This is a genomic window from Wenxinia marina DSM 24838, assembly GCF_000379485.1.
GTDB classification, from domain to species: domain Bacteria; phylum Pseudomonadota; class Alphaproteobacteria; order Rhodobacterales; family Rhodobacteraceae; genus Wenxinia; species Wenxinia marina.
The window spans coordinates 1-55974 of the sequence record NZ_KB902280.1 but is presented as its reverse complement, the minus strand read 5'-3'; the positions used below and the strand labels follow the sequence as shown (position 1 = coordinate 55974).

Genomic DNA, 55974 nt, shown 5'->3' with positions numbered 1-55974 from the left:
TCCGCGGACACGAAATGAGGGAGGGGTCGGCCGATGGCGAAACTGGGCGAGTTCTATCAGAGGGACCGGAGCCTGCATCCGCCGGCCCTGACGCCGGTCTACAAGACGTCGGTCGCCCGATCGCCCCGGTTCTCGCTGATCTCGCTGGAGAATTCGGCGTCCGAGACCACCGGACCGACCTTCGGGCAGGGCGACATCGCGCCCGGCGACAACGACCTTCTGACCAACTACGCGGCCGACGGCGAGACGGCAATCGGCGAGCGCATCCTGCTGCACGGCCGGGTGCTGGACGAGAACCGGCGCCCGGTGCCGAACACGCTGGTGGAGATCTGGCAGGCGAACGCCGGCGGCCGCTACCGGCACGTGAAGGACACCTACTTCGCCGCGCTCGACCCCAATTTCGGCGGCTGCGGCCGGACGCTGACGGACGAGAACGGCTATTACTGCTTCCGCAGCATCAAGCCCGGCGCCTATCCCTTCCGGAACTACGTCAATTCGTGGCGGCCGGCGCACATCCACATGTCGGTCTTCGGCTCGGGCTTCGTGCAGCGGCTGATCACCCAGCTCTACTTCGAGGGCGACCCGCTGATCCCGCACTGCCCGATCATCGCCACGCTCCCCGACAAGTCGGCGGTGGAGCAGCTGACCGCCGCGCTGGACCTCAACGCGACGATCCCGCTGGACACCATCGCGTGGAAGTTCGACGTGGTGCTGCGGGGGCGGCGCTCGACCATGTTCGAGAACCGGATGGAGGGCAACTGATGTCGCAGAAGCTGGACTACCTGCGCGAGACGGCCTCGCAGACCGCCGGACCGTACGTCCATATCGGACTCGCGCCGCTGGCGACGGGGATCGAGATCTTCGACCACGACCTGGGGCTGGACATCGCCGGGCCGAACGCAAAGGGCGAGCGCATCCGCGTCGAGGGGCGGATCATCGACGGCATGGACACGCCGCTGCGCGACGCCCTGATCGAGGTGTGGCAGGCGAACGCCGCCGGCATCTACGCGCACCCCGAGCACGAGGGCGAGGTCGAGGAGGGCTTCCGCGGCTGGGGCCGCTCGGTCACCGACTTCCAGAGCGGCGAGTGGCGCTTCGACACGGTGAAGCCGGGGGCCGTGATGGGCCGCCACGGCCGGCCGATGGCGCCGCACCTGAACCTGTGGATCGTGGCGCGGGGGATCAACATCGGCCTGCATACCCGGATGTATTTCGGCGACGAGGACGCGGCGAACGCGGACGACCCGGTCCTGAACCTCATCGAGTGGGAGGGGCGGCGCAAGACGCTGGTCGCGCCGCGGGAGGTGCGGGACGGCATGCCGGTCTACCGCTTCGACATCCGCCTGCAGGGCGAGGGCGAGACGGTGTTCTTCGACGTATGACCGACATCGCCGGCAGGCCCTGCATCATCTGCGTCGCGATCACCGGATCGCTGCCGACCAAGACGAACAATCCCGCGGTCCCGATCACGGTGGCCGAGCAGGTGGAGTCGACGCAACAAGCGTTCGAAGCGGGGGCGAGCATCGTCCACGCCCACGTCCGCAACGACGACCAGACGCCGTCGTCCGATCCCGAGAAGTTCGCGCGCCTGAAGGAGGGGCTGGAAAAGCACTGCCCCGGCATGATCATCCAGTTCTCCACCGGCGGCCGCTCGGGCGCCGGGCAGGCGCGGGGCGGTATGCTGCCGCTGCGGCCCGACATGGCGTCGCTGTCGGTTGGCTCCAACAACTTCCCGACGCGGGTCTACGAGAACCCGCCGGACCTGGTGGACTGGCTCGCGGCCGAGATGGTCACCTACGGCGTCAAGCCGGAGGTGGAGGCGTTCGACCTGTCCCACATCCTCAAGGCCAAGGCGATGTGGGACGCGGGGCAGACCGCCGACCGGCCTTACGTGCAGTTCGTGATGGGCGTGAAGAACGCGATGCCGGCGGACCGGGACGTGTTCGACTACTACATCCGCACCGTGCATCGCCTGTTCGGCGAGGACGCGCCCTGGTGTGCGGCCGGGATCGGGCCGAACCAGATCGTCCTCAACGAGTGGGCCATCTCCTCCGGCGGACATGCGAGGACGGGGCTGGAGGACAACGTCAGGATCGACCGCGAGACGCTGGCGCCGTCGAATGCGGCCCTCGTCAAGCGCGCCGCCGAAATCTGCGCGCAGTACGAGCGGCCCGTCGCGACGTGGCAGCAGGCCCGCGAGTTGCTCGGGCTTTCGCTCGCTGCGTGAGCAATGCTGCACCGCAGAAAGTGAGCGTTTGCCCGTGCAGCGAGCATCCTGCTTGATTGGCTCCCGCCGATGAACGATAGTCCCGTCTCAGGCGGAGGAGGGGTCGTGACGGTGGATCGGCAGGCACGGCGGCTGGACGAAGCGGCGCGCGCGGCGTGGTTGTCCTACGTCGCCGGCAAGACCCAGGACGAGATCGCCGAGATCATGGGCGTGTCGCGCCAGTCGGCGCAGCGCCTCGTCAGCCAGGCCATGAAGGCCGGGCTGGTGAAGGTGCGGATCGACCACCCGATCTCGCGCTGCCTCGACCTTGCCCAGCGCCTGCGCGACCGGTTCGACCTCACCGAGTGCGAGATCGTGCCGTCGCTCGCCGGCGACGCGGCCTCGTCGCTGGCGGTCAGCCGCGCGGTGGGCGACCGGATCGAGGCGTGGCTGCTGCGGCCCGATCCGCAGACGATCGGCCTCGGCACCGGGCGGACGCTGCGCGCGGCGGTGGAGCACATGCCGAAGATCGACTGCGCCCGCCACCGCATCGTCTCGCTGACCGGCAACATCGCCGCGGACGGCTCGACCGCCTATTACAACGTGCTTTTCACCATCACCGACAAGGTGACGGCGCATACGTTTCCGATGCCGTTGCCAGTCATCGCCGCCTCGGTGGAGGAGCGGAAGACGCTGCTGGGGCAGAAGACCCTGTCGGCGGCGAGCGCGCTGTCGGCGCAGACCGACGCGCGGTTCGTCGGCATCGGGATGATGAGCGCGAACGCCCCGATCCTGCTCGACGGGTTCATCGGGCAGGAGGACGTCGACCGCCTGCGCGCCAAGGGCGCGGTGGGCGAGATCCTCGGCTGGGTCTACGACCGGAACGGCGAGATCCTCGACGACGACATCGTGCGCCGCGTCTGCTCGGTCGAGCTGGATGTGGGGCGGGCGCGGATGACGATGGGCGCGGCTCAGGGCCTGTCCAAGCTGCCGGCGATCCGCGCCGCGATTCGCGGCCGGCTGATCGATTCCCTCACCACCGATGAGACCACCGCCGAGGCGCTACTCGACGCCTGAGAGGCCGGTGCACCGCCCTTGCACCGCCGTGCACAGCCCGTGCACCGGCGAATGCGCCGTTGTGCGCCAAGCCGCACCTTTGCGACGACTGCCCGCGCGATGGGCAATTGACACAGGGTCACTGCTGCCGGTAATCTGCCCGTGAGCGAAGCAAATGCTCACTAGAGCCAGATGCTCAAGACCGGGAGGACTTCATGACCACCACCATCCGCGCCCTTCTGGGCGCCTCCGCGCTGTGCGCCGTCGGCACCCTCGCCGCCGCGCAGGAAGGCACCGTGACCATCGCGACCGTGAACAACGGCGACATGATCCGGATGCAGGGCCTGACCGACGACTTTACCGCGCAGTACCCCGACATCACCCTCGAGTGGGTGACGCTGGAGGAGAACGTGCTGCGCCAGAACGTGACGACCGACATCGCCACCGGCGGCGGCCAGTACGACGTCATCACCATCGGCACCTACGAGGTTCCGATCTGGGGCGCGAACGACTGGCTGGTCTCCCTCGACGAGGGCATGGCCGAGGACTGGAATTCCAGCGACATCCTGCCCGCCATCGCCGGCGGCCTGACCGTCGACGGCACGCTCTACGCCGCGCCGTTCTACGGCGAGAGCTCGATGGTGATGTACCGCACCGATCTGATGGAGCAGGCCGGACTCGAGATGCCGGACGCGCCGACCTGGGACTTCATCCGCCAGGCCGCCGAGGCCATGACCGACGAAGAGGCCGAAATCTACGGCATCTGCCTGCGCGGCAAGGCCGGCTGGGGCGAGAACATGGCGTTCCTGACCGCCATGGGCAACTCGTTCGGCGCCCGCTGGTTCGACGAGGACTGGAACGCCCAGTTCGACAGCGAGGCCTGGGCCAACACGCTGAACTTCTACCTCGACCTGATGACCAACTACGGTCCCCCGGGCGCGGCGAACAACGGCTTCAACGAGAACCTGGCGCTGTTCCAGCAGGGCAAGTGCGGCATGTGGATCGACGCCACCGTCGCCGCGTCCTTCGTGACGAACCCGACCGACTCCACCGTCGCCGACAGCGTCGGCTTCGCTCTGGCGCCCGACAACGGTCTGGGCAAGCGCGGCAACTGGCTGTGGGCGTGGTCGCTGGCCATCCCCTCCTCGTCCGACAACGTCGACGCGGCCAAGGCGTTCATCTCGTGGGCCACGGGCCAGGGCTACACCGAACTCGTCGCCTCGGAAGAGGGCTGGGCGAACGTGCCGCCGGGCACCCGCACCTCGCTGTACGAGAACGAGGAGTACCTCGCCGCCGCGCCGTTCGCGCAGATGACGCTGGACTCGATCAACGCGGCCGATCCGACCAACCCGGCGGTCGACCCGGTGCCGTACACCGGCGTCCAGTTCGTCGCGATCCCCGAGTTCGCGGGCATCGGCACCCAGGTGGGCCAGCAATTCTCCGCCGCGCTCGCCGGTCAGATGACCGCCGAAGAGGCCCTCGCCTCGGCGCAGGAGATCACCACCGACGAGATGGAAGCCGCGGGCTACTGATCCCGGCCGGCCGCCCCCGACGAGGGCGGCCGATCCTTCCCGACGGAGGCGCCTTTCGCGGGCGATTCACCAGAACGATGGGATCCCACTGACCCCATCCTCCGGAGAGGGCGGACCTCCCCCGCCCCTCCGGTCCACCGGCGGCCCGCGCCACCGGCAACGTCCCGCCCTCGCGCATGGAGGAGGCGCCGATGGCCACCCAGCATTCCCGTTCCGCCGCCCGTCTCATGATGGCCCCGGCCGTGTTCGTCCTGCTCGTCTGGATGCTCGTGCCGCTCATCATGACGCTGTATTTCTCGGTGCTTGACTACCGGCCGATGCGCGGCGCCTTCGACTGCTGCGTCGGGCTGTCGAACTACACCAGCTTCCTGACGTCCTCGGCCTTCCTGGACTCGATCCTCGTCACCCTCGTCATGGTCGGCGGCATCCTCGCGATCACCGTGGTCGGCGGCGTCGCCCTCGCGCTGCTCCTCGACAAGCCGATCTGGGGGCAGGGGATCGTCCGCATCCTCGTCATCGCGCCGTTCTTCGTGATGCCGACGGTCAGCGCGCTGGTCTGGAAGAACATGTTCATGGACCCGGTGAACGGCCTCCTGGCGCACCTGTGGGAGTTCTTCGGGGCCGAGCCGATCTCGTGGCTGAGCGATCTGCCGCTGTTCTCGATCATCCTGATCGTCAGCTGGCAGTGGCTGCCGTTCGCGACGCTGATCCTGCTGACGGCGATCCAGTCCCTCGACAGCGAGCAGCTGGAGGCGGCCGAGATGGACGGCGCGCCCGGCTATTCGCGGTTCCTGTGGATCATCCTGCCGCACATGGCCCGCGCGATCACCGTGGTGATCCTGATCCAGACCATCTTCCTTCTGTCGATCTTCGCCGAGATCTTCGTCACCACGAACGGCGCCTTCGGCACCCGCACGCTGACCTACCTGGTGTACCAGCGCGTGATCGAGAGCCAGAACGTCGGCCTCGGCTCCGCCGGCGGCATCATCGCCGTCATCCTCGCCAACATCGTCGCGATCTTCCTGATGCGGATCGTGGGGAAGAACCTCGATGCGTGACCGCAGGACACCCGCCCCGGCCTTGAGCCGGGAGCCCGCCCCGGCCTTGAGCCGGGAGCCCGCCCCGGCCTTGAGCCGGGGCCTCGCGCCGGGGGAGCGCGACCTCGCCGTGGCCCCCCGGCCGATCGAGGTCCCGGGTCAGGCCCGGGACGGGCGCCACCACGGGGCGACCGTTTCACCCAATCCGGAAAGGAGCGTCTGACATGGCCCGCGCCGTCACGCCGCAGAAGAAGGCCCTCTGGACGGTCCTCGCCTGGATCGTCGGCCTCATCATCTTCTTTCCGATCCTCTGGATCATCCTCACCTCGTTCAAGACCGAGGCGACGGCCATCGCCGATCCGCCGGTCTGGTTCTTCTTCGACTGGACGACCGAGAATTACGGCATCGTGCAGGACCGCTCGGACTACTTCCGGTTCCTCTGGAACTCGGTGATCCTGAGCGTCGGCTCCACCGCCGTCGGCATCCTGATCGCGGTGCCCGCCGCCTGGTCGATGGCCTTCGTGCCCGGACGGCGGACCAAGGACATCCTGATGTGGATGCTGTCGACCAAGATGCTGCCGGCGGTGGGCGTCCTGTTCCCGATCGTTCTGATCGCCAAGTGGCTGAACATGTACGACAGCTACATTCTGCTGATCGGGGTGCTGACGCTCATCAACCTGCCGATCATCGTCTGGATGCTCTACACCTACTTCAAGGAAATCCCCGTCGACATCCTCGAGGCGGCGCGGATGGACGGCGCGACCCTGCGGTCCGAGATCCTGTACATCCTGACGCCGATGGCGATCCCCGGCATCGCGTCGACGGTCCTTCTCAACATCATCCTCGCCTGGAACGAAGCGTTCTGGACGCTGAACCTGACCACCGTGTCGGCGGCACCGCTGACCAAGTTCATCGCCAGCTACTCGTCCCCCGAGGGGCTGTTCTTCGCCAAGCTGTCGGCGGCCTCGACCATGGCCATCGCGCCGATCCTCATCCTCGGCTGGTTCAGCCAGAAACAGCTCGTCCGCGGCCTGACCTTCGGCGCCGTGAAGTAAGGGAGACTTCGCATGGGACGCATCACGCTCGACAAAGTGACCAAGCGCTTCGGCGAGGTCGAGGTCATCCCGCCGCTGGACCTCACCATCGACGACGGCGAGTTCGTAGTCTTCGTCGGCCCCTCGGGCTGCGGCAAGTCCACCCTGCTGCGGCTGATCGCGGGGCTGGAGGACGTGTCCTCGGGCCAGATCCGGATCGACGGCGAGGACGCGACGCAGGCGCCGCCGGCCAAGCGCAAGCTGGCGATGGTGTTCCAGTCCTACGCCCTGTACCCGCACATGTCGGTGCGCAAGAACATCGCCTTTCCGCTGCGCATGGCCGGCATCGACAAGGCCGAGCAGGACCGCCGGATCGAGAACGCGGCCAAGGTGCTGAACCTCACCGACTACCTGGAACGCCGCCCCGGCCAGCTGTCCGGCGGCCAGCGCCAGCGCGTCGCCATCGGCCGCGCCATCGTGCGCGAGCCGGCGGCGTTCCTGTTCGACGAGCCCCTGTCCAACCTCGACGCCGCCCTGCGCGTCGGCATGCGGCTCGAGATCAGCGAGCTGCACGAGCGGCTGAAGACGACGATGATCTACGTCACACACGACCAGGTCGAGGCGATGACGATGGCGGACAAGATCGTCGTCCTGCGCGCCGGCAACATCGAGCAGGTCGGCTCGCCGCTGACCCTGTACCGCGAGCCGCGCAACCTGTTCGTCGCCGGCTTCATCGGCTCGCCGAAGATGAACCTGATCGACGGGGCCGAGGCGGCGAAGCACGGCGCCAGGACCATCGGCATCCGGCCCGAGCACATCGACGTCTCGCCGCAGGCGGGGACGTGGGAGGGCACCGTCGGCGTCTCCGAGCATCTCGGCAGCGACACCTTCTTCCACGTCCACGTGGACGGCATGAAGGAGCCGATCACCGTCCGCGCCGGCGGCGAGGTGGGGCTGCACCACGGGGACAAGGTGTACCTGACGCCGCAGCCCGAGCGCATCCACCGGTTCGACGACAAGGGGCTGCGCATCGCCTGAGCCGCCGACCCGGTGCGCACAGACACGACAGCTTGAAGAGAGGCCGACATGGCGATCCGACTGACCGACGCGGCCCTGCGGCAGCTGCCCGCGGGCGTCTCCGCCCCCGGCTACGACCGGGCGGCCCTGACCCCCGGCATCCTGCATTTCGGGGTCGGCAACTTCCACCGGGCGCACCAGGCGGCCTATCTCGACGCGCTGTTTGCGAAGGGGCTCGGGCAGGACTTCGCCATCGTCGGCGCCGGCGTGATGCCCGGGGATGCCAGGGCGCGCGAGGTGCTGGGGGCGCAGGACTGGCTGACGACGCTGGTGGAGCAGGAGGCGGGGCGCAGCGACGCGCGCATCATCGGCTCCATGATCGACTACCTGCCCGTCGCCGACGTGGCGGCGATCACCGCCCGGCTCGCCGACCCGGCGATCCGCATCGTCTCGCTCACCGTGACCGAGGGCGGCTACTTCCTCGATGCCCGCGACCGGTTCGACCCGGGTCACCCGGCCATCGTCGCCGATGCCGCCAGCCCCGACGCGCCGAAGACGGTGTTCGGCCTGATCCTGAAGGGCCTGCGCGCCCGCCGCGACGCCGGGCATGCGCCCTTCACCGTGATGTGCTGCGACAACATCCCCCACAACGGCGAGGTCACCCGCGGCACGCTGACCGGCCTCGCCCGGCTGTCCGACCCGGCCTACGCCGACTGGATCGCGGCCAACGTCGCCTTCCCGAACGGCATGGTCGACCGGATCACGCCCGCCACGTCCGACCGCGAGCGGCAGATCTGCCGGGACGAGTGGGGCATCGAGGACGGTTGGCCGGTCTTCTGCGAGGGCTTCACCCAGTGGGTGCTGGAGGATGACTTCCCCGCCGGCCGCCCGCCGCTGGAAGAGGTCGGCGTGCAGTTCGTCCCGGACGTCGTGCCGTTCGAGATCATGAAGCTGCGCATTCTCAACGCCGGGCATGCGGTCATCGCCTACCCGGCGGGCCTCCTCGACGTGCATTTCGTCCACGAGGCGATGGAGCATCCGCTCGTCTCCGCCTTCCTGGAAAAGGTCGAGCGCGAGGAGATCATTCCCGGCGTGCCGCCGGTGCCGGACACCGACACGTCCGACTATTTCGCGCTGATCCAGCGCCGCTTCGCCAATCCCAAGATCGGCGACACGGTGCGCCGCCTCTGCCTCGACGGGTCGAATCGTCAGCCGAAGTTCGTGGTGCCCGCGATCCGCGACGCCCTCGCCCGCGGCGGATCCGTCGCCGGGCTCGCGCTGGAGAGCGCGCTGTGGTGCCGCTACTGCCATGGCACGACCGAGAGCGGGGCCGAGACCGCGCCGAACGATCCCAACTGGGACAAGTTGCAGGCCCGCGCCCGGGCGGCGAAGGAGGCCCCGCGCGAGTGGCTGAGCCTGTCGGACGTCTACGGCGACCTCAAGGACGACGAGACGTTCGCGTCTGCCTTCGAGGCGGCCCTGACCGCCCTGTGGCGGGACGGGACCGAAGCGACCCTGCGCGCCTACATCGGCTGAAGCACCACGTCGATCGTGGCGCTCAGGCCCGCCGGGTCGAACGTCACCGACACCTCGTGCGGCGATGGCAGCGCCGCCCGGCGGAGCAGCACCATGCCGAAGCCGTCGCCGGCCGGCGGGCAGACCGTCGGGCCGCCGCGTTCGGTCCAGTGCAGGCGCAGGCCGCGCGGCGTCTCTCTCCACGCCACCCGGACCTCGCCACCGTTGCGGCTGAGGGCGCCGTGCTTCGTCGCGTTGGTGCCGAGCTCGTGCAGCACCATGGCCAGGCCCGAGGCGGTCCGCTCGGGCAGCGTCATGTCCGGCCCGTCCATCGCGATGCCGTCGCTGCCCGGGCGGCGGAACGGCGCGAGGATCCGGTCGACGATATCGACGAGCGGCACGCTGAGACCGTCCTCGGCGCCGAACATCAGGTCGGCGGAGGCGCCCATCGCCCGCAGCCGGTCGACGTAGGTCGCGTGCGCCTCGTCCCGCGGCCAGGTCCGCCCGGCGAGGACGCCCGCCATCGTCACCATGTTCTTCATCCGGTGCCGCAGCTCGCGGGCGATGGTCGCGAGCCGTTCCTCGTTCGCCACCTGGTCGGTGACGTCGAAGACGACGCCGATCGCCCGCCTGCGTCCCGAGCCGTCGTCGGGCGCCAGGGCGGCGCGGACGGTGAGCACCCGCTCGGTCCCGTCGCCGAGGACGTGGCGCACCCGGGTCTGGATCGAGGTGTCGCCCCGCGCCATCGCCTCGGCATTCTCGCGCTCCAGCCGCTCGGCCTCGCCGGGGGCGTAGGTCGCGCGCAGGTCGGCGGGCGTCGGATCGGAGTCCTCCGGAAATCCGTACAGCCGCTTCAGCTCGGGCCCGGCGACGAGGGTGTCGCTCTCGATGTCGAGGTCCCAGACCGCCATCGCCGCCGCGTCGAGCGCGATGCGCAGCCGCGCCTCGCTGATCGCCAGCGCGCGGCGCGTCTCCTCGGCCTCGGTGATGTCCTCGACCGTGCCGGTGAAGCGCACGGCGCGGGCGTCCGGGCCGTCGCCCGAGAATTCGGCCAGCCCGCGCGCCCTGATCCAGCGCCGGTCACCGGTATCGCCGCGGCGGATGCGGTAGGTGTAGGTTTCGGTGGAGCGCAGCAGCGGGTCCAGCACGCGCCCCGTCGCGGCGCGGGTGGCCTCGCTGTCCTCGGGGTGGACGAGCGCGCGGATGTCCTCGATCGAGAGGCGCCCCTCCGGGGGCAGGCCGAAGATGTCGCGGGCGGACGGGGAATAGTCGAAGGCGTCGGTGACGAGGTCCCAGTCCCAGACCCCGATTTCCGCCGCCCGCATGGCCCGTTCCAGCCGCTCCAGCCGGACAGGGGCCTCGGCCATGTCTTCGCTCACGACGACACCGTGCCTCCTTGCCCGTAATGACGTTTTTTGACCGTCGTGCCTTGCCCCGGCCCGACCTTATCCGAACGCCGACCCAGATCCAGCCTTACCGAAGGCCAGTCGGCGCGGCGTGCGGGCAGCCTCGTCAGTCAGGCGCGACAGGGGATGCGGGGGAGTGCTGGCTGGGGAGGCAGGATTCGAACCTGCAACCTGCGGTACCAAAAACCGTCGCGCTACCGTTGCGCCACTCCCCATCAGCGGGGGCTGTCTACGTCGGCCCCGCGGGACGATCAACCCCATTTTCCGGCGTTCACTCCGCCCTGGCGTCCTCGGTCAGGAAGTCCTGCGTCTCGGCCTTGTCGCGCTCGGCCGCGGCGATGTCGTCAAGCGCGGTCTGGGTGATCTCGCCGACCTCCTTGACCTCGCGGCTCTCGGCCGGGGCGGCGGGGGCGGGGGCCTGGTCCTCGCCGGGCAGGCGGACGGTGAGCGAGGTGTCGTAGAGGCCGATCCCCGCTTCGGCCAGCGCCAGCTTCACCAGGCGCAGCGCCTCGCCCTTGGCACGCAGCAGCGACGTCCCGCGCTGGTCGATCCAGCCCACGGTGACGATCTCGACCCCGCGGTCGGTCACGCCCTCGATCCAGGCGTCCGAGGCAGGGACGGCCAGGGTGAACGGCAGCCCCTTCACCACGTCCTGCGCCGTCGTGAGCGCCAGCGCGAGGTCGCTGTCCGTCGCGACCCAGAGCGAGAACTTGAACCGTCTTTCGGGGTTCAGCGTGTAGTTCACGATCCGGCTCTTGAAGACGATGGCGTTGGGGATCCGGATCTGGTTGCCGTCGAACGACAGCAGGATCGTCGCGCGGCTGGTCATCCGGATCACCTTGCCCTCGTCGCCGTTCAGCTCGATCACGTCGTTGGGCCGGAACGGCTGGCGGATCGAGAGCATGATCGAGGCGATGTAGTTCTCGACCGTGTCCTTCACCGCGAAGCCGACGGCGAGGCCGACGATGCCCGCCGCGCCGAGGATGGTGCCGAGAAGCGCCGAGGCGTTGAGGACGTCGAGCGCGACAACGACGCCGCCGACGACGAAGACGATCATCACCACCTGCGCGTAGAGCGAGGCGATGAAGGCGTTGGGCGCGATCCGCTGCCACAGCCGGACCCGGTTCGACAGCAGGTGTCCGACGAAGGCGATGAGGGCGAAGGCGGCCCCCGCGATCAGGACGAGCGGCAGCGAGGTGACGAACTGGTCGAGCCGCCCGCGGAACCGCTCGAGCGCGGGGTTCAGGCGGCGGCCGATGTCCGTCGTCTCGGTCACCTGGTTGCGGATCGCGACGACGCCCTCGACCCGGCCGACGAGCGCGTCGAGCGCCTCGATGTCGGTCAGCGACGTCGCGGTGCCGCGCAGCCGGACGATTCCCTCGGAAACCTGCACGGTCACGTCGTCGTAGCCGCCGAGCTCGGCCAGGATCTCTCGGATGCGCACCGCGATGTCGGCGTCGAGGACGGCGTCGCTTTCGGCCGCGATCTGGCCGTTGGGTCCGCCCGCGTCCTGCGCGGTCAGGGCCGGGGCGGCGAGGGCGAGGGCGACGAGGAGGAGGAGACGGAGAAGGCGCATCGGATCAATCGGCTGGACAATGGCCGCCACCCTAGGCGGCGCGGCGGCGGGCGCCAAGGGCAGGAGCGACGGACCGGGAGCCGGGGCGAGTGCCGTCGGGCGGTCGGCCGATGGCGCCGGTGTCCGGACGGGCCGCGGCCGGACGCCGGGCGCTGGCGACCCGGACCGCCCCCGACCCCGCGACTTGCCGCCAAGCCACCGCCGCACCATCATTTCCCCGGCAGGGGAGAGGCATGGACCAGACCACGACACAGGAGCTGCTCGGGATCGGTCAGGACATCCTCGGCCAGATCGAGCTGTTCCTGATCGGGCTGATGCGGGAGTGGAACCTGTACCAGCTGCTGATCCTGCTCGCCGTCTTCCTCGCCGCGACGCTGCTGAAGCGGCTCACGGCGCCGCCGCTCCACGACTGGATGCGCTCGCGCCGCGACTGGCCGATGTGGCGGATGCGCTACCTGGTCGTCCTGCACAAGCGGCTGCGGGCGTTTTGGTTCGTCCTCCTGCTGTGGCTCGTCGTCTGGGTCATGCGCGAGGCGACGTGGCCGTCGCGGTCCTACCTCCTGGGGGTCGCGGCGAACCTCGCGACGGCATGGCTGATCGTCGTCTTCGCGACCCGGCTGATCGGGAATCCGCTGCTGCGGTCGATGATCCGCTGGTCCGCCTGGATCTGGATCACGCTGCGGATCCTCGGCCTGACGGAAGAGGCGGTGCGCGTCCTCGACGGCGCCGCGGTCCAGCTCGGCGACCTGCGGCTGTCGCTGTGGCTGGTGGTGCGGGCGGTGTTTTGGCTCGGGGTGCTGCTGTTCGTGGCGCAGTTCCTCGCGCGCTCGTCCGCGTCCCGGATCCGCGCGAACGAGGACATCAGCCCGTCGATGCAGGTCCTCGCGGTCAAGGTCCTGCAGATCGTGTTCTTCACCGTGGCCTTCCTGATCGGGCTGCGGGTGATCGGGGTGGACCTGACCGGCTTCGCCGTGCTGTCGGGCGCGATCGGCGTCGGCCTCGGCTTCGGCCTGCAGAAGGTGGTGTCGAACCTCGTCTCGGGGGTGATCCTGCTGCTCGACAAGTCGATCAAGCCGGGCGACGTGATCTCGCTCGGCGAGACGTTCGGCTGGATCACGACGCTGGGCGCCCGCTACGTCTCGATCACCACGCGGGACGGCAAGGAGTACCTGATTCCGAACGAGGATCTCATCACCGGTCAGGTGGTGAACTGGTCCCACAAGGACAGGTTCGTCCGGCTCGACATCTATTTCGGCACGTCCTACGGCGACAATCCGCACGACGTGCGCCGTATCGCGATCGAGGCGACGAGCGCGGTGCCCCGCGTCCTCGCCGACCGGCCGCCGGTCTGCCACATCGTCGGCTTCGGCGATTCGTCGGTGGACTACATCCTGCGGTTCTGGATCACCGACCCGACCGGAGGCCTCACCAACATCCGCGGCAACGTGTACCTCGCGCTGTGGGACGCGTTCCAGGCGAACGGCATCTCCATCCCGTTCCCGCAGCGCGAGGTGAAGGTGCTGGACGGCTCGACGCTGGGGGTCGCCCGCCCGTCCCGGGCCGACCGTCCCGTCTCCGGCGACTGACCGGATTTCGACGCTCCATTGCGGTTTCCGTCCGGCTTCCGCCCGAGCGTTCGCGCCCTGCGCGAGGCCCGGCCCGCTGCGCACGGTCGTGCCGCGAAGGCGCTTTACATTACATAAGAATTATATAACATGAGTCGTATGAATAGAACCGACACCCTCTTCGCCGCCCTCGCCGACCCGACCCGTCGCGCCATTCTCGCCCGCCTCGCCGAGGGCGAGGCCGGCGTGATGGAACTGGCCGAGCCGTTCGAGATCAGCCAGCCGGCCGTCACCCGCCACCTCAAGGTGCTGGAAGGCGCCGGCCTGATCCTGCGCCGCGCCGAGGGGACGCGCCGGCCCTGTTGCCTCAACCCCGATGCGCTGGGCGAGATCGAGGCCTGGTGCACGCGCCTGCGCGAGACCTTCGCCGCGAACTACGACCGACTCGACACCCTCCTCGCCAACCTGCAACGAAAGGATGCCCCATGAACGCCCCGACCCGCCTGACCCTCGCCACCGAGGGCGACACCGAGGTCGTCGTCACCCGACGCTTCGCCGCCCCGCCCGAGCTCGTCTATCGCGCCCATGTCGAGCCGGACCTGATCCGCCGCTGGATGACCGGCCCCGACGGCTGGGAGATGCCCCGCTGCGAGTGCGATCCCCGCCCGGGCGGCGCGATCCGCTACGACTGGGCGCCCGCGGGCGGCGGCGAGGGCGGCTTCCACCTGACCGGGGAGTTCCGTGAGCTGGTGCCGCATTCCCGCATCGTCCACGTCGAGCGGATGCACCTGCCGGACCCGACGCCGGACAACGAGATCACGACGACCTTCGAGCCCACGGCCGACGGCGGCACCCTCCTGACCGCGCGGATGCGCCTTCCGAACGCCGAGTCGCGGGCGGCGATGCTCGCGTCCGGCATGGAACACGGGATGGAGGACAGCTACGCCCGCATCGACGGGCTGTTCGCGGACGCCGGCTGAAGACCGGGCGCTCCCCGGGCCGCGCGCCCCCGTGGTGGCGCGCTCTCGGCCCAGGGCCGGGACGGGTGGACCGTGCGGCGTGCCGCGCGGTGGTCCGCCGCCGTTCTCCCTTTCCAATCCCGCCGCGTCGTGGTCGAACGGCGGCAGGCAGGAGGCAACGGCATGAGCGGCACGGTCTTTCTGGCGGTCATCCTCGCCGCCATCCTGCACGCGGTGTGGAACGCGCTGGCCAAGGGCGGCGGCGACAAGGAGCTGTCGATGACCGCGGTCGTTGTCGGCCACGCGCCGCTCGCCGCGCTGACGCTGCTGTTCGTCGCCCCCCTGCCGGCGCCGGAGAGCTGGCCGTTCGTCGGCCTCTCGATCGTGCTGCATTTCGGCTACCAGGTCTTCCTGATGAATGCCTACCGCCACGGCGACCTGACGCAGGTCTATCCGATCGCCCGCGGCACCGGCCCGCTGGTGGTGGCGCTGGTCACCGTCGGCCTGATGGGCGCGCACCTGACGGGGACGGAGATGCTGGCGGTCGGGGTCATCACCGCGGGCCTCGTCTCGCTGGGGCTCGTGCGCAGCCGGGACGGGCAGCGCAACGGCAAGGCGACGGGCCTCGCGCTCATCGTGGGCGGGTTCATCGCGGCCTATTCGCTGTCGGACGGGACAGGGGCGCGGCTGGCGGGGACCGCGCTCGGCTACTTCTCGGTGCTGGCGCTGGTGAACGCGGTGGTCTTCGCCGCCTTCATGGCGTGGCGTCGGCCGGGCCTTCTGGCCCGGCTGGCACGGGGCGAGGCGCGGCGGACCTTCTGGATCGGCGGCAGCGCGTCGTTCGTCGCCTACGTCATCGTCGTCTGGGCGTTCACCCAGGCGCCGCTGGCGCTGGTGACGGCGCTGCGCGAGACGTCCATCGTCTTTGCGCTGCTGATCGGCGTCGGGCTGATGGGAGAGCGGCTGGACCTGCCGAAGCTCGTCTCGACCTTCGTCACGATCCTCGGCGCCGCCCTCCTGCGCCTGTCGAAGCCCTAGCCGTCCATCAGCCGGTCGAAGACGGGGTCGGGGTCGTCCACCTCGACCAGCCGCTTGCCGTCGATGACCCACACCCGCGTCGCCACCGCGCGGAAGAAGGCGCGGTCGTGGCTGACCAGCAGCGCCGTCGCGCCCTGCTCCAGCAGCTCGGTCTCCAGCGCCTCCTGCCCCTCGATGTCGAGGTGGTTCGTAGGCTCGTCGAGCAGGTAGAGGTTCGGCCGCTCCAGCCGCAGGCGCAGCAGGGCGAGGCGGGCGAGCTGGCCTCCGGACAGGCGGGACAGCGGAGTGCGCTGCAGGTCGACGACGATCCCCGCGCTCGCCAGCATCGCGCGGGAGCGGGCGTCGCCGTGGTCGAAGTCGCGGGAGACGACCTCCCACGGGGTGTCGAACCCGGCCAGCTGGTCGAGCGCCTGGTCCGAAACGCCGGCGACGACCGACGCGGCGGGCCGGATCGCCGGATCGCCGCCGGCGAGCGCCTTCGTCACCCGGTCCATCAGCCGCGTCTTGCCGGCGCCGTTGGGGCCGAGGAGGGCGACGCGGTCGCCCTGCTCCACCCACATGCGGGGCAGGCGGAACAGGACGCGGCCGTCCGGCGCGGCGATCTCCGTCTCCTCGAACGACAGGAGCGCCCTGGCGTGGGTGCCGGAGTTGGTCAGCCGGATCGCGCCGGCGGAGCGTTCCTGGTGCGCGGGGCGGGCGGCCTCCTCGAGCTTGGCGGCGCGGTCGGTCAGCTGCTTGGTCTTGGTGACCAGCAGGTCCGAGCCGGAGTTGATGCCGATGTTCTTCAGCTTCGCCGCCTGCTGGCGCAGCTGTTTCACCTTCTTCATCTCGTTGGCGAAGGCGCGGTCGGCCGCCGCGTCCCGCTCGTCCAGCGCGCCGCGGGCGGCGGAGTAGGGCAGGGCGAACTCCGCCGACGTCTCGGGGCGCAGGAACAGGGTGCGGGTGGTCACGGCGTCGAGGAAGGCGCGGTCGTGGCTGGCGGCGAGGACGGCGGTGCCGTTCGGCAGCGCGGCCAGCCACCGCTGGACGAGGCCGATGCGGGCGAGGTCGAGGTGGTTCGTGGGCTCGTCGAGGAGCAGGAGGTCCGGCTCCAGCACCGCCGCCCGGGCGAGCAGGGCCATCCGCTGCCAGCCGCCGGACAGCGCGCCGAGCGGCCGCTCGCGCAGGTCGCGCGGGATCTCCAGGTCGTCCATCGCGATCTCGGCCCGCCAGCTCTCGGTCTCCGCCGTCTCGGCGTCCAGCAACGAGGCGGCGACGGCGGCGAGGGGCAGCGGCAGCAACTCCTCCGGCGGGTCCTGCGGCACCAGCGCGACGAGGCAGCCGCGGCCGCGGGTGAGCGTGCCCGAGGTCGCCTCGTCGCCGCCGGCGAGGAGGCGCAGGAGGGAGGACTTGCCGCGGCCGTTGGCGGCGACGAGGCCGATCCGGTCGCCGCGGGCGATGGTCAGGTCGAGGCCGGCGAACAGCGTGTCGCCACGGGTGAGGGTGAGGGCGGAGAGGGCGAGAAGGCTCATGGGGTCTGTCCAGTCGAAGAGAGGCGTGGCGCACGGGGGCGCCGGACGGACTGACCGGTCGGACGAAGCCTCGGGGTCAGCCCTGCGAACGGGTCCGCAGGGCGGCGACGGGGCCTCGGGTGCGATCGTGGAACCGGCGCGCGTGCACGGGGCTCCCCTCCTTCTCTGACGGGGTCGTCATAGCGCAGACGGACGCAGCGGAAAAGTCCGGACGCTCGGGGTCGTGCCGATGCGGAAACGGGACGCGGGACGGCGCGTCCCGTTTCATTGAAATGTCGCGCGACGGCGGCTACATTCGAGCCAGAGCCCGGCGCCGGGGCCGCGTTTCACGGCGTGCAACCCGGAGGACGATGACCTGTCCCAGACCCACCCGGCGGCCGGAGCCGCCAGTTCGACCGGCGCACGCATGACGAGCCGCGCCACCTACACAAGCGATCAGCTGCTGCAAGCGATCCTCGCCTCCCTCGACGATGACAAGGCCGAAGACGTCGTGCAGATCGACCTGCGCGGTCGCTCCGACATGGGCGACTGGATGGTCATTGCCTCGGGCCGCTCGACCCGCCAGGTCGCCGCGATCGCCGAGAAGCTGGCCGACCGGCTGAAGCAGGAATTCGGCCTCGTCGCCAAGATGGAAGGCAAGGAGGCCGCGGATTGGGTGCTGATCGACACCGGCGACGTCGTCGTCCACGTCTTCCGCCCCGAGGTGCGCGAGTTCTACCAGCTCGAGAAGATGTGGGCGCCCGCCGCCACCACCGCCGAGGCGCGCGCGGCCAAGTTCCGCTGACGTGAAGGTCCTCGTCGGCGCCGTCGGCCGCCTCCGGGCGGGGCCGGAGCGCGACCTGGTGGACGACTACCTGCAACGCTTCGACCGCTCCGGGCGGGCCCTCGGCCTCGGCCCGGCGTCGGTCGTGGAGGTGGACGACCGCAAGGGCGGCGGGATGGCGGCGGAGGGGGCACTGCTGGCGCGGGCGATCCCGGACGGCGCGGCGGTCTGCGCGCTGGACGAGCGGGGGCGGACGATGTCCTCGCCGGAGTTCGCGAATCTGCTCGGCGGCTGGCGCGACGCGGGCCGGGCGACGGCGGCCTTCGTGATCGGCGGGGCGGACGGACTGGACCCGGGCCTGCGGAACCGGGCGGACGCGGTCCTGTCCTTCGGGGCGATGGTCTGGCCGCACATGCTGGTCCGCGTGATGCTGGCCGAGCAGCTGTACCGGGCGGGGCAGATCCTCGCACGCACGCCCTATCACCGGGCGTGATCCGGCGGAGCGCCTGACGGCGCGTTCCCCTGTCTCGCCGCCGGAGGCGGCTCGGGTGAGGGGCGCTGCCCCTCGCGTTCGGCTCACCCCGGAGGTATTTGAATGCAAGATAGGGGAGCGGGCGTGTTTGCATGCATCCGCGGGCGCGCCTAGAACGTCCCCGTCCGGCCCGAGGAGAGCCAGCCATGAGCCATCCCAAGCCCGTCGTCCTGTGCATCCTCGACGGATGGGGCCTGCGCGAGGCGCGCGAGGCGAACGCGCCCGCGCTGGCCGACACGCCCGCCTTCGACCGGATCATGGCGACCTGCCCGCACGCGACGCTGACCACGTTCGGTCCCGACGTCGGCCTGCCGAAGGGGCAGATGGGCAATTCCGAGGTCGGGCACACCAACATCGGCGCGGGCCGCGTGGTGGCGATGGATCTGGGCCAGATCGACCTCGCCATCGAGGAGCATTCGTTCGAGGAGCGGCCGGCGCTGCGGGACTTCATCGAGACGCTGAAGGAGAGCGGCGGGACGGCCCACATCCTGGGCGTGATCTCGGACGGCGGGGTGCACGGGCACATCGCCCACGTCCTCGCCGCCGCGCGGATCGTGGCCGAGGCGGGCGTGCCGGTGGTGATCCACGCGATCACCGACGGGCGGGACGTGCCGCCGCGCTCGGCCGACGGGTTCATGCCGACGCTGACCTCGGGCCTGCCCCAGGGCGCCATCGTCGGGACGGTGACGGGGCGGTATTTCGCGATGGACCGGGACAACCGCTGGGGCCGGGTCGAGACGGCGTACCGCGCGATGGTCGAAGGGCGCGGCGAGCGGACGGCGGACAGCGCAGAGGAGGCGGTGGACAAGGCCTATGCCGCGGACGAGGGCGACGAGTTCATCCAGGCGACGGTGATCGGCGACTACTCGGGGATGACGCCGGCGGACGGCGTGTTCTGCACCAACTTCCGCGCCGACCGGGCGCGGGAGATCCTGCGCGCCATCGCCGCCCCGGACTTCGACGGCTTCGACCGCGGGCCGGTGCCGGAGTTGGCGGCGCGGCTGGGGATGGTGGACTATTCCGAAGACCACGACGCCTGGTACACGACCGTCTTTCCCAAGCAGGAGATCGTGAACACGATCGGCGAGTGGGTCGCGGCCAGGGGGTTGCGGCAGTTCCGGCTGGCAGAGACCGAGAAGTACCCGCACGTGACCTTCTTCCTCAACGGCGGGCGCGAGGAGCCGTTCGCCGGCGAGGACCGCAAGATGCCGAAGTCGCCAGACGTCGCGACCTACGACCTGCAGCCCGAGATGAGCGCGGGCGAGGTGTCGGACGCCTTCGTGGGCGCCATCGAGGCCGGGTACGACCTGATCGTCGTGAACTACGCGAACCCGGACATGGTGGGGCACACCGGCGATATCGATGCCGCCATCGCCGCCTGCGAGGCGGTGGACCAGGGGCTCGGCCGCGCGCTGGAGGCGCTGGAGGCGGCGGGCGGCGCGATGGTCGTCACCGCCGACCACGGCAATTGCGAGACGATGGTCGACCCCGAGACCGGCAAGCCGCACACGGCGCACACGACGAACCCGGTGCCGGTGGTCGTCGTCGGCGCGCCGGAGGGGGTGACCGGCCTGCGGGACGGGCGGCTGGCGGACCTGGCGCCCACGCTGCTGGACCTGATGGGGGTGGAGCTGCCGCCCGAGATGACGGGGCGGAGCCTGCTGGTGCGATGAGGCGCCTGCTCGCGGCGGGCGCCGCTGTCTTGTTGACGCTGCCGGCGCTGGCCGAGGTGGATACCGCCGCGGCCGCCCGCGACGCGGCCGAGCGGCTGGCGGCGGCGGGCGAGCGTCTGGCCGGCGCGGGCGAGGGCGCGACCGAGCGGATCGAGGCGCTGAGCGAGACGGTCCGCGCCTACGAGGAGGGGCTGACCGCCCTGCGCGAGGGCCTGCGCCGGGTGGCGATCCGCCAGCAGTCGCTGGAGGCCGAGCTGGCGGGGCAGGAGGAGGATCTGTCGGAACTGCTCGCCACGTTGCAGACGATGGCGCGGGCGCCGGCGCCGATGCTGCTGCTGCATCCGAACGGGCCGCTGGGCACGGCCCGGGGCGGCCTGCTGGCCGCCGACGTGGCACCGGCGATCCAGGCCCGCGTGGATGCGCTGAAGGAGGACCTGCAGGAACTGTCCGAGCTGCGGGCGCTGCAGGATTCGGCGGCCGGCACGCTGGCCGAGGGTCTGGAAGGCGCGCAGGAGGCGCGGGCGGCGCTGGCCGAGGCGGCGCAGAACCGCGAGGACCTGCCCCGCCGCTTCACCGAGGATCCGGTCCGGACCGCTCTCCTCGTCGCGTCGACCGAGACGCTGGACGCCTTCGCCGGCGGCCTCGCCGAGACGGTGGACCGCGAACTGCGCAACATCATCCCCGACGCGACCCAGCGGAAGGGCACCCTGCGTCTGCCGGTGGAGGGCCGGGTGATCCGCGGCGCCGGCGAGGCCGACGCCTCGGGCGTCCAGCGGCCCGGGATCATCGTCGCCACGCCGCCGCGGGCGCTCGTGACGAGTCCCGCCGCCGCGACGATCCGCTTCCGCGGCCCGCTCCTCGACTACGGCAACGTGCTGATCCTCGAACCTGCGCCGGACGTCCTGATGATCTTCGCCGGACTGGCCGAGAGTTTCGGCGAGGCGGGACAGGTGGTGCCGGAGGGCGCGCCGATCGGCCTGATGGGCGGCGAGACGCCGGGCGTTGACGCGATATTGACTGAAACGCGGGCAGGTGGCGGTGCCAACCGGTCCGAAACCCTGTATCTGGAAGTGCGCGAAGGGCAGGCGCCGGTGGACCCGGCGGGCTGGTTCGACATCGGGCAGTGACGGGCGGGCGCCGGGAACGCGGCGCCGCCTTCGAGGGGAGAGCAGACATGCGCAAGTTCTTGATGGCCGCCGCGGGCGGCGTGGTCCTCGGCCTCGTGGCGACCACCCAGGTCGCCGGCCCGCTGCTGGCGCAGGAGCAGTCGTCCAGCGTGTACGAGCAGCTCGACCTGTTCGGCGACATCTTCGAGCGCATCCGCGCCCAGTACGTCGAGGAGGTCGACGAGAGCGAGCTGATCGAGGCGGCGATCAACGGCATGCTCACCTCTCTCGACCCCCATTCAGGTTATCTCTCGACCGAGGACGCCGCCGCGATGCGGGTGCAGACGAGGGGCGAGTTCGGCGGCCTCGGCATCGAGGTCACGCAGGAAGAGGGCTGGGTGAAGGTCGTCTCGCCGATGGACGGCACCCCGGCCGACGCCGCGGGCATCGAGGCGGGCGACTTCATCACCGCCGTCGACGGCGAGTCGGTCCTCGGCCTCACGCTCGACGAAGCGGTCGAGATGATGCGCGGGCCCGTGGGCAGCGAGATCGTCATCACCATCGTCCGCGAGGGCGAGGAAGAGGCGTTCGACGTGAGCCTGATCCGCGACACGATCCGCCTGCAGGCGGTGCGCGCCCGGACCGAGGGGCACACCGTCGTCCTGCGGATCACCACCTTCTCGGACCAGACCTTCCCCAACATGCAGGAGAGCCTGGCCGAGCAGATCGACGCCGCCGGCGGCATCGAGAACATCAACGGCATCGTCCTCGATCTGCGCAACAACCCCGGCGGCCTGCTGAACCAGGCGGTCTACGTGGCCGACGCCTTCCTCGACGCGGGCGAGATCGTGTCGACCCGCGGCCGCGACCCCGAGGACGGCGACCGCTACAACGCGACGCCCGGAGACCTGATCGAGGGGCTGCCGATCGTGGTGCTCATCAACGGCGGCTCCGCCTCGGCGTCCGAGATCGTGGCCGGCGCCCTTCAGGACCACCGCCGCGCGATCGTGGTGGGCGAGCAGTCGTTCGGCAAGGGCTCGGTCCAGACGGTCATGCCGCTGCGCGGGGACGCCGCGATGCGGCTGACGACGGCGCGCTACTACACGCCGTCCGGCCGGTCGATCCAGGCGCTGGGCATCGCGCCCGACATCCTGGTCGCACAACCCCGGCCGGCACCGGTGGACGAGGATGCCGAGGACGAGGCGGCGACGCCGATCTTCCGCTCCGAGGCGGACCTGCGCGGCGCACTGGACAACGACTCGCTCTCCGAGGACGAGCTGCGGCTTCTCGAGGAAGAGCGTGACCGGGCCGAGGCGTCCGCCGCGCTGCGGGAAGAGGACTACCAGCTCGCCTATGCGATCGACATCCTGAAGGGGCTGTCGGCGCTGGGGCCGCAGGTCAACGCGCCGATGCAGCAGCGGGCCGAGGCGGCGGCCGACCAGTGACACCGGACGAGGCCGCGGCGCTGCCCTACCGCCCCTGCGTCGGCGTGATGCTGGCGGACGGACGGGGCCGCGTCTTCGTCGGGCAGCGCGCCGACATGGACGAGCCCGCCTGGCAGATGCCGCAGGGCGGGATCGACGAGGGCGAGGACGTGCCCACCGCCGCCCTGCGCGAGCTGGAGGAGGAGATCGGCCTCCCCGCCGCCCGGGTCCGGATCGAGGCGGTGACGGAGAAGCCCGTGACCTACGACCTGCCGGCCGAGCTGATCGGCAAGGCGTTCAAGGGGCGCTATCGCGGCCAGTCGCAGCACTGGGTGCTGATGCGGTTCCTTGGCACCGACGACGAGATCGACCTTCAGACCGCGCACCCCGAATTCTCGTCCTGGCGCTGGGTCGCGCCGGACGAGGCGCTGGCGCTGATCGTGCCGTTCAAGCGCGGCGTCTACGAGGCCGCGCTGGCAGAACTGGGGCCGGCCATCTGATCCGGCGGTGGCCGGCGACGATGAAGCTGCCCCGGTGCCCGTCCGCGACATCGGCCTCTGCGCCGGCGCCGCCATCCGATCACCGGCCCGCGCGAGCGTCGTGATATGGTCTAGCGGAGCGCCGGGGACGATACCGGCCCCACACGTTGCATCCCGGAGTTCACCCATGCGCGTCTCCTGTCTCGCCCTTCTCCTCGGCGCCCTCGCGCCCCTTCCGGCGTCGGCCCTGTCCTGCCTGCCGCCGAATCCTACCCGGACCTACGGCACCGCAGACGCGGCGGAGGAGAGCTACGTCGTCCTCCTCGGCACGCTCTCCTTCGACGCGGCGTGGCCAGACCGGCTGGTCATGACCGACGGCCCGCCGGACGAGACGTTCCGGACCGAAGGCCGGTTCGAGGGGATGTCCCTCGCCGCGGACGGGTTCACGACCCCCTACGCCTCGGCCGTCGAGGTGGTGGAGGAGTGCGCGGGTCCGTGGTGCGGTCAGCTGTCCAGCGGGGCCGAGGTGCTGGCCTTCGCCCGGGTGGGCGAGGACGGCGTGCCGCAGATCCTGGCCGACCCGTGCGGGTTCTGGACGTTCGTCGCGCCGACGGAGGAGCAGGTGGCGGCGGTGACGGCCTGCGCCGGGCGCGACACCTGCGCGGTGGAGTGAATGGGCGCCCCTTCAGGCCGATTGGAGCTGGATAGGCGCAGAGCGACGGAGGGCAGCGGGTGGCCGCGGTCAGCGGCTCCCGACGGTCATGATACGCGCTTTGTTGCGCCGCACCGGATGACCTCGCCGGCGCGCACGAACCTCACCGAAGCGGCTGGCGGGGGGGCGGCCAGCCGCTGCCCAAGCCGCTTGCGCGGCTGATTCCGGGCGGGGCGGGGTCGTCACGGCTGGGAGCCTGAGGGCACGGATCAGGCTCGCATGGACGTGGAACGCGCGTTCGACGCCAGTGTCGAGTTGGCGCTTCAAGCCGATTGCAGCCGGTTCCCTGCCCGTCGCCCCTTACCCCCCAAGCGCCCGCAGAAGGGCCAGCGACGGGTCGCCCGTCACCGTCTGGCCGTTCGCCTGCTGCCACGCCCGGATCGCGGCGAGCGTCGCCGGACCCAGCCGCCCGTCGATCTCGTCCGAGTAGTAGCCGGCGGAGGCGAGGCGGCGCTGGATCTCCATCCGCTCCGGCTCGGTCAGCGCGCGCTCGCCGGCGGGCCAGACCGTCTGGAACGGCGCGCCGCCCTTCAGCCGGTCGCTGAGGTAGCCGACCGCCACCACGTAGGCGGCGGCGTTGTTGTAGCGGCGGATCGCCTCGGCATTGCGGAAGATCATGAAGGCGGGGCCGGAGGCGCCGTCGGGGCGCAGGATCTCGGCGCTGCCGTAGTTCGGGATCGACCGCCCGTCGGCCGCCACGATGCCGCGCGCCGCCCAGGCGTCGGGGCTGGCGCTGCCGCCGGTGGAGGCGCCGTCCGGCACCCGCACCTCGATCCCCCACGGCCGCCCGCGTTGCCAGCCGGAGTTCTGCAGGTAGCGGGCGGTGGAGGCGAGCGCGTCGGTGGGGTCGTCAGACCAGATGTCGCGCCGTCCGTCGCCGCGGAAGTCGGCGGCGAGCGACTGGTACGAGGTCGGGATGAACTGCGTGTGCCCCATCGCGCCGGCCCAGCTGCCGGTCATCCTCTCTGGCGTGACGTCGCCGTTCTGCAGGATGCGCAGCGCCGCGACCAGCTGCTCGGCGAAGAAGGACGACCGCGAGCCGGCCATCGCCAGCGTCGCCAGCGCGTCCACCGTGGGTATGGTGCCGCGGCGGGCGCCGTACTGGCTCTCCAGGCCCCAGATGGCGACGACGACCTCGCGGTCGACGTTGTAGCGCGCCTCGATCTCGGACAGCAGGCCGGCGTACTGCGACAGCATCCGCTGCCCCTCGGCGATGCGGGTGTCGGTGACGGCGTTGCCGAGATACTGGCGCAGGGTGCGACTGAACTCGGGCTGGTTGCGCTGGCTGTCGATCACGTCGGGGCGGTAGTCCGCGTTCGCGAAGGCGCGGTCGAACGTGGCGGCGGAGATGCCGGCGTTCAGCGCACGCGGCCGGAAGCCGGCGGTCCACTCGCGGAAGGCGGCGGTCTGGGCGGGCGTCGCCTGCACCACCGGGGCGGGGGCCGGGGCCGTCGAGGACGGCTGCGACATCGGCGCGCCGCCGCAGGATGCGACGAGCGCCAGCGCCGCCATCAGGAACGCGCCCTTGCGCAGATTGACCGCCATGACCGTCTCCACTCGTGTTCTGCCTCGGGGCGAGCCTAGCGCGGCGGGGCAGGGGGACGAAAGGGCCGGCGGGGGCGGCGGGCGGAACGCCGCCTCGGCCCGGTCAGCCGCGCCTCATCGCCACGATCCCCGCGACGAGGGCGACGCCTGCGACGATCCCGGTCGCGATGCGACCGTCGAGGCCGAAGAGGTTCAGAAGGATCATGCTCAGAACGATGAGGCCCGCGAGAAGGCCGGCAAGGACGAGAAAGGTGCGCATGGGCCGGGACACCCTAGTGCCGCGTCCGGCTGCGCCGGACCTTGCGGTCCCTGACGCCCTTCTTGCGCTTCGCCTCGCCGGGCCGGCGGGGCGGGCGGCCCTTGCCGCGGCCCTTCGCCGGACCCCGGCCGACCGCCGCGTCGTCGAGCGTCAGCAGCTCGGCGATCAGCCCGCCGGAGACCGGCGCGGCCTCTTCCAGCCGCACCAGCGCGCGCTGGCCGATCGTGATGACCGTGCCGCTGTCCGCGCCCATCAGGCTCTGGCTGTCGCGGTCGTAGTGCCAGTATTCGCCGCCGATCCGGCTCATCGGGACCAGCGCGTCGGCGCCCGTCCCGTCGAGCTTCACGAAGAGGCCGGCGCGGGAGATGCCGGCGACGCGGCCGCCGATCTCGGTCCCGATCCGGTCGGCGAGGTAGGCGGCGAGGTAGCGGTCCACCGTGTCCCGCTCCGCCGCCATCGAGCGCCGCTCGGTCTGCGAGATCAGTTCGGCCGTCCGCTCCAGCGTGTCCTCGTCCTCGGCCGACAGGCCGTCGTCGCCCCACTTGTGAGCGCTGATGAGCGCGCGGTGCACGATCAGGTCGGAGTAGCGGCGGATCGGCGAGGTGAAGTGCGCGTAGTTGCGCAGCGCCAGGCCGAAATGGCCGAAGTTCTCGGGGTTATAGTAGGCCTGCGTCATGGCGCGGAGGGTCGCCATGTTGATGAGCTCCGCCTCGTCCGTGCCCTCGGCCTGCGACAGAAGCCGGTTCAGGTGAGCCGTCTTCAGCACCTGCCCCTTGGCCAGCGTCAGGCCCGACGCCTCGGCCACCTCGCGAAGCGCCTCCAGCCGCTCGGGGTCCGGCTCCTCGTGGACGCGGAAGAGCAGCGGCGTCTTCTTCGCCACCAGCGTCTCGGCGGCGGCGACGTTGGCGAGGACCATGAACTCCTCGATCAGCCGGTGCGCGTCCAGCCGCTCCTTGAAGGCGACGGAGGTGACGTTGCCCTGCTCGTCCAGCTCGATCCGCCGCTCGGGCAGGTCGAGGTCGAGGGGCTGGCGCGACTCGCGCGCGCGGCGGAGCGCGGCGTAGGCGTCGTAGAGGGTGCGCAGGGTCGGCAGCAGCGGCTCGGTCCGGTCGGACGGGGCGCCGTCCAGCGCCGCCTGCACCTCGCGGTAGGCGAGCGACCCGCGCGAGCGCATGAGGCCGCGGTGGAAGTCGTGGCCGATCTTCTCGCCCGCCGCGTTGATCCGCATCCGCACCGCGATCACCGCCCGCGGCACGTCCTGGTGCAGCGAGCAGAGGTCGCCGGACAGCCGGTCGGGCAGCATCGGCACCACCCGGTCGGGGAAGTAGGTGGAGTTTCCCCGCAGCCGCGCCTCGCGGTCGAGGGCGGAGCCGGGGCGGACGTAGGCCGCCACGTCGGCGATGGCGACCCAGAGGACGAAGCCGCCGGGGTTCGTCGCCTCGTCGTCGGGCAGCGCGAGGACCGCGTCGTCGCGGTCGCGGGCGTCCTCGGGGTCGATGGTCAGCAGGTCGATGTCCTGCAGGTCCTCGCGCCCCTTCAGACCCACCGGCTTCGCCGCGTCGGCCTCGTCCAGCACGTCCTGCGGGAAGGCGTCGGGGATGCCGTGCTCGTGGATCGCGATGAGCGATACGGATTTCGGCGCCGCCGGATCGCCGAGGCGGCGGACGATCCGCGCCTTCGGCAGGCCGAGGCGGCCCTTGGGGCCGGCCTGCTCGGCCTCCACCAGCTCGCCGTCGCGGGCGCCGTTCTCGGCGCCCTTGGCGACGGTCCATTGCCGGCCCTCGCCCTTTTGCACCGGGACGATGCGCCCGCCCTCGGCGTCGCGGCGGTAGACGCCGAGCACCCGGTTCGGCGCAGCGGCGATGCGGCGGATCATCCGGGCGGTGTAGTCCTGCTCCTCGCCCGGCGTCTCGGTCAGGCGGCCGAGCAGGCGGTCGCCCTCGGTGAGCGCCGGGTCCCCGTCGCGCGGCAGGATCAGGATGCGGGGCTCCGCCCCCTCGCCGTGCCATTCCATCGGCTTGGCGTAGAGATCGCCGTCGGCGGTCGGCGCCAGCACGGTCAGGACGGTGACGGGCGGCAGCTTCTCGGGGTCGCGGTAGCCGTGGCGCTTCTTCTCGAGGTGACCGTCCTCGGCCATCTCCTTCAGCATGCGCTTCAGCTCGATCCGCAGCGCGCCCTTGATGCCGAACGCCTTGGCGATGTCGCGCTTGGCGGTCAGGCCGGGATTGTCGGCGATCCATTTCAGGATCGCGTCCTTGGTGGGAAGCTCGCTCATGGGGGCGCACCTAGCACGGGGGGCGGGGCGCGTCACCGGGCGTCGGAAGGGGGCGCTGCCCCCCTTGGCCTGACGGCCAATTCCCCCCGGAGGTATTTGGAGCAAGATAGGGGAACAGGGTCAGGCGAAGAAGGACCGCAGCACCCGGGCGTAGACCGCCTTCAGCGCGTGGATCTGGGCGATCTCGACCTTCTCGTCGACGCCGTGCATGCCGCGGCCGACGAGGCCGAACTCCACCACCGGGCAGTGCACCCTGACGAAGCGGGCGTCGGAGGTGCCGCCGGACGTGGAGAGGACGGGGCGCAGGCCGGTCTCGGCCTCTACCGCGGCGGCGACGAGGTCGGACAGGGGGCCGGGCGGGGTGAGGAAGGCTTCGCCGGAGACCTTCACGGCGAGGTCGACGGTCACGTCGAACTCCCCCGCGACGCGGTCGCACTCTTCCCGCAGCCAGTCGGTCAGCGAGGCGCCGGTGTGGCGGTCGTTGAAGCGGATGTTAATCGTGGCGCGGGTCTGGCGGGGGATCACGTTGGTGGCCGGGTTGCCGGTGTCGATGGTGACGACGGCCAGCGTCGAGGGGTCGAAATGGTCGGTCCCCTCGTCCAGCGTCTCCGACGCGAGGCGGTCCATCAGCCGCGCCATCGCGGGCAGCGGATTCCTCGCGCGGTGCGGGTAGGCGGAGTGGCCCTGGACGCCGGTGACCGTGACATGCGCGTTCAGAGAGCCGCGGCGGCCGATCTTCATCATCTCGCCGAAGGTCTCGGGGCAGGTCGGCTCGCCCACGAGGCAGGCGTCCATGCGCTCGCCCTGCGCCGCCATCCAGTCCAGCAGCGCGGTGGTGCCGTCGGTCGCGTCGCCTTCCTCGTCGCCGGTGATGGCGAGGATCACGGCGCCGTCCGGGGGCGTGTCGCGGACGAAATCGCAGGCGGCGGCGGCGAAGGCGGCGACGCCGGACTTCATGTCGACGGCGCCGCGGCCCCAGAGGTGGCCGTCGCGTTCCTCGGCGCCGAAGGGGTCGGCGGTCCATTCGGCGCGGTCGCCGACCGGCACGACGTCGGTATGGCCGTTGAAGCCGAAGTTGCGGGCGGCGCCCCTGTCGCCCCACCGGGCGAAGAGGTTGGCGGTGCCGCCGCGGTCCACGCGGGTGCAGGCGAAGCCGGCGTCCGTCAGCACCTCCTCCAGCAGCGTCAGCGCGCCGCCCTCCTCGGGCGTGACCGAGGGGCAGCGGATGAGGCGGGCGGTGAGGTCGGCGGGGTCGACGGGGCTCATGCCGCCTGACTAGCCGGCGGTGCGCGGGCTGGCCAGTGGCCGGCGGCGCGTCCGCGCTCGGTTCCGGTCACAGGCAGGACAAGGGATTACCTCCGGCGGGGCAGGAGGGCGCCTCAATCGTCGGCAACCATGACGGCAGGACGGCGGGATTGTTCAGGCATGGTCGACGAGGTGAGGCAGGATCCCGAGGTGAGGGCGGGCACGGACGGGCCGGACTGGATCGCGATGCGCGACCGGTTCGGGGCGCGGCTCGGCGAGGACGGGCGGGGCGGATCTTCCCCTGGGAGCGGGCTGGCCGAGTGCGGGACCCTGATGGCCGAGTGCCGCTTCGACGCGACCGAGAGCGCGCAGAATCTTGTGCGCGCCGCCGGCCGGGAAACGGGCATGCCGGGCTTCGTCCTGCGCGCCGACCCGCGCGGCGGGGTGCGGGTGGTCATCCGCCAGGGCGCGCGCAGCCAGGAGATCCGGCTCGAGACGCAGGCGATTCCGGGAGAGCAGCTGCGCATCGTCTGGCGCTGGGACGCCGCGGCGGGGCCCGGCGCGCTGGCCGTTCATGCTCTCGACCGGGACGTGTTCTGGGCGATGACGGCCGATCGGCCGCTGCCCCTGCCGGTCCGCGACCTGCACCGTCTGATCACGGACGCGGCGACGCGCATCGACCCGTCGGTCGATGCGGTCGCCGTGGCAGAGGGCCTGCTGCCCCTCGGACCGCTGCCGACCCTGTCACCCGACCTGCCGGTCGAGTCGCCGTCCGGCGCCGCGCCGGTCGGTGCGCTGAGGCGGGGCGACACGGTCCTGACCGCGGACGGCGGCACCGCGCGGGTGCTGCGGACCGTGCGCCAGCCGCTGCCGGCGCTGGGCGGCTTCGCGCCGGTGCTGATGCGGGCGCCCTACAACGGTCTGCGCGAGGATATCGTCGTCGCCGCCGAGCAGCGGGTGCGGATCGCGGGAAGCGAGGTCGAGTACCTGTTCGCCGAGCCCGAGGCGACGGCGGCCGCGAGCGACCTTGTCGACGGCAGGGCGGTGCAGCGGCTGGACGGGCCGGGGGTCCGGGACTGGGCGCAGGTCGTGCTGGATCGGCCGGCGGCGCTGCTGAGCGCCGGTCTGGCGCTGGAGCCGATGACGCCCGACGCGCTGCTGTGCCGTCCGGGCGCGCTGCCCCACTCTCTTCTCGCCGAGCTCGACGTCGACACGCTCCGCGCCGCGCGGACCCGGCCGCCGCGGCTCCGCAGCTACGAGACGCAGTCGTGGCGGCAGGCCCGCGCCGCCTGAGCCGCGGTCAGGGCGTCAGCTGGCGCCGCTCGGCGATGGCCTGGCTCAGCCAGCCCGGCTCCATCTTCGGGACCGAGGACAGGAGAAGTTCGGTATAGTCGGGATGCGGCGGCGAGAAGATCTCTTCCTTGCGCCCCTGCTCGACCACGCTGCCCTGGTACATCACCACCACCTCGTCGGCGATCGCCTGCACGGTGGCGATGTCGTGGGTGATGAAGATGTAGCTGACCCCGAGCTCCTTCTGCAGCCGCAGCAGCAGCTTGAGGATCCCCTCCTGCACGATCTGGTCGAGGGCGGACGTCACCTCGTCGCAGATGATGAGGTCGGGGTTCGGGGCCAGCGCGCGGGCGATGCAGATGCGCTGCTTCTGGCCCCCCGACAATTCGCCGGGGAAGCGGTCCGAGAAGCTCTCGTCCAGCTCGATCAGGTCCAGGAGTTCGGCGACCCGGGCGCGCACCTCGCTGCGGCTCGCGCCGTGATAGAAGGCGACGGGCCGGCCGATGATCTCGCCCACGGTCTGGCGCGGGTTCATGGCGGTGTCGGCCATCTGGTAGATCATCTGGATGCGGCGCAGCTGTTCGCGGCTGCGCCCGGCGAGGGTGGGCGGCAGCGGCTCGCCGTCGAACAGCACCTCGCCCCGGCTGGGCGGCAGGAGGCCGGTGACGACCCGCGCCGTCGTCGACTTGCCGGACCCGGATTCGCCGACCAGCGCTACGGTCTTGCCCCGCGGCACGGCGATCGAGACGTTCTTCAGCACCGGGACCTTGCCGTAGGCGGCGGTGACGTTCCGGATCTGCAGGATCTTGTCGTCCGAGGTCTCGCCCGGCTTTTCCAGCGAGCGGACGGCCCAGAGCGACCTGGTGTAGGTCTCCTTCGGCGCGGTCAGCATCGTGTGCGTGTCCGCCTCCTCGACCTCCTCGCCGTAGCGCAGCACCTTGATGCGGTCGGCCATCTGCGCGACGACCGCGAGGTCGTGGGTGATGTAGATCGCGGCGGTGCCGAACTGCTCGATCGCCTTGCGCATCGCGGCGAGGACGTTGACCTGCGTCGTGACGTCGAGCGCGGTCGTCGGCTCGTCGAAGATGATGAGGTCGGGCTTGGACGCCATGGCCATCGCCGTCATCGCGCGCTGCAGCTGGCCGCCCGACACCTGGTGCGGAAAGCGGTCGCCGATCCGGTCGGGGTTCGGCAGGTCCATCGCGGCGTACAGCTCGCGGGCGTAGGCCTCGGCCTCCTTGCGGCCGAGCTGGCCGCGGCGGACCGCGACCTCGGTCGTCTGGTCGAGGAGGGTGTGCGCGGGGTTGAAGGCGGCGGCGGCGGACTGCGCGACATAGGCGATGCGGCTGCCGCGGAGGCGCTGCTTCTGCCGCTCGGACAGCTTGCGCAGGTCCTGGCCGTCGAACACGATCTCGCCGCCCTTGATGCGGGTGCCGGGCCGCGCGTAGCCCATCGCGGCGAGGCCGAGCGTCGACTTGCCGGCGCCGGACTCGCCGATCAGGCCGAGGACCTCGCCGTGCTTCAGCGACAGGTCGACGCCCTTGATGATGTCGTGCCAGCGCTCGTCGGACCAGCCGTCGATCTCGACGCCGCGCATCCTGAGGAGAAGGTCGTCGTTCGCCATCAATGCTCGTCCTTCAGGCCGCTGGTCTTGTGCAGGAACCAGTCCACGACGAAGTTCACCGCGATCGTCAGGATCGCGATCGCCGCCGCCGGCAGGAGCGGGGTCAGCGCCGCCTTGAGGTCGTACTGCGCGAACTGGATCAGCGAGGCGTTGTCCCGCACCATGGAGCCCCAGTCCGCGGTCGGCGGCTGGATCCCGAGGCCGAGGAACGACAGGGCCGCGACGGTCAGGAACACGAAGCAGAACCGCAGGCCGAACTCGGCCACGAGGGGCGGCATGATGTTGGGCAGGATCTCGCGCCGCATGATCCAGGCGAGGCCCTCGCCCCGCAGGCGCGCGGCCTCCACGAACTCCATCACCACGACGTTCATCGCGACCGCGCGGGTCAGGCGGAAGACGCGGGTGCTGTCGAGGACGGCGATGATGCAGATCAGCGACGGCACCGAGGAGCCGAAGATCGACAGCAGCATCAGCGCGAAGATCAGCGACGGGATCGCCATCAGCACGTCGACGAGGCGCGACAGGATCTGGTCGGTCCAGCCGCGCAGGACCGCCGCCGTCAGCGCGAGCCCGCCGCCGATGGCGAAGGCCAGCAGCGTGGTCGCCAGCGCGATGCCGATCGTGTTGCGGGCGCCGTAGATCAGGCGCGAGAAGATGTCCCGCCCGATCTGGTCGGTGCCGAACACGTGCTCGGCCGACCAGGGCGCGTAGGGCTGGGCGAAGACCTCGGCCTCGCCGTAGGGCGCCAGCAGCGGCGCGAAGATCGCGACGATGGCGTAGATCGCGATGAGGACCATGCCGATCCAGGCCGAGATCGGCGCCTTTCTCAGCGACAGCCACGCCCGCTCTCGCCGGGTGCGGCGCAGCTTGACCTGCGACACTTCCGAGGCGGCGGAGTAGTCCTCTTCGGCCGCGTCGGTCGGCGCGAACTCGTCCGGGGTCTTGGCCGTTGTATCGGTCATCGCGGGTGCAGCAGCCTCGGGTTGGTGACGATGGAGATGATGTCGGCCATCAGGTTCAGCAGGATGTACGTGGCCGCGAAGATCAGCGCGCAGGCCTGCACGACGGGGATGTCGCGGTTCGTCACCGCGTCGACCATCAGCTGGCCGATGCCGGGATAGACGAACACCACCTCGACCACGACGACGCCGACGACGAGGTAGGCGAGGTTGAAGGCGATGACGTTGACGATGGGCGCCCAGGCGTTCGGCAGCGCGTGCTTGAGGATCACGGTCCGCGCCGGCAGGCCCTTGAGCCGGGCCATCTCGATGTAGGGCTGGGCGAGGAGGTTGATGATCGCCGCCCGCGTCATCCGCATCATGTGCGCCACGATTACCAGCATCAGCGTCGTGGCGGGCAGGATGCAGCGGTAGACCCGCTCCCAGAACGGCATGTCGGGGCGGACGTTCGCGAGGCTGGGAAAGACCGGCCACAGCGAGGCGAAGACGAGGATCAGGATGTAGGCGACGAAGAACTCGGGCATCGAGATCGTCGCCAGGGTCGAGGCGCTGACGCCCTTGTCGTAGGCCGTGTTGCGCCACAGCGCCGCGGTGATCCCCAGGAACAGCGCCAGCGGCACCGCGACGATCGCCGTCATCGAGGCGAGGAACAGCGTGTTCTCCAGCCGCGGCGCGATCAGCGCGATCACCTCGCGCGAGCGGTCGACGCCCGAGGCGGCCCGTCCCGAGAAGGAGGTGCCGAAATCGCCCGTCACCACGCCGCCGATCCAGTCGACGTAGCGGACGATGGCGGGCTGATCGAGGCCCAGCTCGCGGCGGAAGGCGGTCACCGTCTCTTCCGTCGCGGCCTGGCCGAGGACGGCCTGGGTGAAATCGCCCGGCAGCATCTCGATCGCCGAGAAGATCACAACCGACACCAGGAACAGCGTCATCAGGCCGAGCGCGAGTCGTTGAAGCACGGTCTTCAGGACCGGATGCATGGCGAAACGTTCCCCGTTATTCTGGCCGCCTTTGGCAGCTCTTCGTTCTTGGTGCGCCCCTCCCGGGCGCGCCGGCAGGCTAGGACAGACCGGCCGGGGCTGCAAACGTGACGGGCGTTCGATCTCGCGGACCGTCACGTTTTCGAAGCATCGGCTTGCAATCCTGCCCTATAGACGTTCAAGATTGACTCGCCAGTCAACTACAAATCCAAAACAGGGGAGGGGCGACACCGATGCGAGATCGGAAAGCTCTCTATATCGACAGACAAACCGCGAAGTATGCGCGGGGTCACATCGACCGGCGCAGCTTCATGACCTCGATCATCGCCGCCGGCGTCACGATCCCGGCTGCGATGGGTCTGGCGACCCGCGTCGAGGCGCAGACGCCGCAGTCGGGAGGCACGCTGAAGTACGGCATGGCCGCCGGCTCCACCACCGACAGCCTCGATCCGGCGACCTACGAGAACGACTTCTCGGTCATGACCGGCTTTTCCTACGGCAACGCACTGACCGAGGTCGGCCCCGACGGCATCCTGCGCGCCGAGCTCGCCGAGAGCTTCGAGCCGCGCGAGTCCGGCGCCGTCTGGGCGTTCAAGCTGCGCCCGGGGGTGGAGTTCCACAACGGCAAGTCGCTGACGCCCGAGGACGTGATCGCCTCGATCAACTATCACCGGGGCGAGAACTCGACCTCGGCGGCGAAGGGCATCCTGAACCCGGTCGTCGACATCACCAAGGAAGGCGAGGACACCGTCGTCTTCACCCTCGACGGGCCGAACGCGGACTTCCCCTACGTGGTGTCCGACTACCACCTGCTGATCCTGCCGTCCGAAAACGGCGAGATCGACCCGACCGCCGGCATCGGCACCGGCGGCTACATCATCGAGAATTACGAGCCGGGCGTGCGCCTGATCTCGTCGAAGAACCCGAACTACTTCAAGGAAGGCGCCGCCCACTTCGACGGGATCGAGCTGCTGTCCATCATCGACGTCACCGCGCGCCAGAACGCGCTGATGTCGGGCGAGGTCAACGCAGCCGAGCGTCTGGATCCCAAGACCGTCGCGCTGGTCGCGCGGAACCCCGCGATCGAGATCCTCGAGAAGACGGGCTACCTGCACTACACCTTCCCGATGCGTCTCGACACGCCGCCGTTCGACAACTTCGACCTGCGGATGGCGCTGAAGCTGGCGATCAACCGGGACGAGTTGGTCGAGAAGGTGCTGCTGGGCCACGGCGCGGTCGGCAACGACCACCCGATCAGCCCCGCGGTGCCGTTCCATGCCGAAGGCCTGAACCAGCGCACCTACGATCCCGACGAGGCGCGGTCCTACTATGAGAAGTCGGGCCATTCCGGGCCGATCCAGCTGTCCACCTCGGACGCCGCCTTCGCCGGCGCGGTCGACGCGGCGCAGCTGATCCAGGCCTCGGCCGCCGCCGCGGGCATCGAGATCGAGGTCGTGCGCGAGCCGGCCGACGGCTACTGGTCCAACGTCTGGAACAAGAAGGGCTGGTGCGCCTGCTACTGGTCCGGCCGCCCGACGCAGGACTGGATGTACACCTCGGCCTACACCGACGACACCGAGTGGAACGACACCGCCTGGCGCAACACCGAGGCGGCGGACCGGTTCAACGAGCTGGTGGTCGCGGCGCGGTCCGAGCTGGACGAGGCGAAGCGCGCCGAGATGTACTTCGAGACCCAGCAGCTCATCCACGAGGACGGCGGGGCCATCGTGCCGATGTTCGCGAACTACATCATGGGCCTGGGCGAGGGTCTCGCGCATGGCGAGGAAGTCGCCGCGAACTGGGCCAACGATGGCAACAAGGCCACCGAGCGCTGGTGGTTCGAGTCCTGATCGTCAGGCGCTGACGACGGACGCGGCGGCCCTTCGGGGCCGCCGTTTGCTTTTCGGGTCGCAGGGTTGCGGGGGCGCGAGGCCCCGGGTCAGGCCCGGGGCGGGGTTTCGGGGGGCTGCCGGCATGAGCGCCCGCAGCCGTTCTTGCACCGGCCAATCCTCAAGCAAGGTCGCCCCGGCCTTGAGCCGGGGCCCCGATGGGCATGAGGCGGGCGGCTGCCCGCCGCCGCCCGGCCCGCTTCACATGTTGTCGCGGGCGATCCTCCGGTCCCACGCCTTCGCGAACACCTCCTCGTCGCCCTCGAAGGCCTTCAGCGTCGCCGTCAGGTGCCAGTGCGTCTCGTCCGCCCGCAGCGCCGTCTCGCATTCCGTGCGGACCCGCCAGTCTCCGCGGTCCATCTCCTCTGTCCAGCGCATCTCGGCCCGCGCCGAGGTGGGCGCGGAGGGGCGGATGGTCCAGCGCTCCTCCGACCGCCCGCGCGTGGCGAGGCAGTGGGCGCGGTCGCGCAGGTGGCCGGTATCGTTGGTGACGGTCATGACCGATTCTCCGGTCGCCAGATCCACCTCGCGGCGGCGGGTGCATCTGCCGGGCGTCTCCTCCTCCGCATCCCAGGCCGGCGCCGCCTCGGGCGGCTCGAAGTGCCATTCCGGACCGTTCGACAGGGGCCGCACCGGCAGCTCCAGCCGCCCGGCGCGCAGCGACAGCTCCACCGGCTCGGGCGAGGGCCAGAGGAACGGCCAGTAGGCGGTGGAGATCGCGACGCGCAGCCGGTGCCCGGCCGGCAGGCGGTAGGCGCACTGGTCGAGCGTCACGGTCACCTCGACCTCCTCGTCAGGGACCAGCGGCACCGGCTCTGCCGGGCCGTCCCGGTGCGCCAGGTTCAGGAAACCGTAGGAGATCAGCGCCGACGTCCCGTCCGGGAACACGCCGGTCAGCCGCACCGCCACCTGCGCCTGCGGCGCGTCGGCGGCGAGGCGCAGCCGGACGACGGGCGCGCCGACGATGTCCGTCGGCTCGGGCGCGAGGGGTCCGTCGAAGCAGACCGACAGCGCGTCGTCCGGCCGCTGGTCCAGCGGCAGCTCGGGGCCGTAGGCGAAGGGAAAGTACTCCCCCGTCGCCTGCCCGCAATCCGCCGGCGACGAGACGCGCCGGTCGAGCGGGCCGTCATGCGTCGTCAGGCCCTCCTGCGTCAGGTGGAACACCTCGGCCGGGATCCGCGGCGACGGCCATTCCGCCTCGGCGATCCAGCGACCGGGGCGCTCGTCCAGCCAGGCGCGGGGCTGGATCCCGTCCATCAGCCACAGGCGCATCGCCGGGTCGTCCTCGACCCCGGTCTCGATCCCCTTGAGCCAGCGGTCCCACCAGCGCAGCGCCTCCTGCAGGAAGCCGATCGCCGGCTCGGGTCCGGCGAAATGCGGGTACTTGTGGATCCAGGGCCCGACGATGCCCTTCACCGGCGCCTTCAGGTTCGACACAAGGTTCGCCGGCGTGTTGCGGTAGCCGTCGTGCCAGCCGCCGACCGTCAGCACGGCCGCCTCGATCGCCGACCAGTCCTCGCAGACCGATCCGTGCCGCCAGTAGGCGTCCCGGCGCTGGTGCGACAGCCACTCCTCCAGAAGGAAGGGCTGGTTCTCCAGCCGGTGCAGCCACGTCTCGCGCCAGCCGTCGCCGACGATCTCGGGGTCCGGCGGGCGCGAGGAATAGGCCAGCATCTGCGACGCCCAGCCGAGGTTCTCGCCCAGCTGGCAGCCGCCCTTGTAGTGGATGTCGTCGGCGAACCGGTCGGCGGTCGAGCAGATCGAGATGACGGCCTTCAGCCCCTCGGGCCGCAGCGCCGCCACCTGCAGCGAGTTGAAGCCGCCCCACGAGATGCCCATCATCCCCGCCGTGCCGCTGCACCAGGGCTGCGCCCGCGCCCATGCGATTACGTCGCACGCGTCCTGCAGCTCCTGCGGCGTGTACTCGTCGGCCATCAGCCCCTCGCTGTCGCCATTGCCGCGCATGTCGACGCGCAGGCACGCATAGCCGTGGCCGGCGAGGTAGGGATGCGTCAGCTCGTCCCGGGCGATGGTCCCGTCGCGCTTGCGGTAGGGCAGATGCTCCAGGATCAGCGGGACCGGGTCGGCCCCGGCATCCTGCGGCAGCCACAGGCGGGCGGACAGGCGGGTGCCGTCGGGCATCTCGATCCGGATGTCCTCGTGGACCTCGATCGGGCGGGGGAAGTCGGTGACGTGTCTCATGGCGCGGAGCCTAGGGCGGCCGGCGGGGGACGGCGAGGGACGGCGAGGGGCGTGCGGTGGGGAACGGCGGATAGTTGCGAGGGTGGGAGCGGGGGCGCGAGGTCACCTCGCGGACCGCAACGCGACGGTCAGGTCAGACGCAAAGCCGCCCCGGGCCTGACCCGGGGCCTCGCGGGAGCGATGTGCCCTTTGCCGATCGGGGCCCCGGCTCAGGGCCGGGGCGGGGTCTCTGGTGTCTGCGGCAGGATCTTCCCCGGATTCAGGATGCCGTCGGGGTCCAGCGCCGCCTTGACCGCCCCCATGACGTCCACCGCCGCGCCCCGCTCCTTGCGCAGGTACTTGCGCTTGCCCTGGCCGATTCCGTGCTCGCCGGTGCAGGTGCCGTCCATAGAGATCGCGAGCTCCGCCAGCCAGGCGGTGTAGTCGTCCGCCTTGCGCACGTCGGCGGCGACGTCCGGATCGACCAGCAGCATGACGTGGAAGTTCCCGTCGCCGACATGCCCGACGATGCAGCTGAGCAGGTCCATCTCGCGCGCTTTGTCCTGCGCCGCGCCGACGCACTCCGCCAGGCGCGAGATCGGCACACAGACGTCGGTCGACAGGCCCTTCGCGCCGGGGCGCAGCGCGAGGCCGGCCCAGTAGAAGTCGTGCCGCGCCTGCCACAGACGCGTCCGCTCCTCCGGCGAGGCGGTCCAGGCGAACCCGGTGCCGCCGGCGTCGGCGGCGACCTCTCCGAACGTCTCGGCCTGCTCGGCGACGCCCGCCGCGCTGCCGTGGAACTCCAGCAGCAGGAGCGGCGTCTCGGGGAGGTCGAGGTGCGAATAGGCGTTGCAGGCGCGCACGGCCATCTGGTCCAGCAGCTCGATCCGCGCCACCGGCACGCCCATCTGGATCGTCGCGATCACCGCCTCGCAGGCGGCGTCGACGGTGGGGAACGAGCAGGTGGCGGACGACATCGCCTCGGGGATGCCGTGCAGGCGGAGCGTCAGCTCGGTGATGAGGCCGAGGGTGCCTTCCGAGCCGACGAGCAGGCGCGTCAGGTCGTATCCGGCCGAGGTCTTCCTGGCGCGGCTGGCGGTGCGGATGACCGTGCCGTCGGCCATCACCGCCTCCAGCGCGATGACGTTGTCCTTCATCGTCCCGTAGCGCACGGCGTTGGTGCCCGAGGCCCGCGTCGCGGCCATGCCGCCGAGGGAGGCGTCGGCGCCGGGGTCGATGGGAAAGAACAGGCCCATGTCGCGCAGGTGCGTGTTCAGCTCGGTCCGCGTCACGCCGGGCTGGATGACGACGTCGAGGTCCTCGGGGTGGACGGCGACGATTCGCTTCATCTCGCGGAAGTCGATGCAGATGCCGCCGGCGGGGGCGTTCACGTGCCCCTCCAGCGAGGTGCCGGTGCCGAAGGCGACGACCGGCACGCGGTGCTCGGCGCAGGTGGCGACGATCTGCGACACCTCGTCGGTGGAGCGGGGGAAGGCGACGCCGTCGGGCGCCTGCGTCGGAAGCCACGTGGTGGTGTGGCCGTGCTGCTGCCGCACCGCCTCGCCGGTCTGGAACCGGTCGCCGAGGCGCTGGCGCAGGAGGCCGAGCACGGCGGCGATGCCGTCCTCGTTGCGGGGCAGTTGCTCGTCACGCGGCATGGGCGGTCCTCCCTCGCGGACGTTGCTAAGCCCTGCGCGGAGAGAGGGGAAGGGCGGGGGGCGGTGCGCCTACGCCGGGCCCGAAGGATGCTCGTGGGGCACGGGAGGTTCCTCGGGCGGCGAGAGGCCCCGGCTCAGGGCCGGGGCGGGGTGGACGGGAGGGCGAGGTTGCTTTGCAAAAGATCCCGTCCCGGCCCTGAGCCGGGACCTCGCGCGGCAAGCCCGGCGCTCTGCGGCGAGAGGCCCCGGCTCAGGGCCGGGGCGGGTTTGCCCTCCGATCCGGGCTCACCCCTCGTCCAGCGGCAGCAGCCCTTCCTCTTCCAGCACCCTCCGCGCCACGCGGAAGCACTCCAGCGCCATCGGCACGCCGCAGTAGATGCCGACCGCATGGATCGCCGCGCGCACCTCCTCGGCCGTCACGCCGTTGCGGAGGGCGCCGCGCAGGTGCAGCTCCCACTCCGTCATCCGGCCGAGCGCCGCCAGCATCGACAGGTTCATCAGGCTCCGCGTCTTCGGCGGCAGCGCCTCGTCGCCCCAGCCGAAGCCCCAGCACCAGGCGGTCATCGCCTCCTGCCACGGCCGGGTGAAGGCATCGGCGCCGTCCATGCTGCGCTGCACGTAGTCGGGGCCGAGCGTCGCCTTGCGCTGCTCCAGCCCCTTCAGGAACAGGTCCTCGTCGAACGCGCTCATTCCGCGGCCTCCGCGTACTCTTCCATCGGCGGGCAGGTGCAGATGAAGTGCCGGTCGCCGTAGGCGTTGTCGACACGGTTCACCGGCGGCCAGTACTTGTCCACACGGAACGCGCCGGGCGGGAAGCAGCCGGCCTCGCGGCTGTAGGGCCGGTCCCACTCGCCCACGAGGTCCTCGACCGTGTGGGGCGCGTTCTTCAGCGGGTTGTTCGCGGCGTCCAGCGTGCCGTCCTCGATCGCGCGGATCTCCTCGCGGATCGCCAGCATGGCGTCGCAGAAGCGGTCGAGCTCGGCCTTCGTCTCGCTCTCCGTCGGCTCCACCATCAGCGTCCCCGCCACCGGCCAGCTCATCGTCGGCGCGTGGAAGCCGGCGTCGATCAGGCGCTTGGCGATGTCCTCCACCGTCACGCCGGCCGACTTCTCGAACGGGCGGACGTCGAGGATGCATTCGTGCGCGACCCGGCCGGTGCGGCCGCGGTAGAGGACGGGGAAGGCGTCCTTCAGCCGGTCGGCGATGTAGTTCGCGTTCAGGATCGCGACCCGCGTCGCCTGCGTCAGCCCCTCGCCGCCCATCATCAGCGTGTAGGCCCAGGAGATCGGCAGGATCGAGGGCGAGCCGAAGGGTGCGGCCGAGACCGGGCCGGCGCCCTCCGCCGCGATGGGGTTCCGCGGCAGGTGCGGCGCGAGGTGCGCCTTGACGCCGATCGGCCCCATGCCGGGACCGCCGCCGCCATGCGGGATGCAGAACGTCTTGTGCAGGTTCAGGTGGCTGACGTCGCCGCCGAGGTCGCCGGGCCGGCTCAGTCCGACCATCGCGTTCATGTTGGCGCCGTCGATGTAGACCTGCCCGCCGTTCTCGTGGGCGATGCGGCAAACGTCCCGGACCGTCTCCTCGAACACGCCGTGCGTGCTCGGATAGGTGATCATCACCGCCGCGAGGTTGGCCGCGTGCTGCGTCGCCTTCGCCTCGAAGTCGGCGAGGTCGATGGAGCCCTTCTCGTCGCACTTCACGGGGACGACCTTCCAGCCGACCATCTGCGCCGAGGCGGGGTTGGTGCCGTGGGCGTTCACCGGGATCAGGCAGACGTCGCGGTGCCCCTCGCCGTTCGCGCGCTGGTATTCCGCGATGGTCAGGAGGCCCGCATACTCGCCCTGCGCGCCGGAGTTCGGCTGCATCGACAAGGCGTCGTAGCCGGTGATCGTGCAGAGCTTGGCCGACAGGTCCTCGATCAGCTCGGCGTAGCCCTGCGCCTGGTCGGCGGGGCAGTAGGGGTGCAGGTCGCCGAACTCGGGCCAGGTGACGGGCATCATTTCGGCTGCGGAGTTCAGCTTCATCGTGCAGGAGCCGAGCGGGATCATCGCCCGGTCGAGCGCGAGGTCGCGGTCGGCGAGGCGGCGCATGTAGCGCATCATCTCGGTCTCGGCTCGGTTCATGTGGAAGATCGGGTGCGTGAGGTAGTCCGTCTGCCGGATCATGTCGTCCGGCAGGCGGTAGCGCGGGGTGAAGTCGTCGTCCGGCTTGAAGTGGCCGAAGGCGCGCCAGACGCCCTCGATCGTCGCCGGGCGCGTCGTCTCGTCCAGCGTGATGCCCACGCGGCTCTCGCCGACGGGGCGCAGGTTGATCCCCTCGTCGCGGGCGCTCTTGAGCACCGCCGCCTGCAATGGCCCGACGTCCACCGTCACCGTGTCAAAGAAGTGCTTCGGATCGACCTTGAACCCCGCCGCCTCCAGCCCCTCGGCAAGCCGCACGGTCTTGCGGTGGATGCGCTGGGCGATGGCCTTGAGGCCCTTCGGCCCGTGGAAGACGGCGTACATCGACGCCATGACCGCCAGCAGCGCCTGCGCGGTGCAGACGTTCGAGGTCGCCTTCTCGCGCCGGATATGCTGCTCGCGCGTCTGCAGGGCGAGGCGGTAGGCGCGGTTGCCGCGGGCGTCGACGGAGACGCCGACGAGGCGGCCGGGCATGCCGCGCTTCATCTCGTCCTTGCAGGCCATGTAGGCGGCGTGCGGCCCGCCGTAGCCCATCGGCACTCCGAAGCGCTGGGTGCTGCCCACGGCGATGTCGGCGCCCATCGCGCCCGGCTCCTTGAGCAGCGTCAGGGCGAGCGGGTCGGCCGAGACGACGGCGACCGCACCGGCGGCGTGCAGGGCGGAGATGGCGTCGGTGAAGTCGGTGACGTGGCCGTAGGTGCCGGGATACTGGAAGAGGGCGCCGAAGACCTGATCCGCCTCCAGCTTCGCCGGGTTGCCGACGATCACCTCGATCCCCAGCGGTGCGGCGCGGGTCTTCACCACTGCGATGTTCTGCGGGTGGCAGTCGCGGTCGACGAAGAACGCCCGCGCCTTGGACTTCGCCACGCGCTGCGCCATCGTCATCGCCTCGGCGCAGGCCGTCGCCTCGTCCAGCAGCGAGGCGTTGGCGACCGGCAGGCCGGTCAGGTCGGACACCATCGTCTGGAAGTTCAGCAGGCCCTCGAGCCGGCCCTGGCTGATCTCGGGCTGGTAAGGCGTGTAGGCGGTGTACCAGGCGGGGTTTTCCAGGATGTTGCGCTGGATCGCCGGCGGCGTGACCGTGCCGTGGTAGCCCATCCCGATCAGCGAGCGCAGGACTTTGTTCTTCTTCGCCACCTCGCGCATGTGATGCAGGAGCTCGCGCTCGGACATCGGCTTGCCGAAGTCGAGCGCGGTCTCGGCGCGGATCGCCTTCGGCACCGTGTCCTCGATCAGGGCGTCCAGGCTGTCGGCGCCGACGACCTTCAGCATCTCGGCCATCTCCTCGGGCGAGGGGCCGATGTGGCGGCGGTTGGCGAAGTCGTAGGGCAGGTAGTCCGTGGGTTCGAAGGTCATCGAGGGTCTCCGATGGGAAACGGAAACCGCGCGGTTTCCGTGCACGATTTCCGCGCGGAAATCGTGGGGCGATCAGCCGGCGTGGGCCTTGTAGGCGTCCTCGTCCATGAAGCCGTCGAGGGCGGAGGCGTCGGCGATCTTCATCCTGAAGAACCAGCCCTCGCCGGCCGGGTCGGCGTTCACCTTGGCCGGATCGTCGACGATGGCGTCGTTCACCTCGGTGATCTCGCCGTCGAGAGGGGCGACGATGTCGCTCGCCGCCTTCACGCTCTCGATCACGGCGCATTCCTCGCCCTTGCTGACCGTGCGTCCGACCTCGGGCAGTTCGACGAAGACGAGGTCGCCGAGCTGGGTCGCGGCGTGTTCGGTGATGCCGACGGTGACGGTGTCGCCGTCGAGGCGCAGCCATTCGTGGTCTTCGGTGTATTTCAGCATGGGGCTATCTCAGCGCTTGAAGGTGGCGGGGACGAAGGGGAGGGGGGCGACGGTCGCGGGCTGACGCCTGCCGCGGACCTCGCCCCAGAGGCGGGTGCCGGGGGTGGCGTGATCGGCGGGGACGTAGCCCATCGCGACGGGCGCCTCGATCGTGGGGCCGAAGCCGCCGGAGGTGACGCGGCCGACGGCCTCTCCGCCGGTGTCGGCGGCGAAGAGCTCCGTCCCCTCGCGCATCGGCTGTCGCCCGTCGGGGCGCAGGCCGACGCGGGCGCGGGGGGCACCGTCGGCCAGCTGGGCGAGGATCGTGTCGGCGCCGGGGAAGCCGCCGGCGCGGTCGCCGCCGGTGCGACGGACCTTCTGGATCGCCCAGCCGAGGCCGGCCTCGACCGGCGTCGTCGTCTCGTCGATGTCGTGGCCGTAGAGGCAGAGCCCCGCCTCCAGCCGCAGCGAATCGCGGGCGCCGAGGCCGATGGGCTGCACCGAGGGGTCGGCCAGCAGCGCCTTGGCGAAGCTCTCGGCGCGCGCGGCGGGCACGGAGATCTCGAACCCGTCCTCGCCGGTATAGCCCGACCGCGAGACCCAGAGCGACGCGCCGACCCAGGGCAGCGTGGCCACGTCCATGAAGCGCATTGCGGTCACGCCGGGCAGCAGGCCCGACAGCGCCAGCTCCGCCGCCGGCCCCTGCAGGGCGATCAAGGCGCGGTCCTCCACCGGCTCGACCTCCACCGCGTCCGGCAGGCCGGCGCGCAGGTGGGCGATGTCGTGCTCCGCCCGGGCGGCGTTGACGACCAGCAGCAGGTGGTCGCCGCGGTTCGCCACCATCAGGTCGTCGAGGATGCCGCCGTCGTCGTTCGTGAACAGCGCATAGCGCTGCCGCCCCTCTGCCAGCCCGACCACGTCCACCGGCACCAGCGCCTCCAGCGCCTCGGCTGCGCCGTCCCCGCGCAGGATCACCTGGCCCATGTGGCTGACGTCGAACAGGCCGGCGGCGGCGCGGGTGTGCTGGTGCTCCTTCATCACGCCGGGGGCGTACTGGACCGGCATCTCCCAGCCGGAGAAGGGCACTATGCGTGCGCCCCGCTCCTCGTGCAGCGAGAAGAGCGGCGTCCGCTTGAGGTCGGTCATGCAAGTCCCCCGTCCATGGCTCCACCGGCCCGCGCATCGGCGGACCCTCGGTGCCCCTCTGTCCTTTCGCCTGAGATCGCTATCCCTTCGGCGGACCCGTCTTGCGGGCCTCTCTCCAGAGTCTGTCGCGCGGCCGGTCCTTCGGCCTGAGAGTTTCCGGGGCGATTGCTCCTTCGGCACCGGCATGAGCCGGATTCTCCCGTCCGCACGTCCCGGGATGCTAGGGGCGGGGGCGCGGGAAGGCAAGGCGGGGCTCTCGCACCTTCGGCGGCGGGCACGTCCGTGCTATCGTTCGCGCGGGAACCGGGAGGGTGAGCCATGAAGGGCAGCCGCAAATCGTCGTCGGGCTTGCGCGGCGGCTTCGGGAAGTCGGTCTCTCGGGCCTCGTCCTCGCGCGGAAGCTCGTTCCGGGGCCGGTCCTCGGGCGGCGGCAGCTTCGGCTCCGGCGCAGGCTTCCTCGGCCGACGCAGCCGCGACCGGACCGAGCGGGACCGCGCGTGGAGCAGCAACCGCAGCTGGAGCGACGATCACGGATATTCAGGCGGGTACGGAGAGACGCCGGCCTGGGTGTGGATCGTGCTGGGGCTCGCCGTGCTGGTGGTGCTGGTCCTGGTGCTGCGCGGCTGACCCGCGCCGATCAGGCCCAGCGGGGCTTCGTCCGGGACAGGAAGGCGTCGATCCCGTGCGCGGCCTCATCGCCCTCCCAGGTGTCGGCAAGGCGCAGGATCGTCGCGGCGACGACCTGTGCGTCGATCCGCGGCCCCAGCTCTCGGGCGAGCCGCTTCGAGGCGGCGACGGCGCCGGGGGCGACGTGCAGGAACGGCTCCACCTCCGCCCGCACGGCGTCGTCCAACTCCGGCTCCGGCACGACGCGTGCGACGATGCCGAGGCGCACCGCCTCGTCCGCGTCGAAGGTGCGCGAGGACATGAAGACCTGCCGCGCCCGCCCCTCGCCCATCCGCGCGATCACGTAAGGCGAGATCGTCGCCGGGATCAGGCCCAGCTTCGTCTCGGTCAGGCCGAACGTCGTGCCTTCCGCCGCCACCGCCACGTCGGCGACGCAGGCCAGCCCGACGCCGCCGCCGAAGGCGCCGCCGTGGATGCGCACGATCAGCGGCTTGGGCATCTCGTTCAGGCGGCCGAACATGTCCGCGAGCCGCGTCGCCTCGGCGATCCGTTCTGCCCGGGTGGCGGCGATCTGCGCCTTCATCCAGGTGAGGTCGCCGCCGGCGCAGAAGACCTTGCCGGCGCCACGCAGCACGACGGCGCGGATGGACGGGTCGGCGCCCAGATGCTCCGCCGCCTCGGTCAACTCGCCGATCATCGCGCCCGAAAGGGCGTTGCGGCTGTCCGGCAGGTTCAGGGTGACCGTCGCGACGCCTTGGCCGTCGATCTCAGTGGTCAACGTGTCGGTCATCGCGGGCTCCTCAGGGTGCGGGCGAAGTCCGCCGCCTCGGACAGGCGCGCGCGGTCTATGCCGGTCGGGTGGCCGAGGCGGTCCATCAGGTCCGCCACCGCCTCCGTCGCGACGTTCCCCTCGGCGCCCGGCGCGTAGGGGCAACCGCCGAGGCCGCCGACGGCGGAGTCGAACGTGCGCAGGCCGGCGGCGAGGCAGACCTCGATGTTCTCCAGCGCCCGCCCGCCCGTGTCGTGGAAATGCCCGGCGAGGTGGCCGGGCGGCAGCTCCTGCATCACCGCGTTCAGCATCGCGCCCACCGTTTCCGGGGTGCCCGCGCCGATCGTGTCGCCGAGCGAGACCTCGCAGGCGCCGAGATCGCGCAGCGCCGCCGTGACGCGGGCGACCGAGGCGGGCGGGGTGGGGCCGTCGAACGGGCAGTCGGTGACGCAGGAGACGTAGCCGCGGAGGGGGACGCCGGCGTCCTTCGCCGCGGCGGCGACGGGGGCGAACCGCTCGAGGCTCTCGGCGATGGTGCAGTTGAGGTTGGCCATCGAGAAGCCCTCGGAGGCCGAGGCGAAGATCGCCACCTCGTCCGCGCCTGCGGCCAGCGCCGACTCAAAACCGCGCAGGTTCGGCGTCAGGACGGCGTAGGTCACGCCGTTTGCGCGGTGGATGCCGGCCATCACCTCCGCCGCGTCGGCCATCTGCGGCACCCATCTGGGGCTGACGAAGCTCGTCACCTCGATCTTGCGAAAGCAGGCGGCGCTCAGGAGGTCGACCAGCCGCACCTTGTCCGCCGTCGCGATCTGCGCCTTCTCGTTCTGCAGCCCGTCCCGGGGACCGACCTCGTAGAGGGTGACCGGGTCAGCCATCCTCCGGCTCCAGCGACAGGAGGACCGCGCCGTCCGCGACCTGCCGACCCTCGGCCGCGTGCACCTCGGCCACCCTGCCGTCCCGCGGGGCGGTCAGCGTGTGCTCCATCTTCATCGCCTCCAGCACGATGAGCGGCTGGCCGGCGGTGACGGTGTCGCCCGCGGCGGCGGAGAGCTTCTTCACCAGCCCCGGCATCGGCGCGACCAACGTATCCCCGCCCGCCTCGTCCGCGGCGGCGCGGAGCGGATCGACCACGTCGAAGACGTGCGCACCGGCGCCGTCCCAGACGGTGACGCGGCCGCCGGCCCTCGCAGCGTGCAGGCGGTGCGTCTCGCCCTCTTGCACGACGGTCCAGCCGCCATCGGGGTGAGGGGCGTAGCCCGTGTCGGCACCCTCGACGGTGGCCCGGCCCGGGGCGGTCACTTCGACCGCGATGTCCGCAGTCTCGCCGGCCAGCGTCAGTCGGGCGGTCTGCGTCGCGGGCGTCCAGAGGCGGAAGCCGGCGAGCGCCGACCAGGGGTCCGCCGCGTCGGGTGCGTCCAGCAGGTCCAGCGCGGCGAGGGCGGCCAGCGCCCGGGCGGCGGGGCCGGGGGCAGGGGCCTCGGTCAGCGCCTCCAGGTCGCGGCCGATCAGGCCGGTATCCACCTCGCCCGCGGCGAAGCCCTCGTGCCGGGCCAGCGCGCCGAGGAAGGCGAGGTTGGTCACGGTCCCGCCGATCCGCGTCTGCGCCAGCGCCCGGGACAGCCTGCCGAGCGCGGCGGCGCGGGTGGGGCCGTGGACGATCAGCTTGGCGATCATCGGGTCGTACCACGGAGAGATCGCGTCGCCCTCGCGGACGCCGGAATCGACGCGGACGGGGCCGCGGGCGAACTCCGTTGCCTCTGGGAAGGCCAGCCGCTCCAGCGTGCCGGTGGCGGGGAGGAAGCCCTTCGGCACGTCCTCGGCGTAGATGCGCGCCTCGAAGGCGTGGCCGTCGATCCGCAGATCGTCCTGGCCGAGCGGCAGCGGCTCGCCGGAGGCCACGCGCAGCTGCCACTCGACGAGGTCGAGGCCGGTGATCGCCTCGGTCACCGGGTGCTCCACCTGCAGGCGTGTATTCATCTCCATGAACCAGAAGCCGTCCGGCCGGAGCCCGCGGGAGCCGTCGGCGATGAACTCCACCGTGCCGGCGCCGACATACCCGATGGCCTTCGCCGCCTGCGTCGCCGCCGCGCCCATCGCGGCACGCACTTCCTCGGGCATCCTCGACGCCGGGGCCTCCTCGATCACCTTCTGGTGCCGGCGCTGCAGCGAGCAGTCGCGCTCGAACAGGTGCACCACGTTGCCGTGGCCGTCGGCGAAGACCTGGATCTCGACGTGCCTCGGCGAAGTGACGAACTTCTCCACCAGCACCGCCGGGTCGCCGAATGACGCCCGCCCCTCGCGCTGCGCACCCTCCAGCGCGGCGGCGAAGTCCTGCGGCCGTTCGACCAGCCGCATCCCCTTGCCGCCGCCGCCGGCGCGGGCCTTGATGAGGACCGGGTAGCCGATCCGCTCCGCCTCCTGCGACAGCAGGCCGGGGTCCTGGTCCGCGCCGTGGTAGCCGGGGACGACCGGCACGCCGGCCTCCTCCATCAGCGCCTTGGCGGCGTCCTTCAGGCCCATCGCGCGGATGGCGCTGGCGGGGGGGCCGACGAAGATCAGGCCCGCCGCCTCGACCCTGGCGACGAAGTCCGGGTTCTCCGAGAGGAAACCGTAGCCGGGGTGGATCGCGTCGGCGCCGGTGGCGCGGGCGGCGGCGAGAATCGCGTCCGCGTCCAGGTAGCTCTCCGCCGCGGGGGGCGGGCCGATGCGCACGGCGCGGTCGGCCATGGCGACGTGGCGGGCGTGCGCGTCGGCGTCGGAATGCACGGCGACGGTCGCGATGCCGAGCCGCCGGGCGGTGGCGATGACCCGGCAGGCGATCTCGCCGCGATTGGCGATGAGGAGGGTGCGGATCATCGGGCGATCCCCGCGCGCGGGTCCTCGTTACTCGGGCGTACTGCGACCGGCGCCCGATGTGGCGCTTGTCGAGCGCCGGAAACTCTCCCCGCCCGGAATAGCGGCTTCAGCCGCCCGGGCAGCGGATGGCCGCCGCCCGGCCAGCCGCTACGCCACCGATAGAGCGGGACCTCGGCGTTCGGCGGGGGTGAGGGATAAAGCGCTCCGACGAAAGGGCGGGAGCGGCTGACCGCGGCCAACCGCTGCCCTCCCGGCGGGCAGGGGGGCCCAGCCCCGAGGCCGACCCGGGGCCTCGAGGGGCCGGGAGTATGGTCGCGGGCGGAGCGAGGTCCCGGGTCGAGCCCGGGACGGAAGGCTCGGGGCGACGGGGACCCGCCGCGCCACTCCTCGCCCGGAACAGCCGCGTCTGGCCGGGGGGCGGCCACACACTGCCCGGAGGCGGTCGAGGTCGTCCGGGGCCGGTCGATAGAGCGCCTGCACCGAAGCGTCGAAGCGTCCGGCCGCGGCCAGACGCTGTCCTTCGGTAGCGCCCCATCGCAGCGAGGCCCCGGCTCGGGGCCGGGGCGGGTGGGGGAGGGGGCCATCCCGCTCACATCCTGAACACGCCGAAGCGTGTCTCCGGGATCGTGGCGTTCAGCGTCGCGGAGAGCGACAGGCCGAGGACGTCGCGGGTCTTGCGGGGGTCGACGATGCCGTCGTCCCAGAGGCGGGCGGAGGCGTAGAGGGGGTGCGACTGCCGCTCGAACATCTCGATCGTGGGGCGCTTGAACTCGGCCTCCTCCTCCGGCAGCCAGTCGCCGCCCCGGCGCTCGATCGCCTCGCGCCGGACCGTCGCCAGCACGCCCGCCGCCTGCTCGCCGCCCATCACGGAGATCCGCGAATTGGGCCAGGTCCACAGGAACCGCGGCGAATAGGCCCGTCCGCACATGCCGTAGTTCCCGGCCCCGAAGGAGCCGCCCACCAGCACCGTGACCTTCGGCACCGCCGCCGTCGCGACGGCGGTCACCATCTTGGCGCCGTGGCGGGCGATCCCTTCGGTCTCGTAGCGGCGGCCCACCATGAAGCCGGTGATGTTCTGCAGGAACACCAGCGGGATCCTCCGCTGCGCGCACAGCTCGATGAAGTGGGCGCCCTTGATCGCGCTCTCCGAGAACAGCACCCCGTTGTTCGCGACGATCCCGACCGGCATCCCCCAGATGTGGGCGAAGCCGGTCACCAAAGTCGTGCCAAAGCGCGGCTTGAACTCGTCGAAGTGCGAGCCGTCGACGACCCGGGCGATCACCTCGCGGATGTCGTAGGGGGTACGCAGGTCCGCGGGCACCACGTCCAGCAGTTCGTCCGGGTCGTAGGCGGGCGGCTCCACCGGCTGCAGCGCCAGCGGCGCCCGCTCCACTGCGCCGAGGCTGTCGACCGCCTGACGCGCCAGCGCCAGCGCGTGGGAATCGTCCTCGGCCAGCATGTCGGCGACGCCGCTGAGGCGCGTGTGAACGTCGCCGCCGCCGAGGTCCTCGGCCGTCACCACCTCGCCCGTCGCCGCCTTCACCAAAGGCGGACCGGCCAGAAAGATCGTGCCCTGCTCCTTCACGATGATCGTCACGTCCGACATCGCCGGCACATAGGCGCCGCCGGCGGTGCAGGAGCCCATGACGACGGCGATCTGCGGGATGCCCTTCGCGCTCATCTGCGCCTGATTGAAGAAGATGCGGCCGAAATGGTCCCGGTCGGGGAACACCTCGTCCTGGTTCGGCAGGTTCGCGCCGCCGGAATCGACGAGGTAGACGCAAGGAAGCCGGTTCGCCTCGGCGATCTCCTGGGCGCGCAGGTGCTTCTTCACGCTCATCGGGTAGTAGGTGCCGCCCTTCACGGTGGCGTCGTTGCAGACCACCATGACCTCGCGGCCCATCACCCGGCCGACGCCCGCGATCACGCCGGCGCAGGGGCTGTCGCCGCCATAGAGGCCGTGCGCGGCGGTCGCGCCCACCTCCAGGAACGGCGTGCCCGGGTCGAGCAGCCCGGCCACCCGGTCGCGCGGCAGCATCTTGCCGCGGGAGAGGTGCCGCTCGCGCGCCGACGCGCCGCCGCCGGACGCGGCGGTCTCGGCGGCCTCGCGGACCGTCTCCAGCATCTTCAGATGGGCGGCGCGGTTGTCGCGGGCGGCGTCGCTGCCGGGGACGAAGGCGGAGGTCAGCTTCATGGCTGCGACTCCCGCAGCGCCCGCAGATCCACCGTCCGCTCGGCGGTCAGGCGGAGCAGACAGCCGGCCGCGTCGACCTGGCCCATCGTGCCGCCGCCCCACAGGGCCTGCATCAAGGCGCACTCGGCGTCGCGCCACGCGATCCAGGCGCGCTGGGCGGCGCGCAGGCTCTCTTCCCGGCGGGCGAAGTCGGCGCTCGCCTCCGCCGCGTCGTCGGCGGCGAAGGTCTCGATGGCGTCCTGGTACTCGCGGTTCAGCAGCGCGTCCCACGCGTCCCGTTCGGCGAGCTGGCACTGGACCATGCCGAAGGTGGTCTGCCCATCCTCGGCCCCGTCCATGCAGGCCGCGGCGGCCGCGCCCTCGCAGGCGCGGGCGGCTTCGACCGAAGGGGCCTCTTCGAAGCAGGCAGCGACACCGCTGGCGTAGGCGTCGTGAACGTCCTGCGCAAGCGCGGGCAGGGGCGCGGCCGCGAGCAGCGGCGCGAAGATCGCGAATGGCCTCATTCAGTCCTCCCTCCCCGAACCATCCCCGCTTCCGTCCCCGCCGTCCAGCGCCTCCCGGGCGGCGAGCGCGCGGGCGCGCAGATCGTCGAGCCGGCAGAGGCCGGGCGGGAGCAGGTCGTAGGCCGAGACGCGGGCCGGGTCGTCGCAGGCGGACGGTCCGGGCGCGGCGGGGTCGAGGCCGACGCGGGCGGCGTAGCCGTCGATCAGGCCGGCGGTGCAGGCGGCGGGATCGGCGGCGAAGCGGCACAGCTCTAGGGCACGGGTGCGGCAGTACCAGGGAGGATCCCAGTGCCTTTGCTCCTCGGGCGGCAGGGCGCCGCGGCCGCCGCCGAAGGCGCGGGCGCCGTCGGCGATGCAGGCCTCGACCCACGCCTCGACCGCCGGATCGGCGCAGGCGGGGCCGGCAAGGCAGAGGGCGAGGATCAGCGTCCTCACGGCAGCTCCGCCGCGAGGCGCTGGGCGGCGGCCACCGCGTCCACCCAGAGCCCCATGTTCCGCGCCTCGCAGGCCTCCTCGGTCAGCGGCGGACCGGGATTGCCGCAATCGGTGATCGGCCGCCAGCCGAGGGCGTCGGCCCGGGCCGTGGCGTAGGCCCCGGCGCCCTCCGGCGCGGCGGGCAGGGCGGCGACGGCGGCGAAGGTCCGCCCCGTGACCTGCGCGTACAGACGGTCGCGGCAGACCGCCGGGTCGCCGTCGTAGGCGCAGACGATCTCTCCCGCCCGCCGGGTGCAGTAGCCGGGGCTCCACGTCCCGTCCCAGTCCGTCGCCGGCGTCCCGCCCGCCGCCAGCCGGTCCGCCTCGGCAAGGCAGCCGTCCAGCCAGCGCAGCGTGAAATCCTGCGCCGCCGCCGGCCCGGCCAGCAGAAGGAGGGCGGCTAGCACGCGCATCAGCTGCGATATTCCGGGTTCGCGAAGTCGAACCGCGCCCCCGCCTTCCAGGCGTTGCGGTCGTTGCCCTCGTTCGGAATGCCGCCGCGCAGCAGGTTCGCGAGGTGCATCAGGTTCCACGACATGATCGTCGTGTTGCGCTGGGTGAATTCGTTGTCGAAGCCGACGCGCCCGCCATTGCCGTCGTCGTCGCCGTAGGACGGTCCCGGCCCCGCCTCGCCGATCCAGCCGCAATCGGCCTGCGGCGGGATCGTGTAGCCGAGATGGTTGAGCGCGAAGCCGAGGCTCATCGCCACGTGCTTGATCCCGTCCTCGTTGCCGGTGACGACGCTGCCCGCGACCTTGCCGTAGAACACCGACTGGCCGAGATGGTTCAACTCTCCCGACATCGCGTAGAGACGGTCGATCAGCAGCCGGCAGACGCTGCTTTCCTCACCCAGCCAGATCGGCGTGCCGACGACGAGGATGTCGGCGGCCAGCACCTTCTTCCACAGCGCGGGCCAGTCGTCGCGGTCCCAGCCGTGTTCGGTCATGTCGGGGTTGATGCCCGGCGCGACCTGGTGCGAGAGCAGGTGCAGATGCTCTACCTCCACGCCGTTCCTGCGCAGGATGTCGGCCGATGCGCCCAGCAGCAGGCGGGTGTGGCTTTTCGCGGGGTCCTTCTCGAGCGTGCAGTTGACGTAGAGCGCGCGGAGGCCCGCGCCGGTGGTGCCGGTCATGTCGTCTCTCCTTCGGTGTCCGTGAATGCCAACGCCTTCGTCTCCATTCGGATCACTTCCGCCGTTGCCGTCTCCTGCTGCGCATGCGGCCCTCGCACGTCGCTTCGCAGCCGATGGCGTCGCACAGGGTCGGCCTCAGGCGCCCGGCTCCAGTGGCACCAGCCCCCCTGCGGCGTCGAAATGATAGCTGCGCCGTCCGTCGCCGGTCCCGCAATGCACGGCGATTCCCGCCGGGCTGGCCTCGTCCGCCACGCCCACGCACGCCGCCGGATCGCCGCCGTCCCGCGCCCAGTCCGCCGCCGCCAGCGCCACGAGGGCGGTCGCGTCCGGCACCTCCTGCGCCCGCCATGTCCAGATCGCGACAGCGGCGAGCGCCAGCGTCAGCGCCACCGCCGCCACGCGCCTCAATCCCCCAGCTCCTGGCGGAGCGTCGACAGTTCGCGCTCCAGGAAGAACGAGGTGATCGACCGGATGATGACGAGGACCAGAAGGAAGATCAGGTCCGCCATCGCCAGCGACAGCGCGGTGTGGATCACGTCCGAGACGATGAACAGCTCCAGCCCGGCGAGGATGTAGCGCCCCAGCTCGATCCTCTCGGCGTTGGTCTTGCGCACCCGCGCGGCGTCCTTCCGCGAGATCTCGGCCATCGTCACGCCGGCGATGAAGCGGATCGCGCCGACGAGCAGCAGCAGGATCGCCGCGATGTCTATGATCGCGGCCAGCCATTCGAATCCCGTCACCAGCCATGCGAAATGGCCGTGCAGGATGCCGCCCTCGGCCTCGAGATCGAACAGTCCGCCCATCAGTCCTCCGCCCTCACGTCATCGCCGCCATCATCTCGCGCCCGATCAGCATCCGCCTTATCTCGGACGTGCCGGCGCCGATCTCCATCAGCTTGGCGTCCCGGAACAGCCGGCTCACCGGAGTCACGTTCATGAAGCCGGCGCCGCCCATCGCCTGCACCGCCTGGTGCGCGCAGGTCATCGCCTCTTCGGACGCGTAGAGAACGCAGGCCGCCGCGTCCTGGCGCGTCACCTCGCCCCGGTCGCAGGCGGCGGCGACGGCGTAGACGTAGGCCCGCGCGCTGCCGAGCTTGGTGTAGATGTCGGCGATCTTGCCCTGCATCAGCTGGAAGCTCCCGATCGGCTGGCCGAACTGCTTTCGCTCGGCCATGTAGGGCATGATCTCGTCGAGGCAGGCCGCCATGATCCCGAGGCCGATCCCGCTGAGCACCACGCGCTCGTAATCCAGCCCCGACATCAGGACGCGCACGCCCTTGCCCTCCTCGCCGAGGACGTTCTCGAACGGCACCTCGACGTCCTCGAACACCAGCTCCGCCGTGTTCGAGCCGCGCATGCCCAGCTTGTCGAAGTGCGGCGAGGCGCTGAAGCCGGTCATCTCCTTCTCGATCAGGAAGGCCGTGATCCCCCTGGAGCCGGCCTCGGGGTCGGTCTTGGCGTAGACGACAAGGGTGTCTGCGTCGGGCCCGTTGGTGATCCAGTACTTCGTGCCGTTCAGGATGTAGCGGTCGTTCGTCTTCTCCGCCCGCAGCTTCATCCCCACCACGTCGGATCCCGCGCCCGCCTCGGACATCGCCAGCGCGCCCACATGCTCGCCCGAGATCAGGCGGGGTAGGTACCTTGCCCGCTGTTCTTCCGTCCCGTTCAGGCGGATCTGGTTCACGCAGAGGTTGGAGTGCGCGCCGTAGCTGAGGCTGACCGAGGCGCTGGCGCGCGCGATCTCCTCCACCGCGACGACGTGGGCGAGGTAGCCCATGTCCGCGCCGCCGTATTCCTCGGGCACCGTGATCCCCAGCAGCCCCAGCTCTCCCATCTCGCGCCACAGCGCGGGCGGGAAGATGTTGGTCCGGTCGATCTCGGCGGCCTGCGGGCGGACCCGCTCCTGCGCCCAGCGGTGGACGGTCTCGCGCAGCGCCTCGATCTCGTCGCCGAGGCCGAAGGATAGGGTGGCGGTGAACATCGCGTCTTGCTCCTCTCTCCCGCCCCCGAGTCTAGGGCACGAGTCGGCGATGGCGCCAGCGAGTCGCCGGTTCAGGGGCCCGGGCGGGCGATCCCAGGGCCGAAACGGGCGTCTCGGCCCCCACCACACGCGGGCGTGAGCCTTGTTTTTCAGCACGTTGGCAGGTTGACGCCGGGGCCGTCGCAAATTCTTCAAAAAGGTGCTTGCGACCCTCAGCGAGTCTCCGTAGATAGCCCCTCACCGGCGGCGCTGAGGCGCGGTCGGGACGCCGGGAGGCGGTGTTGATGACCGGAGACG

The 55974-nt window shown here is 71.2% G+C and carries 50 protein-coding genes, 1 tRNA gene and 1 riboswitch; of the genes, 23 read left to right on the top strand and 28 right to left on the bottom strand.

What is annotated here, in order from left to right; translation table 11 throughout:
• The first annotated feature begins 33 nt into the window (after positions 1–33).
• The 9 genes from pcaH to A37W_RS0105035 all read left to right on the top strand — a co-directional run bounded on the left by pcaH (position 34) and on the right by A37W_RS0105035 (position 9418).
• A complete protein-coding gene (pcaH, locus tag A37W_RS0105080) occupies positions 34–762 on the top strand; it encodes a protocatechuate 3,4-dioxygenase subunit beta (protein WP_018301944.1) in 729 nt (242 codons plus the stop codon).
• A complete protein-coding gene (pcaG, locus tag A37W_RS0105075) occupies positions 762–1382 on the top strand; it encodes a protocatechuate 3,4-dioxygenase subunit alpha (RefSeq protein WP_018301943.1) in 621 nt (206 codons plus the stop codon). Before pcaH ends, pcaG begins: the two co-directional genes overlap by 1 nt.
• Entirely contained in the window at positions 1379–2227 is an 849-nt protein-coding gene (locus A37W_RS0105070; protein WP_018301942.1) for a 3-oxoadipate:acetyl-CoA acetyltransferase, read from the top strand. The genes pcaG and A37W_RS0105070 overlap by 4 nt, the downstream gene beginning before the upstream one ends.
• A gap of 105 nt (positions 2228–2332) precedes the next feature.
• Positions 2333–3283 (top strand): sugar-binding transcriptional regulator, encoded by a 951-nt coding sequence (locus A37W_RS0105065; protein WP_018301941.1) that lies wholly within the window; start codon positions 2333–2335, stop codon positions 3281–3283.
• A gap of 194 nt (positions 3284–3477) precedes the next feature.
• The gene (locus tag A37W_RS0105060; RefSeq protein WP_018301940.1) at positions 3478–4794 is read left to right on the top strand and encodes an ABC transporter substrate-binding protein; all 1317 of its coding nucleotides are present in this window, start codon (positions 3478–3480) and stop codon (positions 4792–4794) included.
• A 191-nt stretch (positions 4795–4985) separates the two neighbouring features.
• Positions 4986–5852: a carbohydrate ABC transporter permease gene (locus tag A37W_RS0105055; RefSeq protein WP_018301939.1), complete on the top strand. Its 867-nt coding sequence runs from the start codon at positions 4986–4988 to the stop codon at positions 5850–5852.
• Between the two features lie 203 nt (positions 5853–6055).
• Positions 6056–6886, top strand: a complete 831-nt coding sequence (locus tag A37W_RS0105045; protein ID WP_018301937.1) for a carbohydrate ABC transporter permease — start codon at positions 6056–6058, stop codon at positions 6884–6886.
• 12 nt (positions 6887–6898) lie between these two features.
• Complete coding sequence (locus tag A37W_RS0105040; protein ID WP_018301936.1) at positions 6899–7903, top strand: ABC transporter ATP-binding protein; 1005 nt, start codon at positions 6899–6901, stop codon at positions 7901–7903.
• Between the two features lie 48 nt (positions 7904–7951).
• Positions 7952–9418, top strand: coding sequence for a mannitol dehydrogenase family protein (locus A37W_RS0105035; protein ID WP_018301935.1), 1467 nt, complete (start codon positions 7952–7954; stop codon positions 9416–9418).
• Here A37W_RS0105035 and A37W_RS0105030 read toward each other — a convergent pair.
• From A37W_RS0105030 to A37W_RS0105020, 3 genes are all read right to left on the bottom strand, one after another.
• Positions 9406–10776 (bottom strand): sensor histidine kinase, encoded by a 1371-nt coding sequence (locus A37W_RS0105030; RefSeq protein ID WP_156169097.1) that lies wholly within the window; start codon positions 10774–10776, stop codon positions 9406–9408. The two genes, A37W_RS0105035 and A37W_RS0105030, sit on opposite strands and share 13 nt — an antisense overlap.
• 167 nt (positions 10777–10943) lie before the next feature.
• Positions 10944–11018 (bottom strand) — tRNA-Gln (locus A37W_RS0105025).
• Positions 11019–11074: 56 nt separating this feature from the next.
• A complete protein-coding gene (locus tag A37W_RS0105020) occupies positions 11075–12379 on the bottom strand; it encodes a mechanosensitive ion channel family protein (RefSeq protein ID WP_018301933.1) in 1305 nt (434 codons plus the stop codon).
• A gap of 233 nt (positions 12380–12612) precedes the next feature.
• On the opposite strand from A37W_RS0105020, the gene A37W_RS0105015 reads away from it, so the two are divergent.
• From A37W_RS0105015 to A37W_RS0105000, 4 genes are all read left to right on the top strand, one after another.
• Positions 12613–13965 (top strand): mechanosensitive ion channel family protein, encoded by a 1353-nt coding sequence (locus A37W_RS0105015; RefSeq protein WP_018301932.1) that lies wholly within the window; start codon positions 12613–12615, stop codon positions 13963–13965.
• Between the two features lie 138 nt (positions 13966–14103).
• The gene (locus A37W_RS0105010; protein WP_018301931.1) at positions 14104–14433 is read left to right on the top strand and encodes an ArsR/SmtB family transcription factor; all 330 of its coding nucleotides are present in this window, start codon (positions 14104–14106) and stop codon (positions 14431–14433) included.
• Positions 14430–14924 carry an SRPBCC domain-containing protein gene (locus A37W_RS0105005; RefSeq protein ID WP_018301930.1) on the top strand — a complete coding sequence of 165 codons (495 nt, stop codon included), beginning with the start codon at positions 14430–14432 and terminating at the stop codon, positions 14922–14924. The genes A37W_RS0105010 and A37W_RS0105005 overlap by 4 nt, the downstream gene beginning before the upstream one ends.
• A gap of 162 nt (positions 14925–15086) precedes the next feature.
• Complete coding sequence (locus tag A37W_RS0105000; protein WP_018301929.1) at positions 15087–15941, top strand: EamA family transporter; 855 nt, start codon at positions 15087–15089, stop codon at positions 15939–15941.
• Here the strand turns inward: A37W_RS0105000 and A37W_RS0104995 are convergent.
• Positions 15938–17452: an ATP-binding cassette domain-containing protein gene (locus A37W_RS0104995; protein ID WP_018301928.1), complete on the bottom strand. Its 1515-nt coding sequence runs from the start codon at positions 17450–17452 to the stop codon at positions 15938–15940. The two genes, A37W_RS0105000 and A37W_RS0104995, sit on opposite strands and share 4 nt — an antisense overlap.
• A gap of 406 nt (positions 17453–17858) precedes the next feature.
• On the opposite strand from A37W_RS0104995, the gene rsfS reads away from it, so the two are divergent.
• From rsfS to A37W_RS20995, 7 genes are all read left to right on the top strand, one after another.
• Entirely contained in the window at positions 17859–18236 is a 378-nt protein-coding gene (gene rsfS, locus A37W_RS0104990) for a ribosome silencing factor (RefSeq protein WP_018301927.1), read from the top strand.
• A 1-nt stretch (position 18237) separates the two neighbouring features.
• On the top strand, positions 18238–18708 hold the full coding sequence (gene rlmH / locus A37W_RS0104985; protein ID WP_018301926.1) for a 23S rRNA (pseudouridine(1915)-N(3))-methyltransferase RlmH: 471 nt from the start codon (positions 18238–18240) through the stop codon (positions 18706–18708).
• 185 nt (positions 18709–18893) lie between these two features.
• Positions 18894–20420, top strand: coding sequence for a 2,3-bisphosphoglycerate-independent phosphoglycerate mutase (gpmI, locus tag A37W_RS0104980; protein WP_018301925.1), 1527 nt, complete (start codon positions 18894–18896; stop codon positions 20418–20420).
• A complete protein-coding gene (locus A37W_RS0104975) occupies positions 20417–21547 on the top strand; it encodes a murein hydrolase activator EnvC family protein (protein ID WP_018301924.1) in 1131 nt (376 codons plus the stop codon). Before gpmI ends, A37W_RS0104975 begins: the two co-directional genes overlap by 4 nt.
• 47 nt (positions 21548–21594) lie before the next feature.
• Complete coding sequence (locus A37W_RS0104970) at positions 21595–22971, top strand: S41 family peptidase (protein ID WP_018301923.1); 1377 nt, start codon at positions 21595–21597, stop codon at positions 22969–22971.
• Positions 22968–23450: an RNA pyrophosphohydrolase gene (locus tag A37W_RS0104965; protein ID WP_018301922.1), complete on the top strand. Its 483-nt coding sequence runs from the start codon at positions 22968–22970 to the stop codon at positions 23448–23450. Before A37W_RS0104970 ends, A37W_RS0104965 begins: the two co-directional genes overlap by 4 nt.
• 166 nt (positions 23451–23616) lie before the next feature.
• Positions 23617–24102: a hypothetical protein gene (locus A37W_RS20995; protein WP_018301921.1), complete on the top strand. Its 486-nt coding sequence runs from the start codon at positions 23617–23619 to the stop codon at positions 24100–24102.
• Between the two features lie 339 nt (positions 24103–24441).
• On the opposite strand, the gene A37W_RS0104955 is transcribed toward A37W_RS20995, so the two are convergent.
• The 4 genes from A37W_RS0104955 to dapE all read right to left on the bottom strand — a co-directional run bounded on the left by A37W_RS0104955 (position 24442) and on the right by dapE (position 29486).
• Positions 24442–25686 (bottom strand): lytic murein transglycosylase, encoded by a 1245-nt coding sequence (locus tag A37W_RS0104955; protein WP_026198304.1) that lies wholly within the window; start codon positions 25684–25686, stop codon positions 24442–24444.
• Between the two features lie 103 nt (positions 25687–25789).
• Positions 25790–25945 carry a hypothetical protein gene (locus tag A37W_RS23660; protein ID WP_018301919.1) on the bottom strand — a complete coding sequence of 52 codons (156 nt, stop codon included), beginning with the start codon at positions 25943–25945 and terminating at the stop codon, positions 25790–25792.
• Between the two features lie 13 nt (positions 25946–25958).
• On the bottom strand, positions 25959–28220 hold the full coding sequence (rnr, locus tag A37W_RS0104945) for a ribonuclease R (protein ID WP_018301918.1): 2262 nt from the start codon (positions 28218–28220) through the stop codon (positions 25959–25961).
• Between the two features lie 120 nt (positions 28221–28340).
• Positions 28341–29486: a succinyl-diaminopimelate desuccinylase gene (gene dapE / locus A37W_RS0104940; RefSeq protein WP_018301917.1), complete on the bottom strand. Its 1146-nt coding sequence runs from the start codon at positions 29484–29486 to the stop codon at positions 28341–28343.
• 159 nt (positions 29487–29645) lie between these two features.
• Here dapE and A37W_RS22710 point away from each other — a divergent pair, with 159 nt between their 5' ends.
• On the top strand, positions 29646–30758 hold the full coding sequence (locus tag A37W_RS22710; RefSeq protein ID WP_018301916.1) for a Hint domain-containing protein: 1113 nt from the start codon (positions 29646–29648) through the stop codon (positions 30756–30758).
• A gap of 7 nt (positions 30759–30765) precedes the next feature.
• Here the strand turns inward: A37W_RS22710 and A37W_RS0104930 are convergent, their stop codons facing one another.
• Genes A37W_RS0104930 through A37W_RS0104920 form a run of 3 tightly spaced genes read right to left on the bottom strand, consistent with a single transcriptional unit; the run spans position 30766 to position 34318 of the window.
• Entirely contained in the window at positions 30766–32379 is a 1614-nt protein-coding gene (locus A37W_RS0104930; protein WP_018301915.1) for an ABC transporter ATP-binding protein, read from the bottom strand.
• On the bottom strand, positions 32379–33341 hold the full coding sequence (locus tag A37W_RS0104925) for an ABC transporter permease (RefSeq protein WP_018301914.1): 963 nt from the start codon (positions 33339–33341) through the stop codon (positions 32379–32381). The genes A37W_RS0104930 and A37W_RS0104925 overlap by 1 nt, the downstream gene beginning before the upstream one ends.
• Complete coding sequence (locus A37W_RS0104920) at positions 33338–34318, bottom strand: ABC transporter permease (RefSeq protein ID WP_018301913.1); 981 nt, start codon at positions 34316–34318, stop codon at positions 33338–33340. Before A37W_RS0104920 ends, A37W_RS0104925 begins: the two co-directional genes overlap by 4 nt.
• A 311-nt stretch (positions 34319–34629) precedes the next feature.
• Here A37W_RS0104920 and A37W_RS0104915 point away from each other — a divergent pair, with 311 nt between their 5' ends.
• Positions 34630–36168, top strand: coding sequence for an ABC transporter substrate-binding protein (locus A37W_RS0104915; protein ID WP_018301912.1), 1539 nt, complete (start codon positions 34630–34632; stop codon positions 36166–36168).
• A gap of 240 nt (positions 36169–36408) precedes the next feature.
• Here the strand turns inward: A37W_RS0104915 and A37W_RS0104910 are convergent, their stop codons facing one another.
• The 6 genes from A37W_RS0104910 to gcvT form a co-directional block, all read right to left on the bottom strand.
• Positions 36409–38409 carry a CocE/NonD family hydrolase gene (locus A37W_RS0104910; protein ID WP_018301911.1) on the bottom strand — a complete coding sequence of 667 codons (2001 nt, stop codon included), beginning with the start codon at positions 38407–38409 and terminating at the stop codon, positions 36409–36411.
• Positions 38410–38618: 209 nt separating this feature from the next.
• Positions 38619–40046 carry an FAD-binding oxidoreductase gene (locus tag A37W_RS0104905; RefSeq protein ID WP_018301910.1) on the bottom strand — a complete coding sequence of 476 codons (1428 nt, stop codon included), beginning with the start codon at positions 40044–40046 and terminating at the stop codon, positions 38619–38621.
• 285 nt (positions 40047–40331) lie between these two features.
• The gene (locus tag A37W_RS0104900; protein ID WP_018301909.1) at positions 40332–40736 is read right to left on the bottom strand and encodes a carboxymuconolactone decarboxylase family protein; all 405 of its coding nucleotides are present in this window, start codon (positions 40734–40736) and stop codon (positions 40332–40334) included.
• Positions 40733–43582: an aminomethyl-transferring glycine dehydrogenase gene (gene gcvP / locus A37W_RS0104895; RefSeq protein ID WP_018301908.1), complete on the bottom strand. Its 2850-nt coding sequence runs from the start codon at positions 43580–43582 to the stop codon at positions 40733–40735. Before gcvP ends, A37W_RS0104900 begins: the two co-directional genes overlap by 4 nt.
• 72 nt (positions 43583–43654) lie before the next feature.
• Complete coding sequence (gene gcvH / locus A37W_RS0104890) at positions 43655–44014, bottom strand: glycine cleavage system protein GcvH (protein ID WP_026198302.1); 360 nt, start codon at positions 44012–44014, stop codon at positions 43655–43657.
• Positions 44015–44026: 12 nt separating this feature from the next.
• Entirely contained in the window at positions 44027–45142 is a 1116-nt protein-coding gene (gene gcvT, locus A37W_RS0104885) for a glycine cleavage system aminomethyltransferase GcvT (protein ID WP_018301906.1), read from the bottom strand.
• Between the two features lie 124 nt (positions 45143–45266).
• Positions 45267–45354, bottom strand: a riboswitch (glycine riboswitch).
• A gap of 106 nt (positions 45355–45460) precedes the next feature.
• Here gcvT and A37W_RS0104880 point away from each other — a divergent pair.
• Positions 45461–45769, top strand: a complete 309-nt coding sequence (locus tag A37W_RS0104880; RefSeq protein WP_018301905.1) for a hypothetical protein — start codon at positions 45461–45463, stop codon at positions 45767–45769.
• A 10-nt stretch (positions 45770–45779) separates the two neighbouring features.
• Here the strand turns inward: A37W_RS0104880 and A37W_RS0104875 are convergent, their stop codons facing one another.
• The 11 genes from A37W_RS0104875 to A37W_RS0104825 form a co-directional block, all read right to left on the bottom strand.
• Positions 45780–46559, bottom strand: a complete 780-nt coding sequence (locus tag A37W_RS0104875) for a crotonase/enoyl-CoA hydratase family protein (protein WP_018301904.1) — start codon at positions 46557–46559, stop codon at positions 45780–45782.
• Positions 46556–47413: a hydroxymethylglutaryl-CoA lyase gene (locus tag A37W_RS0104870; protein WP_018301903.1), complete on the bottom strand. Its 858-nt coding sequence runs from the start codon at positions 47411–47413 to the stop codon at positions 46556–46558. The genes A37W_RS0104875 and A37W_RS0104870 overlap by 4 nt, the downstream gene beginning before the upstream one ends.
• A complete protein-coding gene (locus tag A37W_RS0104865; protein WP_018301902.1) occupies positions 47406–49394 on the bottom strand; it encodes an acetyl/propionyl/methylcrotonyl-CoA carboxylase subunit alpha in 1989 nt (662 codons plus the stop codon). The genes A37W_RS0104870 and A37W_RS0104865 overlap by 8 nt, the downstream gene beginning before the upstream one ends.
• 589 nt (positions 49395–49983) lie before the next feature.
• Positions 49984–51588, bottom strand: coding sequence for a carboxyl transferase domain-containing protein (locus A37W_RS0104860; protein ID WP_018301901.1), 1605 nt, complete (start codon positions 51586–51588; stop codon positions 49984–49986).
• Entirely contained in the window at positions 51585–52091 is a 507-nt protein-coding gene (locus tag A37W_RS0104855; protein ID WP_018301900.1) for a lysozyme inhibitor LprI family protein, read from the bottom strand. The genes A37W_RS0104860 and A37W_RS0104855 overlap by 4 nt, the downstream gene beginning before the upstream one ends.
• The gene (locus A37W_RS0104850; protein ID WP_018301899.1) at positions 52092–52526 is read right to left on the bottom strand and encodes a hypothetical protein; all 435 of its coding nucleotides are present in this window, start codon (positions 52524–52526) and stop codon (positions 52092–52094) included.
• Entirely contained in the window at positions 52523–52978 is a 456-nt protein-coding gene (locus A37W_RS0104845) for a hypothetical protein (protein WP_018301898.1), read from the bottom strand. The genes A37W_RS0104850 and A37W_RS0104845 overlap by 4 nt, the downstream gene beginning before the upstream one ends.
• The gene (locus tag A37W_RS0104840) at positions 52978–53697 is read right to left on the bottom strand and encodes a flavodoxin family protein (protein WP_018301897.1); all 720 of its coding nucleotides are present in this window, start codon (positions 53695–53697) and stop codon (positions 52978–52980) included. The genes A37W_RS0104845 and A37W_RS0104840 overlap by 1 nt, the downstream gene beginning before the upstream one ends.
• Positions 53698–53832: 135 nt before the next feature.
• Positions 53833–54105, bottom strand: coding sequence for a hypothetical protein (locus A37W_RS0104835; protein ID WP_156169095.1), 273 nt, complete (start codon positions 54103–54105; stop codon positions 53833–53835).
• Complete coding sequence (locus A37W_RS0104830; protein ID WP_018301895.1) at positions 54102–54500, bottom strand: DUF1622 domain-containing protein; 399 nt, start codon at positions 54498–54500, stop codon at positions 54102–54104. The genes A37W_RS0104835 and A37W_RS0104830 overlap by 4 nt, the downstream gene beginning before the upstream one ends.
• A gap of 13 nt (positions 54501–54513) precedes the next feature.
• Complete coding sequence (locus A37W_RS0104825; protein ID WP_018301894.1) at positions 54514–55677, bottom strand: acyl-CoA dehydrogenase family protein; 1164 nt, start codon at positions 55675–55677, stop codon at positions 54514–54516.
• Positions 55678–55974 lie beyond the last annotated feature (297 nt).

Excerpts from the sequence above, each read along its gene's own strand:
- A37W_RS0104920 (WP_018301913.1), bottom strand. The coding sequence starts at position 34,318 with ATGCATCCGGTCCTGAAGACCGTGCTTCAACGACTCGCGCTCGGCCTG.
- rnr (WP_018301918.1), bottom strand. The coding sequence starts at position 28,220 with ATGAGCGAGCTTCCCACCAAGGACGCGATCCTGAAATGGATCGCCGAC.
- pcaG (WP_018301943.1), top strand. The coding sequence starts at position 762 with ATGTCGCAGAAGCTGGACTACCTGCGCGAGACGGCCTCGCAGACCGCC.
- A37W_RS0105035 (WP_018301935.1), top strand. The coding sequence starts at position 7,952 with ATGGCGATCCGACTGACCGACGCGGCCCTGCGGCAGCTGCCCGCGGGC.
- A37W_RS0104825 (WP_018301894.1), bottom strand. The coding sequence starts at position 55,677 with ATGTTCACCGCCACCCTATCCTTCGGCCTCGGCGACGAGATCGAGGCG.
- gcvP (WP_018301908.1), bottom strand. The coding sequence starts at position 43,582 with ATGACCTTCGAACCCACGGACTACCTGCCCTACGACTTCGCCAACCGC.
- A37W_RS0105045 (WP_018301937.1), top strand. The coding sequence starts at position 6,056 with ATGGCCCGCGCCGTCACGCCGCAGAAGAAGGCCCTCTGGACGGTCCTC.
- gpmI (WP_018301925.1), top strand. The coding sequence starts at position 18,894 with ATGAGCCATCCCAAGCCCGTCGTCCTGTGCATCCTCGACGGATGGGGC.
- rsfS (WP_018301927.1), top strand. The coding sequence starts at position 17,859 with ATGACGAGCCGCGCCACCTACACAAGCGATCAGCTGCTGCAAGCGATC.
- A37W_RS0104865 (WP_018301902.1), bottom strand. The coding sequence starts at position 49,394 with ATGATCCGCACCCTCCTCATCGCCAATCGCGGCGAGATCGCCTGCCGG.
- A37W_RS0104875 (WP_018301904.1), bottom strand. The coding sequence starts at position 46,559 with ATGACCGACACGTTGACCACTGAGATCGACGGCCAAGGCGTCGCGACG.
- A37W_RS23660 (WP_018301919.1), bottom strand. The coding sequence starts at position 25,945 with ATGCGCACCTTTCTCGTCCTTGCCGGCCTTCTCGCGGGCCTCATCGTT.
- A37W_RS0104855 (WP_018301900.1), bottom strand. The coding sequence starts at position 52,091 with ATGAGGCCATTCGCGATCTTCGCGCCGCTGCTCGCGGCCGCGCCCCTG.
- A37W_RS0104880 (WP_018301905.1), top strand. The coding sequence starts at position 45,461 with ATGAAGGGCAGCCGCAAATCGTCGTCGGGCTTGCGCGGCGGCTTCGGG.
- A37W_RS0104910 (WP_018301911.1), bottom strand. The coding sequence starts at position 38,409 with ATGAGACACGTCACCGACTTCCCCCGCCCGATCGAGGTCCACGAGGAC.
- A37W_RS0105000 (WP_018301929.1), top strand. The coding sequence starts at position 15,087 with ATGAGCGGCACGGTCTTTCTGGCGGTCATCCTCGCCGCCATCCTGCAC.
- A37W_RS0104970 (WP_018301923.1), top strand. The coding sequence starts at position 21,595 with ATGCGCAAGTTCTTGATGGCCGCCGCGGGCGGCGTGGTCCTCGGCCTC.
- A37W_RS0104860 (WP_018301901.1), bottom strand. The coding sequence starts at position 51,588 with ATGAAGCTGACCTCCGCCTTCGTCCCCGGCAGCGACGCCGCCCGCGAC.
- gcvT (WP_018301906.1), bottom strand. The coding sequence starts at position 45,142 with ATGACCGACCTCAAGCGGACGCCGCTCTTCTCGCTGCACGAGGAGCGG.
- A37W_RS0104955 (WP_026198304.1), bottom strand. The coding sequence starts at position 25,686 with ATGGCGGTCAATCTGCGCAAGGGCGCGTTCCTGATGGCGGCGCTGGCG.
- A37W_RS0105005 (WP_018301930.1), top strand. The coding sequence starts at position 14,430 with ATGAACGCCCCGACCCGCCTGACCCTCGCCACCGAGGGCGACACCGAG.
- A37W_RS0105010 (WP_018301931.1), top strand. The coding sequence starts at position 14,104 with ATGAATAGAACCGACACCCTCTTCGCCGCCCTCGCCGACCCGACCCGT.
- A37W_RS0104870 (WP_018301903.1), bottom strand. The coding sequence starts at position 47,413 with ATGGCTGACCCGGTCACCCTCTACGAGGTCGGTCCCCGGGACGGGCTG.
- A37W_RS0104915 (WP_018301912.1), top strand. The coding sequence starts at position 34,630 with ATGACCTCGATCATCGCCGCCGGCGTCACGATCCCGGCTGCGATGGGT.
- A37W_RS0105070 (WP_018301942.1), top strand. The coding sequence starts at position 1,379 with ATGACCGACATCGCCGGCAGGCCCTGCATCATCTGCGTCGCGATCACC.
- A37W_RS0104995 (WP_018301928.1), bottom strand. The coding sequence starts at position 17,452 with ATGAGCCTTCTCGCCCTCTCCGCCCTCACCCTCACCCGTGGCGACACG.
- A37W_RS0104830 (WP_018301895.1), bottom strand. The coding sequence starts at position 54,500 with ATGGGCGGACTGTTCGATCTCGAGGCCGAGGGCGGCATCCTGCACGGC.
- A37W_RS0104840 (WP_018301897.1), bottom strand. The coding sequence starts at position 53,697 with ATGACCGGCACCACCGGCGCGGGCCTCCGCGCGCTCTACGTCAACTGC.
- A37W_RS0105055 (WP_018301939.1), top strand. The coding sequence starts at position 4,986 with ATGGCCACCCAGCATTCCCGTTCCGCCGCCCGTCTCATGATGGCCCCG.
- A37W_RS0104900 (WP_018301909.1), bottom strand. The coding sequence starts at position 40,736 with ATGAGCGCGTTCGACGAGGACCTGTTCCTGAAGGGGCTGGAGCAGCGC.
- A37W_RS0104905 (WP_018301910.1), bottom strand. The coding sequence starts at position 40,046 with ATGCCGCGTGACGAGCAACTGCCCCGCAACGAGGACGGCATCGCCGCC.
- A37W_RS0105040 (WP_018301936.1), top strand. The coding sequence starts at position 6,899 with ATGGGACGCATCACGCTCGACAAAGTGACCAAGCGCTTCGGCGAGGTC.
- A37W_RS0104975 (WP_018301924.1), top strand. The coding sequence starts at position 20,417 with ATGAGGCGCCTGCTCGCGGCGGGCGCCGCTGTCTTGTTGACGCTGCCG.
- A37W_RS0104925 (WP_018301914.1), bottom strand. The coding sequence starts at position 33,341 with ATGACCGATACAACGGCCAAGACCCCGGACGAGTTCGCGCCGACCGAC.
- A37W_RS0104845 (WP_018301898.1), bottom strand. The coding sequence starts at position 52,978 with ATGCGCGTGCTAGCCGCCCTCCTTCTGCTGGCCGGGCCGGCGGCGGCG.
- pcaH (WP_018301944.1), top strand. The coding sequence starts at position 34 with ATGGCGAAACTGGGCGAGTTCTATCAGAGGGACCGGAGCCTGCATCCG.
- A37W_RS22710 (WP_018301916.1), top strand. The coding sequence starts at position 29,646 with ATGGTCGACGAGGTGAGGCAGGATCCCGAGGTGAGGGCGGGCACGGAC.
- A37W_RS0105060 (WP_018301940.1), top strand. The coding sequence starts at position 3,478 with ATGACCACCACCATCCGCGCCCTTCTGGGCGCCTCCGCGCTGTGCGCC.
- A37W_RS0104930 (WP_018301915.1), bottom strand. The coding sequence starts at position 32,379 with ATGGCGAACGACGACCTTCTCCTCAGGATGCGCGGCGTCGAGATCGAC.
- dapE (WP_018301917.1), bottom strand. The coding sequence starts at position 29,486 with ATGAGCCCCGTCGACCCCGCCGACCTCACCGCCCGCCTCATCCGCTGC.
- A37W_RS0105015 (WP_018301932.1), top strand. The coding sequence starts at position 12,613 with ATGGACCAGACCACGACACAGGAGCTGCTCGGGATCGGTCAGGACATC.
- A37W_RS0105020 (WP_018301933.1), bottom strand. The coding sequence starts at position 12,379 with ATGCGCCTTCTCCGTCTCCTCCTCCTCGTCGCCCTCGCCCTCGCCGCC.
- A37W_RS20995 (WP_018301921.1), top strand. The coding sequence starts at position 23,617 with ATGCGCGTCTCCTGTCTCGCCCTTCTCCTCGGCGCCCTCGCGCCCCTT.